Source organism: Rossellomorea aquimaris, from assembly GCF_020172085.1.
Lineage (GTDB): Bacteria > Bacillota > Bacilli > Bacillales > Bacillaceae_B > Rossellomorea > Rossellomorea aquimaris_E.
This window is the reverse complement of the sequence record NZ_JAIVAT010000008.1, coordinates 344,693-395,171: the sequence shown is the minus strand read 5'-3', so window position 1 is coordinate 395,171 and position 50,479 is coordinate 344,693. Positions and strand designations below refer to the sequence as shown.

44 protein-coding genes and 4 tRNA genes (1 of these 48 only partly in view) are annotated in these 50,479 nt (G+C 42.3%); 37 read left to right on the top strand and 11 right to left on the bottom strand.

From position 1 onward, the window contains the following. Nucleotides 1-322: 322 nt before the first annotated feature. The 8 genes from LCL96_RS19640 to dnaA all read right to left on the bottom strand — a co-directional run bounded on the left by LCL96_RS19640 (nucleotide 323) and on the right by dnaA (nucleotide 10,729). Complete coding sequence (locus LCL96_RS19640; protein ID WP_224944492.1) at nucleotides 323-1,408, bottom strand: HD-GYP domain-containing protein; 1,086 nt, start codon at nucleotides 1,406-1,408, stop codon at nucleotides 323-325. A 153-nt stretch (nucleotides 1,409-1,561) separates the two neighbouring features. Continuing rightward, a complete protein-coding gene (gene gyrA / locus LCL96_RS19635) occupies nucleotides 1,562-4,084 on the bottom strand; it encodes a DNA gyrase subunit A (RefSeq protein WP_224944489.1) in 2,523 nt (840 codons plus the stop codon). Between the two features lie 120 nt (nucleotides 4,085-4,204). Then, entirely contained in the window at nucleotides 4,205-6,127 is a 1,923-nt protein-coding gene (gene gyrB, locus LCL96_RS19630) for a DNA topoisomerase (ATP-hydrolyzing) subunit B (protein ID WP_224944532.1), read from the bottom strand. Between the two features lie 48 nt (nucleotides 6,128-6,175). Continuing rightward, complete coding sequence (remB, locus tag LCL96_RS19625; RefSeq protein ID WP_224944473.1) at nucleotides 6,176-6,430, bottom strand: extracellular matrix regulator RemB; 255 nt, start codon at nucleotides 6,428-6,430, stop codon at nucleotides 6,176-6,178. Between the two features lie 9 nt (nucleotides 6,431-6,439). Further along, nucleotides 6,440-7,558, bottom strand: a complete 1,119-nt coding sequence (recF, locus tag LCL96_RS19620; RefSeq protein ID WP_224944462.1) for a DNA replication/repair protein RecF — start codon at nucleotides 7,556-7,558, stop codon at nucleotides 6,440-6,442. Between the two features lie 17 nt (nucleotides 7,559-7,575). After that, the gene (gene yaaA, locus LCL96_RS19615; RefSeq protein ID WP_098351355.1) at nucleotides 7,576-7,794 is read right to left on the bottom strand and encodes a S4 domain-containing protein YaaA; all 219 of its coding nucleotides are present in this window, start codon (nucleotides 7,792-7,794) and stop codon (nucleotides 7,576-7,578) included. A gap of 248 nt (nucleotides 7,795-8,042) precedes the next feature. Continuing rightward, nucleotides 8,043-9,179, bottom strand: a complete 1,137-nt coding sequence (gene dnaN / locus LCL96_RS19610) for a DNA polymerase III subunit beta (protein WP_224944454.1) — start codon at nucleotides 9,177-9,179, stop codon at nucleotides 8,043-8,045. Between the two features lie 206 nt (nucleotides 9,180-9,385). Next, entirely contained in the window at nucleotides 9,386-10,729 is a 1,344-nt protein-coding gene (dnaA, locus tag LCL96_RS19605; RefSeq protein ID WP_224944451.1) for a chromosomal replication initiator protein DnaA, read from the bottom strand. A gap of 879 nt (nucleotides 10,730-11,608) precedes the next feature. Between dnaA and rpmH the strand changes: the two genes are divergently transcribed. The 11 genes from rpmH (at nucleotide 11,609) to LCL96_RS19550 (ending at nucleotide 21,984) form a co-directional block, all read left to right on the top strand. Further along, nucleotides 11,609-11,743: a 50S ribosomal protein L34 gene (gene rpmH / locus LCL96_RS19600; protein ID WP_034764748.1), complete on the top strand. Its 135-nt coding sequence runs from the start codon at nucleotides 11,609-11,611 to the stop codon at nucleotides 11,741-11,743. A 165-nt stretch (nucleotides 11,744-11,908) separates the two neighbouring features. Further along, nucleotides 11,909-12,283, top strand: coding sequence for a ribonuclease P protein component (rnpA, locus tag LCL96_RS19595; protein ID WP_224944448.1), 375 nt, complete (start codon nucleotides 11,909-11,911; stop codon nucleotides 12,281-12,283). Between the two features lie 142 nt (nucleotides 12,284-12,425). Next, nucleotides 12,426-13,214, top strand: coding sequence for a YidC family membrane integrase SpoIIIJ (gene spoIIIJ / locus LCL96_RS19590; protein ID WP_224944445.1), 789 nt, complete (start codon nucleotides 12,426-12,428; stop codon nucleotides 13,212-13,214). Continuing rightward, the gene (gene jag / locus LCL96_RS19585; RefSeq protein WP_224944443.1) at nucleotides 13,211-13,828 is read left to right on the top strand and encodes an RNA-binding cell elongation regulator Jag/EloR; all 618 of its coding nucleotides are present in this window, start codon (nucleotides 13,211-13,213) and stop codon (nucleotides 13,826-13,828) included. Before spoIIIJ ends, jag begins: the two co-directional genes overlap by 4 nt. 482 nt (nucleotides 13,829-14,310) lie before the next feature. Next, the gene (gene mnmE, locus LCL96_RS19580) at nucleotides 14,311-15,696 is read left to right on the top strand and encodes a tRNA uridine-5-carboxymethylaminomethyl(34) synthesis GTPase MnmE (protein ID WP_224944441.1); all 1,386 of its coding nucleotides are present in this window, start codon (nucleotides 14,311-14,313) and stop codon (nucleotides 15,694-15,696) included. Between the two features lie 50 nt (nucleotides 15,697-15,746). Continuing rightward, nucleotides 15,747-17,639 (top strand): tRNA uridine-5-carboxymethylaminomethyl(34) synthesis enzyme MnmG, encoded by a 1,893-nt coding sequence (gene mnmG / locus LCL96_RS19575; RefSeq protein ID WP_224944439.1) that lies wholly within the window; start codon nucleotides 15,747-15,749, stop codon nucleotides 17,637-17,639. A gap of 21 nt (nucleotides 17,640-17,660) precedes the next feature. Continuing rightward, nucleotides 17,661-18,377 (top strand): 16S rRNA (guanine(527)-N(7))-methyltransferase RsmG, encoded by a 717-nt coding sequence (gene rsmG / locus LCL96_RS19570; RefSeq protein ID WP_224944437.1) that lies wholly within the window; start codon nucleotides 17,661-17,663, stop codon nucleotides 18,375-18,377. Between the two features lie 116 nt (nucleotides 18,378-18,493). Further along, on the top strand, nucleotides 18,494-19,357 hold the full coding sequence (noc, locus tag LCL96_RS19565; RefSeq protein WP_224944435.1) for a nucleoid occlusion protein: 864 nt from the start codon (nucleotides 18,494-18,496) through the stop codon (nucleotides 19,355-19,357). A gap of 200 nt (nucleotides 19,358-19,557) precedes the next feature. Beyond that, entirely contained in the window at nucleotides 19,558-20,319 is a 762-nt protein-coding gene (locus LCL96_RS19560) for a ParA family protein (RefSeq protein WP_224944433.1), read from the top strand. Further along, nucleotides 20,312-21,154 carry a ParB/RepB/Spo0J family partition protein gene (locus LCL96_RS19555; RefSeq protein ID WP_224944431.1) on the top strand — a complete coding sequence of 281 codons (843 nt, stop codon included), beginning with the start codon at nucleotides 20,312-20,314 and terminating at the stop codon, nucleotides 21,152-21,154. Before LCL96_RS19560 ends, LCL96_RS19555 begins: the two co-directional genes overlap by 8 nt. 116 nt (nucleotides 21,155-21,270) lie before the next feature. Beyond that, on the top strand, nucleotides 21,271-21,984 hold the full coding sequence (locus LCL96_RS19550) for a DUF554 domain-containing protein (RefSeq protein WP_224944428.1): 714 nt from the start codon (nucleotides 21,271-21,273) through the stop codon (nucleotides 21,982-21,984). Between the two features lie 38 nt (nucleotides 21,985-22,022). Here LCL96_RS19550 and yyaC read toward each other — a convergent pair whose 3' ends face one another. Further along, nucleotides 22,023-22,643, bottom strand: coding sequence for a spore protease YyaC (yyaC, locus tag LCL96_RS19545; RefSeq protein WP_224944425.1), 621 nt, complete (start codon nucleotides 22,641-22,643; stop codon nucleotides 22,023-22,025). 253 nt (nucleotides 22,644-22,896) lie between these two features. On the opposite strand from yyaC, the gene LCL96_RS19540 reads away from it, so the two are divergent. The 11 genes from LCL96_RS19540 to dnaB all read left to right on the top strand — a co-directional run bounded on the left by LCL96_RS19540 (nucleotide 22,897) and on the right by dnaB (nucleotide 34,458). Further along, the gene (locus LCL96_RS19540; protein ID WP_224944422.1) at nucleotides 22,897-23,826 is read left to right on the top strand and encodes a mechanosensitive ion channel family protein; all 930 of its coding nucleotides are present in this window, start codon (nucleotides 22,897-22,899) and stop codon (nucleotides 23,824-23,826) included. Between the two features lie 13 nt (nucleotides 23,827-23,839). After that, nucleotides 23,840-24,040, top strand: a complete 201-nt coding sequence (locus tag LCL96_RS19535; protein WP_224944419.1) for a DUF951 domain-containing protein — start codon at nucleotides 23,840-23,842, stop codon at nucleotides 24,038-24,040. 250 nt (nucleotides 24,041-24,290) lie between these two features. Further along, nucleotides 24,291-25,391, top strand: a complete 1,101-nt coding sequence (gene ychF / locus LCL96_RS19530) for a redox-regulated ATPase YchF (RefSeq protein ID WP_224944416.1) — start codon at nucleotides 24,291-24,293, stop codon at nucleotides 25,389-25,391. A gap of 461 nt (nucleotides 25,392-25,852) precedes the next feature. After that, entirely contained in the window at nucleotides 25,853-26,140 is a 288-nt protein-coding gene (gene rpsF / locus LCL96_RS19525) for a 30S ribosomal protein S6 (protein ID WP_224944413.1), read from the top strand. A gap of 78 nt (nucleotides 26,141-26,218) precedes the next feature. Further along, nucleotides 26,219-26,731, top strand: coding sequence for a single-stranded DNA-binding protein (gene ssb / locus LCL96_RS19520; protein ID WP_044340263.1), 513 nt, complete (start codon nucleotides 26,219-26,221; stop codon nucleotides 26,729-26,731). A 41-nt stretch (nucleotides 26,732-26,772) separates the two neighbouring features. Beyond that, nucleotides 26,773-27,009 (top strand): 30S ribosomal protein S18, encoded by a 237-nt coding sequence (gene rpsR, locus LCL96_RS19515; protein WP_034764780.1) that lies wholly within the window; start codon nucleotides 26,773-26,775, stop codon nucleotides 27,007-27,009. Between the two features lie 152 nt (nucleotides 27,010-27,161). Next, nucleotides 27,162-29,216 (top strand): methyl-accepting chemotaxis protein, encoded by a 2,055-nt coding sequence (locus LCL96_RS19510; protein WP_224944410.1) that lies wholly within the window; start codon nucleotides 27,162-27,164, stop codon nucleotides 29,214-29,216. A 320-nt stretch (nucleotides 29,217-29,536) separates the two neighbouring features. Next, entirely contained in the window at nucleotides 29,537-30,460 is a 924-nt protein-coding gene (locus tag LCL96_RS19505; protein ID WP_224944409.1) for a YybS family protein, read from the top strand. A gap of 26 nt (nucleotides 30,461-30,486) precedes the next feature. After that, on the top strand, nucleotides 30,487-32,460 hold the full coding sequence (locus LCL96_RS19500) for a DHH family phosphoesterase (protein WP_224944408.1): 1,974 nt from the start codon (nucleotides 30,487-30,489) through the stop codon (nucleotides 32,458-32,460). Further along, the gene (gene rplI / locus LCL96_RS19495; protein ID WP_224944406.1) at nucleotides 32,457-32,903 is read left to right on the top strand and encodes a 50S ribosomal protein L9; all 447 of its coding nucleotides are present in this window, start codon (nucleotides 32,457-32,459) and stop codon (nucleotides 32,901-32,903) included. The genes LCL96_RS19500 and rplI overlap by 4 nt, the downstream gene beginning before the upstream one ends. 202 nt (nucleotides 32,904-33,105) lie before the next feature. Continuing rightward, nucleotides 33,106-34,458: a replicative DNA helicase gene (gene dnaB, locus LCL96_RS19490; protein WP_034764791.1), complete on the top strand. Its 1,353-nt coding sequence runs from the start codon at nucleotides 33,106-33,108 to the stop codon at nucleotides 34,456-34,458. Between the two features lie 40 nt (nucleotides 34,459-34,498). Here dnaB and LCL96_RS19485 read toward each other — a convergent pair whose 3' ends face one another. Continuing rightward, nucleotides 34,499-36,223 (bottom strand): ABC transporter ATP-binding protein, encoded by a 1,725-nt coding sequence (locus LCL96_RS19485; protein ID WP_224944405.1) that lies wholly within the window; start codon nucleotides 36,221-36,223, stop codon nucleotides 34,499-34,501. Nucleotides 36,224-36,958: 735 nt separating this feature from the next. Here LCL96_RS19485 and LCL96_RS19480 point away from each other — a divergent pair. Beyond that, nucleotides 36,959-38,251 (top strand): adenylosuccinate synthase, encoded by a 1,293-nt coding sequence (locus LCL96_RS19480; protein WP_224944404.1) that lies wholly within the window; start codon nucleotides 36,959-36,961, stop codon nucleotides 38,249-38,251. A gap of 40 nt (nucleotides 38,252-38,291) precedes the next feature. Here LCL96_RS19480 and LCL96_RS19475 read toward each other — a convergent pair whose 3' ends face one another. After that, nucleotides 38,292-39,314 (bottom strand): potassium channel family protein, encoded by a 1,023-nt coding sequence (locus tag LCL96_RS19475; RefSeq protein ID WP_224944403.1) that lies wholly within the window; start codon nucleotides 39,312-39,314, stop codon nucleotides 38,292-38,294. Nucleotides 39,315-39,433: 119 nt separating this feature from the next. Between LCL96_RS19475 and LCL96_RS19470 the strand changes: the two genes are divergently transcribed. From LCL96_RS19470 to LCL96_RS19405, 14 genes are all read left to right on the top strand, one after another. After that, entirely contained in the window at nucleotides 39,434-39,898 is a 465-nt protein-coding gene (locus LCL96_RS19470) for a hypothetical protein (protein ID WP_224944402.1), read from the top strand. Continuing rightward, entirely contained in the window at nucleotides 39,895-40,203 is a 309-nt protein-coding gene (locus tag LCL96_RS19465; protein ID WP_224944401.1) for a hypothetical protein, read from the top strand. Before LCL96_RS19470 ends, LCL96_RS19465 begins: the two co-directional genes overlap by 4 nt. A 1-nt stretch (nucleotide 40,204) precedes the next feature. Continuing rightward, nucleotides 40,205-41,446 (top strand): glutathionylspermidine synthase family protein, encoded by a 1,242-nt coding sequence (locus tag LCL96_RS19460; RefSeq protein WP_224944399.1) that lies wholly within the window; start codon nucleotides 40,205-40,207, stop codon nucleotides 41,444-41,446. Nucleotides 41,447-41,461: 15 nt separating this feature from the next. After that, entirely contained in the window at nucleotides 41,462-41,875 is a 414-nt protein-coding gene (locus tag LCL96_RS19455; RefSeq protein WP_224944398.1) for a DUF350 domain-containing protein, read from the top strand. 313 nt (nucleotides 41,876-42,188) lie between these two features. Next, on the top strand, nucleotides 42,189-43,172 hold the full coding sequence (locus LCL96_RS19450) for a nuclease-related domain-containing protein (protein WP_224944396.1): 984 nt from the start codon (nucleotides 42,189-42,191) through the stop codon (nucleotides 43,170-43,172). A 153-nt stretch (nucleotides 43,173-43,325) separates the two neighbouring features. Further along, a tRNA-Lys gene (locus LCL96_RS19445) sits at nucleotides 43,326-43,401 on the top strand. Between the two features lie 15 nt (nucleotides 43,402-43,416). Next, nucleotides 43,417-43,488 (top strand) — tRNA-Glu (locus LCL96_RS19440). Between the two features lie 125 nt (nucleotides 43,489-43,613). Beyond that, a tRNA-Asp gene (locus LCL96_RS19435) sits at nucleotides 43,614-43,690 on the top strand. 48 nt (nucleotides 43,691-43,738) lie between these two features. Next, a tRNA-Phe gene (locus LCL96_RS19430) sits at nucleotides 43,739-43,811 on the top strand. A 354-nt stretch (nucleotides 43,812-44,165) separates the two neighbouring features. After that, nucleotides 44,166-45,644, top strand: coding sequence for a M23 family metallopeptidase (locus LCL96_RS19425; RefSeq protein ID WP_224944394.1), 1,479 nt, complete (start codon nucleotides 44,166-44,168; stop codon nucleotides 45,642-45,644). A gap of 206 nt (nucleotides 45,645-45,850) precedes the next feature. Continuing rightward, nucleotides 45,851-46,558: a response regulator YycF gene (yycF, locus tag LCL96_RS19420; RefSeq protein ID WP_098351380.1), complete on the top strand. Its 708-nt coding sequence runs from the start codon at nucleotides 45,851-45,853 to the stop codon at nucleotides 46,556-46,558. 6 nt (nucleotides 46,559-46,564) lie between these two features. Next, nucleotides 46,565-48,391, top strand: coding sequence for a cell wall metabolism sensor histidine kinase WalK (gene walK, locus LCL96_RS19415; RefSeq protein WP_224944391.1), 1,827 nt, complete (start codon nucleotides 46,565-46,567; stop codon nucleotides 48,389-48,391). Further along, complete coding sequence (locus LCL96_RS19410; protein ID WP_224944388.1) at nucleotides 48,388-49,707, top strand: YycH family regulatory protein; 1,320 nt, start codon at nucleotides 48,388-48,390, stop codon at nucleotides 49,705-49,707. Before walK ends, LCL96_RS19410 begins: the two co-directional genes overlap by 4 nt. A gap of 3 nt (nucleotides 49,708-49,710) precedes the next feature. After that, on the top strand, nucleotides 49,711-50,479 hold the 5' portion of the coding sequence (locus LCL96_RS19405) for a two-component system regulatory protein YycI (protein ID WP_224944384.1). It continues 32 nt past the right edge of the window; only the first 769 of its 801 coding nucleotides appear in the window; its start codon is at nucleotides 49,711-49,713; its stop codon lies beyond the right edge, outside the window.

The window sequence follows — 50,479 nt, the reverse complement described above, 5'->3', positions numbered from 1 at the left end:
GTTCGTCCTGAGCCAGGATCAAACTCTCCGATAAAAGTTTGAATAGCTCTTTAAAAATAAATCTAGAATTAACGTTGACGTATTGTCTTGTTTTGTTCAGTTTTCAAGGTTCAATGTGTAAGTGCTTCGTTTGAAGCGACCTTTATAATATATCATTTCCAGCGTATATCGTCAAGGTATTTTTATTATTTTAGAAAAGTTATTTTCACTATAATTATGTAATGCCTTTCGGACAACAAATAATAGTATACACACTATTAAACAGGTTTGCAATAGGAAATATAAAAAAGTAGCCTGCAACTTTTTTATATTTCCATGTTCATCATGTCATTACTTCTGAAATGTAGATATTCTTTTGCTGAGATAAATCGATTAATTGACCAGACTTCAGCTTAACGATCGGACTAATAAATGCATTCGGTTTGGTATACATCACTTCCCCGGTCTCTCCAGTCGATAGTTTTACCGGGGTTCCTGTCCGTAAGTCTCCCAATAATTGAAGAAGGCCTTCCACTACCTTTATATCAAATTTGCCGAATAAGTCTTTACTGATCATATCAAGTACTTTGAAGACCGGCTGACGGGTTCGATACATTCGCTCGGATGTCATAGCATGAAACACATCGGAAATGCCTACAATCTGTGAATATAGATGAATTCGATCGCTCTTTTCAGATGCAGGATATCCTGTCCCGTCAAAGCGTTCATGATGCTGAAAGATGGCAAGCTTCGTTTCCGTTTTTAATAATGGGGTATCTTTGACCATCTTATACCCATTTGCTGTGTGAAGTTTTACCTCTTTAAACTCACTTTCTGTTAAAGGTTGTTCTTTTAATAATATGTGGGGGCTTACCTTTGACATCCCACAGTCTGATAGTGCACCTGCTAATGCCAGTTGATTTACCTGTCCTGAGTTCAATCCAAGCTTCTTTCCTATTAACGCGCTGATGATACTCACTGAAACGGCATGATGATAAAGATAGTCTTTTTTGGTTGAGTACTGAGGAAGTGAGTATACATATGCGTGATTCTCTTCCACCACTTGAATGACAGGCAGGATGAATTCTCTTACTCTCGCAACATTGACCGCCGTACCCGATTGCCAATTCATAAATTCTTTCTTGAATTCCTTTACGGTTGTCAGATATAAATCTACAAAGCCATAAGGTTCATATATGTCACTATCCTCCTGATCGGAGGATTTATCAGCGGATAAGAGGGACCTGAACGGATTCCCGTCTGCTTTTGTTTTCTCTATGTATAACTCGTCAATATGGAATGCTTGAAGGATATTCAAGTGTTCTTCTTCAATCACCGTACTTTTCGGAATGATAGGGCTTGCTGCCATTCCCATGATGTCTTCAGCTACTATGCAACCTAATTGTATATCTCCACGATGGACTTTCAACTGCTAACACCTCACATCTCCCTTATTATATTAGTTTATTTTACCAAATTAGGCACCTTATAGTTGTTTTTTTCAAAAAATAAATATTCCCCCAACAAAAAAAGCTATTTCCAGAATGGAGGTTCCATTTCTGAAAATAGCTTGCTCTATTATTTATTCTTCTGTATTTTCATTGCCTTCTTCAGCAGATTGATCCTGCTGGTCTACCTCTTCAGCAGATTCCACCGGTGCTTCGGTTTCTTCATCATCTTCTTTTTCTACTTTGGCAACGGTTGAAACGAATTCACTTTCTTGAAGACGGATCAGCTTGACTCCCTGAGTGTTTCGTCCCGTCGTCGAAATATCATTTACGTCCATACGGATAAGGACGCCATGGGCGGTGATGATCATTAAGTCTTCTTCACCTGTGACGGCCTTAACAGAGACAAGTTCTCCATTACGCTCGGTCACATTACATGTTTTCAATCCTTTACCACCACGTGTTTGTATACGATATTCACTGGCTGGTGTACGTTTTCCGTAACCATTTACCGTGACGACAAGCACATCACTCTTGTCTTCGAGGATTTCCATTCCCACAACAATGTCGTCATCGCTGAGGTTGATTCCTTTTACTCCGGTAGCTGTTCTTCCCATTGAACGAACATCTGTTTCCGGGAAACGGATCAGCATCCCATCTTTCGTCCCGATAATGATATCCTTTTCGCCATCGGTCAGTTTGACTGAAATCAGTTCATCGTTTTCACGCAAGTTGATGGCGATCAGCCCGTTCGTACGGATATTGGCGAAGTCCGATACCGGTGTACGTTTGGAAATACCTTGCTTCGTCGTAAAGAATAAGTACCAGTCGTCGACAAATTCTTCAACCCGGATCATGGCGTTGATCCACTCATCTTTTTCGACACCAAGCATGTTGATGATAGGCAGACCTTTTGCAGTACGGCTGAACTCGGGAATTTCATATCCTTTTGCACGATACGCTTTTCCTTTATTCGTAAAGAAGAGGATCGTGTCATGAGTGGAAGTCGTCAATAAGTGTTCAACGAAGTCCTCATCATTGGTACCCATTCCCTGGATGCCTCTTCCACCACGCTTTTGACTGCGGTAGGTAGATACCGGAAGACGCTTGATGTAGCCATTATGGGTAAGAGATACGACGATGTTTTCCCTTGGAATTAAATCTTCGTCCTCGATGTTCTCGATGCCACCCGCTACAATTTCTGATCTTCTTTCATCATTGAAGCGCTCTTTGATTTCGATCAGCTCTTCACGGATGATTTCAAGGACCTTTTCATCATCTGCAAGGATCGCTTTTAGTTCTGAGATCAACTTCACCAGTTCCTGGTACTCGTCTTCGATCTTTTCACGTTCCAAACCGGTCAAGCGTTGAAGACGCATATCCAGGATAGCTTGTGCTTGTTTATCGGAAAGGGAGAAGTTTTCCATCAAACCTTGTTTCGCAAGTTCTGTTGTTTGAGATCCACGAATAAGGGCGATGATTTCATCAATATGATCCAAGGCAATTCTCAGACCTTCTAAGATATGAGCCCTTGCTTCTGCTTTCCTCAATTCGAATTCCGTTCTACGACGAATGACCACTCGTTGATGCTGTAGGTAGTGATATAGACACTCTTTTAAATTCAATACCTTAGGCTGTCCGTCAACAAGTGCCAGCAAATTGATTCCGAAGCTTGTTTGCAGGGCTGTTTGTTTATACAGATTATTAAGTAATACGTTAGCATTGGCGTCTTTTCTTACTTCAATGACAATTCGCATACCGTTACGGTCGGATTCATCACGCAGATCTGTGATGCCATCGATTTTCTTATCCCGGACAAGATCGGCGATTTTTTCAATTAATCTCGCTTTATTCACCTGATAAGGGATTTGATGGACGATGATCGTCTCTTTCCCATTGCTCTTCGTTTCGATTTCCACGCGTGCGCGCATGGTGATGGATCCTTTACCTGTTTCATAGGCGCGACGGATCCCGCTTCTTCCTACAATCAATCCGGCTGTAGGGAAATCGGGGCCGTAGATGAATTCCATCAACTCTTGAATCGTAATATCAGGGTCTTTACTTAATGCCAGGATCCCATCGATCACTTCCCCAAGATTGTGAGGAGGAATATTCGTTGCCATCCCAACAGCGATCCCGGAGGAACCGTTGACCAACAGGTTCGGGAAACGGGCAGGCAATACTTCCGGCTCTCTCTCTGTACCATCATAGTTATCTTTATAATCAATCGTGTCCTTATTGATATCACGAATCAGTTCCATAGAGATCTTGGACATACGCGCTTCTGTATAACGCATCGCAGCCGCCGCATCTCCATCGACAGAACCGAAGTTTCCATGACCGTCCACAAGCATATAGCGATAGTTGAAATCCTGTGCCATACGGACCATCGTGTCATAAACAGCTGAGTCACCATGAGGGTGGTACTTACCGATTACTTCACCGACGATACGTGCCGATTTCTTATAGGCTTTGTCAGACGTCATCCCGAGGTCATTCATCGCATACAAAATACGGCGGTGTACTGGCTTAAGGCCGTCACGTGCATCCGGCAGGGCACGTGAAACGATGACACTCATCGCATAATCCAGGAAAGACGAGCGCATTTCATTACTTATATTAATCTCTTTAACATTCGATCTTGGTGTTTCTGCCATAGTAAAAGGGACCTCCTTTTAAAGAAAGATTCATACCTTTCTCATTCTTTACCTTGTCCGCTATGTAAAAGACAGGATAGCAAATCGTCTATCCTGTACTATTTTCAAATAAAGATTTCGTTAAATATCCAGATTCTTCACGTACGCAGCGTTTTCTTCGATGAAGTTACGTCTCGGCTCAACTTTGTCCCCCATGAGGATTTCAAATGTTTCATCGGCCTCGATCGCGTCCTGAAGACTTACCTGGAGAAGTGTCCTTGAATCGGGATCCATGGTTGTTTCCCAAAGCTGTTCAGGGTTCATCTCTCCCAGACCTTTGTAACGCTGGATTCCTGGTTTAGGAGTTGGGGAGATTTCTCCAAGGATTCGATCCAATTCCTTATCATTGTAAGCATACTCGATTTTCTTACCTTGTTGGATCTTATACAACGGTGGTTGAGCGATATAAATATAGCCTGCCTCAATGATATTTCTCATATAGCGATAGAAGAACGTCAATAACAGCGTACGGATATGTGCACCATCGACGTCGGCATCGGTCATGATTACAATCTTGTGGTATCTCGCCTTAGACAGATCGAAATCTTCACCGATCCCTGTTCCGAGTGCCGTAATGATTGCCCGGACCTCGTTATTGGAAAGGATCTTATCAAGTCGTGCCTTTTCTACGTTAATGATTTTACCGCGCAGAGGAAGGATGGCCTGGAAGTGGCGATCACGCCCTTGCTTGGCAGATCCACCGGCTGAGTCACCCTCAACCACGTAAATTTCACTGATGCTTGGATCTTTAGAAGAACAGTCCGCGAGTTTACCTGGTAAGCTTGAAATTTCAAGGGCACTTTTACGACGGGTAAGCTCCCTTGCCTTTTTCGCTGCCAGGCGGGCACGTGCAGCCATCAGTCCTTTTTCTACGACTTTTCGTGCGACAACCGGATTTTCAAGCAGGAACGTTTCCAAATGCTCCGAGAATAGAGAATCGGTGATGGCCCTTGCTTCTGAGTTTCCGAGTTTTGTTTTCGTCTGACCTTCGAACTGAGGGTCAGGGTGTTTGATTGAAATGATGGCTGTCAATCCTTCACGGACATCTTCTCCCGAAAGATTCGCATCGCTTTCTCTGAACACATTATTTTTACGGGCATAATCATTGATGACCCTTGTTAAAGCCGTTTTAAATCCGGACTCATGTGTACCACCTTCATGAGTGTGAATGTTATTGGCAAATGAATAAAGGTTACTGGCAAAACCGTCATTGTACTGAAGGGCGATTTCGACTGTGATATCATCTTTCTCACCTTCGATGTAAATCGGCTCTTCATGGATGACTTCCTTCGAACGGTTCAGATGTTCTACATAAGACTTAATTCCACCTTCGTAGTGGTAGTCCTTTCGTTTTCCTTCGCCGCGCTTATCTTCAATACTGATCTGGATTCCTCTGTTTAAGAAAGCCAATTCGCGGATACGATTTGCCAATGTATCATAGTCGTATTCCGTCGTTTCAGTGAAGATTTCAGGATCAGGAGTGAAATGAATGATCGTTCCTGTCTTATCCGTTTCTCCGATCACTTTAAGGTCGAAGCTCGGAACACCTTTTTCGAACTTTTGATAATAAATCTTTCCATCACGATGAACATGCACTTCAAGCTCCGTGGATAGAGCATTTACAACCGATGCCCCTACTCCGTGCAGACCTCCGGATACCTTGTATCCTCCGCCGCCGAACTTACCGCCTGCGTGAAGGACCGTCATGATGACCTCAACGGCTGGGCGCCCCATTTTTTCATGGATACCGACTGGAATACCACGTCCATTATCAGTAACGGTAATGCTGTTATCTTCTTCGATGATGACTTCGATTTCATTACAGTGACCTGCTAATGCTTCATCGATACTGTTATCAACGATTTCCCATACCAAGTGATGTAGACCTCTTCCGCTTGTTGATCCAATATACATACCTGGTCTTTTCCGAACGGCCTCTAATCCTTCCAGAACCTGAATCTGATTTTCATCATAGGATCCGCCTTGCGCTTGTTTTTGTTCCATAGTCATACTGATTCACCTACACTTTCTAACCTTCAGGGCTTTATATTTCTATAATAAATTCTCAAAGTTTGAGTATTTCTTTGATCGCTTCTTCAGCGTACTGGATGCCAGTGGTGAGAGATACAACTGATTTGTTGTAATAACAAGAGATTTATATGAACCCTTTGCGAGATTGCAAAGGTTTTTATCTTTCGTTTTTAGAAAATGTTGAATTTCCTCTGAAAATTGAACGGTGTCTCGATCAATAATGGCGATGATTTCATCTGTCCGTACCATGACATCTTCTCCAACATGTATGTACAAGGTAACACCTCATTTCAATCTTTTCATTGATCCGGCTTCCACTTCGAACGTCGTCGCCTCGTTTAAGGTTTGATGATCGATACCATCCACATTCGTCGTGGTCACGAAGGTTTGAACTTTTCCCTGGATGGTATTTAATAAGTGGGACTGACGATAATCATCTAATTCGGATAAGACATCATCCAGAAGTAAGATGGGATATTCTTTAATTTCAGAGTGAATCAGCTCGATTTCTGCAAGCTTTACAGAGAGGGCTGTTGTCCGTTGCTGCCCTTGGGAACCAAATGTTTGTACATCTCGCCCATTCACAATGAATTGAAGATCATCCCGATGCGGTCCGACCAGAGTCACACCGCGATCTATTTCCCGCTCCCGTATATCCTTGAATTTCTGCTCATATATATCTACCATTTTTGACCATTCTTGATTATCTGATACATCCAATGACGGTTTATATACGATTTCCAACGTTTCAAGGTTTCTCGAAATCCCTGAATGAATCGGTTTAGCCCAGCTTTCCAGCAGCTGGACGAATTCAAATCGTTTCTTCGTAATTTTCACTGCCATTTCGATGAACTGCTCCGTCAAGACATCAAGCATGGTCTGGTCTTTTTGTTTCCTTGTTTGCAACTGTTTTAAATAATGGTTTCGTTGCTGTAATATTTTTTGATAAAGGCTTATATCATGTAAATAAACAGGAGAAACCTGACCGATTTCCATATCGATAAACCGACGCCTCACTTGTGGGCTCCCTTTTACCAAATGGAGATCTTCAGGTGCAAACATAACAACATTCATATTCCCGACATATTGACTCAATTTAGATTGTTCAAGGTGATTGCTTTTTGCTTTTTTCCCTTTTTTCGATAGGACCAGCTCCAAAGGCAACGCACCATTATATTTTTGAATCCTACCTTTTATTTTAGCATATTCCTGATCCCAACGGATTAAATCTTTATCATTCGAGGTCCGGTGGGATTTAGCCATTGCCAGGACGTAAATGGATTCCATGATATTCGTCTTTCCCTGGGCATTCTCTCCAAGGATCACATTTACCTTATTTTCGAAAGTCACGTCGATCGACTCGTAATTCCGGTAGTTTCTTAATTCCAATTGTTCAATGTACATGGACATAACACCCTTTGTTATTCTCCGGCAACAACAAAGACCCCTACTTCAGGAATTTCAACTTTGTCACCAATCGTGAGTTTTCTTCCTCTTCTTTGGTCTTGCTCCCCGTTTATGTATACTTCATATTCACTTAAGAACCATTTCGCCATACCGCCGGACTGTATCACTTCAGCAAGCTTGAGGAATTGTCCCAATGTGATGATTTCTGTTTCGATGGTGATCTCTTTCGCCACTAAAATCACTACTTTCCGTATAAAGTCTCTAATATCTTATTTTACTCTAAATAGAGTCAAGTCACAACTAACGAAAAATGGAGAAAATAGTCGTAGTTGATTTCCGCTGCAGATGGTCGCTTTCCGAGGAGTTTCATCTGCCCACCTTCTCCCTCTGGAAGTAGAATATCTGCACCGAAAATGGTTGGTTGCCAAAATAAAAAAAGCCAACACCTTAACTTTTTTTAAGGTGTTGGCTTTTTGGATTCCTAGTACGTCCTTACCGGAAGGATCAACTGAAGAATGGAATCATCGTGAAGAGGCTTCAATACGAATGGTCTCATGGCTCCAGTGAAGTTCACATAGATTTCCGTTCCTTCAATGGCTTTCAATGCGTCCATCATATACTTCGCGCTAAAGGAAATCTTCAGTTCTTCTCCCTCGATTGATTGACTTTGAACCTGCTCGATGACCTTACCGATTTCCGGTGTATTTGAGGAGATCTCAATGATCCCGCCATCAAGTGTCGAAAGCTTCACGACGTTGTTTCGTCCTTCTCTTGCAAGAAGGGATGCACGATCGATCGCTTGTAAAAATTCTTTCGTGTTCAAGGTCAATTCTGTTTTCGTGTCAGATGGGATCAACCGACTGGTATCAGGATAGTTCCCTTCTAACAATCTGGAGAAGAATAACAGATGCTTCGCTTTGAATAGGACCTGGTTTTCTGTAATGACGATTTCTACTGGCTCATCCGTATCGTCCAGGATTTTATTCAACTCGTTTAAGCTCTTCCCTGGAATCACAATATTGTAAGAAGCATCGTGATTTGTCTCAATCGGGGCTTTTCTCATGGCCAGCCTGTGACTATCTGTTGCAATACAGCTCAACTCCCCGTTATCAATCTGACAGTTTACACCTGTCAAGATGGGGCGTGTTTCTGAGGTGGACACTGCGAATACCGTTTGTCTGATCATCGTCTTTAAAAGATCTGTTGAAACCTTAATGCCGTTTCCTTCTTCGATTTGAGGCAGATGTGGGTATTCTTCCGGATCCAAACCGTTTAAATTAAATTCAGCCTGTCCAGAACGGATAACAGTCTGGAAGTGATTTTGAACTTCGATTTCAACCGTATCTTTAGGTAATTTTTTTACGATTTCACTAAAGAACTTAGCTTGGAGAACAATTCCCCCTGCTTCCATGATCTCAACGATTTCTGAACCTTCTTCTTCATTCGGTATAAAAGACTCGATGGAAATATCAGAGTCACTTCCCGTTAATGTGACACCATCCTCTGTAGCGATGATCTTGATCCCTGTCAGAATAGGAATCGTTGTTCTGGATGTTACAGCTTTCATGACATCTTGGACACTTTGCACAAGATGGTCCCTTTGAATAACAAATTTCATGATTTATTCCTCCAATTTGCACATAATTTTATGGACTGAATCATATACTAATAATTTATTTAAAAAATAGTAAAAGAAGTAGTAGGGCCTGTTGATATGTGGATAAGTGTGTGAATCGAACGTAAACACAGCCTATCCACATGTGGACAGACTGTGTGCTAGTATGACTCGGTTATTCACATTATCCAATTTGATTGTGTGTAAAATCAGCCCTTTAAAGACTCACGAATTTCTTTCAACTGCTGCTGAAGAAGTGCATCATTTCCAAGTAATGTACTGATTTTCTCATGGGCATGAATGACGGTGGTGTGATCTCGTCCGCCAAATTCTTCCCCGATCTTAGGGAGTGAAGAATCCGTCATTTCCCTTGATAAGTACATAGCGATCTGTCTTGGGAACGCAATCGATTTTGTTCGTTTTTTTGCTTTAAAGTCCTCTAGCTTCACATTGAAGTGCTCACCAACGACACGCTGGATTTCCTGGATGGTAATAGTCCTTGGCTTCGAGCTCGGAATGATATCCTTCAACGCCTCAGCCGCTAAATCAGCATTGATGTCTTTATTTATGAGAGATGAGTAAGCGACGACACGAATCAACGCGCCCTCTAACTCACGAATATTGGAATCGATTTGATTAGCTATATAAAGCATGGCTTCGTTAGGGATATCCAGCCCTTCAGCCTTTGCTTTTTTTCGTAAAATGGCAATTCTCGTCTCGAGGTCCGGAGGTGTGATATCTGTAATCAATCCCCACTCAAACCGTGAACGAAGTCTATCTTCAAGTGTCGGAATCTCTTTTGGTGGCCGATCACTGGAAATGACAATTTGTTTGCTTTCTTCATGTAAGGTATTAAAAGTATGGAAAAATTCCTCTTGCGTTTGTTCTTTTCCAGCTAAAAATTGAATGTCATCAATTAATAAAACATCGACATTACGATATTTATTACGGAAATCAACCGCTTTATTGTCACGAATGGAGTTGATGAATTCATTTGTGAATTTTTCAGACGATAAGTAAACCACTTTCGCAGCGGGATTATGCTCCAATACATAATGACCGATGGCATGCATTAAGTGGGTTTTTCCGAGTCCGACTCCCCCATAAATAAATAAGGGGTTATACGCTTTAGCAGGTGCTTCAGCCACTGCTAAAGAAGCAGCATGGGCGAACCGGTTGCCCGAACCGATAACAAACGTGTCGAAAGTATATTTAGCGTTCAACATATTTTGATTGAGATCCTGCTGATCGTCATCTTTCATCGACTTTGGAGGAATTTGAATATCAAACTCTTCCGGCTCCTGGTTTTGGGGAATGATAAATTTAACGACTAGCTCTTCACCCGTAATATCATATAAAACCCCGGAAATTAACTGGGAGTAGCGACCTTCCAACCAATCTCTCGCAAATTCATTTGGAGCAGTAATCACAAGGGTGTCCCCTTGAATGGAATGGGCCTTAGTGGATTTTAACCAAGTATCAAAACTGGGTTTACTGATTTTTTTTTCGATATTTTCTAAGGCCTTGCTCCAAAGATCCCCGATATTCTCCAATCCTGGTCCCTCCTTTTCTTGTTTTTGTATAACTTCTGTACAACCATTTCATACTGTACATTACTTTAACACTCGTCATTTTATAAAAATACAATGCAGTGAATGTGGAAAATATATATAATAAGGAAAGAAAATGGGTTTTCGACAATATCCACCACTTGTGGACAATGTTTTACAAACCCTCTGTATAAGTTACCCACATGATATCCACATTTTGTGGATAAGTTATTTACGTAAACCTAGTTATCAAGAGTGAAAACACAATAATCATATCAAAATATCCTTAGCGGTGCAATGCTTTTTAAATTTTATCCACAACCCCCATCCCTTGTGGAATCGAATTGTCCACAACCCAATAACTTGTGAAAAAGTTGTCAGTATGTGCTGTGGATAATTTAAAACAGTGTCGAATCCTATCCACAGGCAGGCTGAATAAAAAAATCGGATAGGATTTGTAGAGGGGAAATGATGATTTCTAAATTAAGATGTTCTCGGAGGAACCTCTCGATCTGAGGGAATCTTTCAAACAAAAAAGTTAAATGGTTGAAAAGGTAGATTTTTACGTTGAAGGGGTTTAAAAAAGATAAAGGAAAGATTTATTGTCTATTCAATAAAGAACGTAATCGACATATTATTAGATGAGTTAAAAAAATAGCTGGACAGCTTGATGGCAAAAGGAGGCTCACCGCCAGCCCCGCGGAAAGCGAGCACCTGCAGCGGAAATCAACCACCTCTGGCTCTTAGCAAATGATAAAAGAGGGATTAAGCAACACTTAAAAAGAAAAATAATCTGAGTGTTGACTTTTTATGGGTACCGTCTTTATAATAGTGAGGAATGTCTTTAACTTTTTAAAGATATCCTTCAGGGAGGTGTCATAGATGAAAAGAACGTTTCAACCAAATAACCGCAAAAGAAAAAAGAATCACGGTTTCCGTGCACGCATGAGCTCTAAAAACGGACGCAATGTTTTAGCTCGCCGTCGCAGCAAAGGAAGAAAAGTATTATCTGCCTAGACCACTGAACTGACTCAGTGGTCTTTTTTTTCCTTTCTATTACGTGATAAAATGATCAGGGTCGTCCATATGTCGGATTAGAAGAGAAAATACTTATAATTTCAAACGAATGAGCCGATAATGTCGAGGTTAGACGAAGACAAAAATGAAAAATAGGTGTGGTCCATGCGGAAAGAGCAAAGAGTGAAGAAAAACAAAGAGTTCCAGGAAATATTTAAAAAGGGAACGTCCGTTGCGAATCGTCAATTCGTCTTGTATCTATTAAAGAAGGAAGAGCCCCAGCCATTTCGAATCGGAATTTCCGTCAGTAAGAAGATCGGGAATGCCGTTTGCCGGAATCAAATCAAGCGCTATGTGAGGCAGGCTTTCTTAGAATTACAAGAAGAGGTTCACGATCAGTACGATTATCTTATCATCGCCAGAAAACCGGCGGCCGAAATGAATTTCCATGAGGTGAAGGGGAGTCTCACCCATGTATTAAAAAGAGGAAAAGTATTGAAAAGGTCTTCTTATGGCAAATATGATAGGAAGAAGTCATAACATTTTGAGAGAATGACAGGTTTCGTCATCACAATCAAATGAAAAGATGTTACAATACGAGGGATTGTACTTTTTTTAGTACGGGATGATGGTGCTTGTTTATTAATTTACATGAAAGATATTAGTTGGGAGGAAATGTAGGGTGAAAAAGAGAATAATAGCCCTGGTGGGAATCATTGGGCTAATGGCTATTTTATCAGGATGTACGGATTACAATAAGCCGATTACATCTGAAAGTAGCGGAATCTGGAATGAATATATTGTCTATCCTTTATCACAATTGATTACGATGGTTGCAGAATTTATGGGCGGATCCTATGGATTGGCGATTGTAATTGTTACGTTGCTTATTCGTACGGCCATTCTGCCATTGATGATTAAACAAACGAAAAATTCAAAAGCCATGCAGGCATTGCAGCCTGAAATGAAGAAGCTTCGTGAAAAATATAGCTCAAAAGATGCACAAACTCAGCAAAAACTTCAACAAGAAACGATGGCTTTATTCCAAAGTCACGGGGTGAATCCGTTAGCAGGATGTTTCCCATTGATCGTTCAAATGCCGATCTTAATTGGTTTCTACCATGCGATCGTCAGAACACAGGAAATCAAAGCACATAACTTTTTATGGTTCGATCTGGGCAACCCCGATCCGTTCTATATCTTACCATTAGTAGCAGGTTTAACAACGTTTATCCAACAAAAACTCATGATGGCAGGTACAGCGAATCAAAATCCACAAATGGCGATGATGCTTTATATCATGCCGGTCATGATCATCATTTTTGCGATTAACTTCCCTGCAGCTCTATCCCTTTACTGGGTAGTCGGAAATCTATTTATGATCGCTCAGACTTACTTCGTTAAAGGACCTGAGATCAAAGAAGCGCAAGCAGCTAAAGCTGGTGGGAATTCGGGAGGAAAGAAAAAGTGAGAGAAGTAGAAGCGACTGGTCAAACGGTGGAAGAAGCCATTGAATCAGCCTTGTCTCAACTGAATATCACCAAAGAAGATGCAGAAATTGACGTCATTGATCAAGGTAAAAAAGGGTTATTCGGATTGTTCGGTGGAAGACCGGCAATCGTAAACGTGAAGAAAGCGGTTGATCCGGTAAGTGAAGCCAAAGAATTTCTTTTATCTGTTGCTCGTGAAATGGGCGTAGATGCGACCATTGAAGTAAAGCAGGATGGAAGAGATGTAGAGTTCAATATTTCCGGAGAAAAAATGGCGCTCTTAATCGGGAAAAGGGGACAAACGTTGAATGCCCTTCAACATTTGTCTCAGCTGGTTGCCAACCGGGTCTCAGGTCAGTTCATCACCATTCTGCTTGATGCGGAGAACTACCGGGAGAGACGGAAGCAAACGCTGACAACCCTTGCAGAACGTTTAGCAGAAAAGGCACTGCGCACAAATCGTTCCGTTTCACTAGAACCGATGCCTTCTTATGAGCGGAAAGTGATTCACACGGCTTTAGTGGATTCGAAAAGGGTCGATACACACTCAGAGGGCCGAGAACCTAATCGATATATTGTCATTGCACCTAAATAATAAGAGACGATTCCTTTTAAGGGGATCGTCTTTTTTTGTTGGTTTGGCGTGGTGGTTGGCGAAAGTTGTCATATTTTGCGGAATGGAAGATATATTGTAATTTTGGCAGATAAAACGAAAATCCGGCAGATAAATTGCACATTTGGCAGAAAAAATGAAAAATCGGCAGATAAATCAAATATTTGGCAGACACCATCAAACATACTATTTCCCTCTAAACGCTACTTTCCAACTAATTCATTCACTCCACCCTTACCACCACCCGCCTATTCTTATTTTCATTCCCGTTTATTGTTATTCACATGTGGATAAGTTAAAATAATAGAGATGAGAAATGATTTATGTGGATAACATTGGCGACGAACAAAGGGTTTCCTTTCTTTAGTATTGATACGGATTGTGATATTCTAATAATTTGGGGAAACTTTGCTTTCTACTATACATTTATATAAATAGATCAGCGATAAGAGAGGTGAACGAAAGTGGAGTTTGATACAATTGCAGCCATATCCACTCCAATGGGAGAGGGAGCGATCGCCATCGTCCGTTTGAGCGGTGATCAGGCATTTGATATCGGTGATAAAGTCTTTAAGGGAATGAAAGGGAGCTCCATGAAGGAATTTGCTTCCCATACAATTCATTATGGACATATTATTGATCCTGACACCGGGCAAGTGGTGGAAGAAGTGATGGTGTCTGTCATGAAAGGGCCAAAGACATTCACTCGTGAGGACATTATCGAAATCAACTGTCACGGAGGGCTCGTGTCGGTGAATAAAGTTTTGCAGCTTGTATTGAAGAACGGGGCAAGACTTGCAGAACCGGGTGAATTTACGAAGCGGGCATTCCTGAATGGCCGGATCGATCTCTCCCAGGCAGAGGCCGTTATGGATCTCATTCGGGCGAAAACGGATCGGGCCATGAATGTAGCTCTCAACCAAATGGAAGGACGCCTTTCCAATTTGATCCGAAAGCTACGTCAGGAAATTCTTGAAACACTCGCCCATGTGGAAGTGAATATCGATTATCCGGAGTATGATGATGTGGAAGAAATGACGCATCATGTACTTCTGGAGAAATCCAGACGAGTCCGGGATGAAATAGACAAATTGATCCGTACATCAGAACAAGGGAAGATTTTAAGAGAAGGACTATCGACGGTCATCATCGGCCGGCCGAATGTAGGAAAGTCCTCCCTTCTGAACAGTCTTGTTCATGAAAACAAAGCCATTGTAACGGATATTCCCGGCACAACACGTGATGTGATCGAGGAATATGTCAACGTAAGGGGTGTTCCATTGCGTCTGGTTGACACGGCGGGGATCCGCGAAACAGAAGATATCGTTGAACGGATTGGTGTGGAACGCTCGAGACAAGTACTGAAGGAAGCGGATTTAATCCTGCTTGTACTGAATTATGCAGATGAATTAACCTTTGAGGATGAGCAGTTATTTGAAGCGGTGAAGGGAATGGATGTCATTGTCATCGTGAACAAAACTGACCTGCCTCAAAAGATTGATATAGATAAAGTCAGGAAACTTTCTGAAAATCATCAGCTGGTGACGACCGCTTTACTGGAAGAACAGGGAATTGATGAACTGGAAGAAGCGATTTCTTCTTTGTTCTTTGCAGGTTCCATTGAAGGGGGGGATATGACGTATGTATCCAATAGTCGTCATATCGCCCTGCTGAATCAAGCATCACTCGCGATCAATGAAGCTATCGACGGTGTGGAAATGGGAACGCCGATTGATATTGCTCAGATTGATCTGACGAGAACATGGGAGCTATTAGGTGAAATCATCGGTGATAGTGTCCATGAAAGCTTGATTGATCAGCTGTTTTCTCAATTTTGTTTAGGGAAGTAAATACTATTATAATGTGGACTTTAGGTCCTACAAGGAGGAAATAACAAACCATGCAATATGACGCAGGGCAATATGATGTCATTGTCATTGGTGCTGGCCATGCCGGTGTAGAAGCGGGACTTGCTTCGGCACGCATGGGAGCTAAAACGTTAATGGTCACCATTAACTTGGATATGGTCGCATTTATGCCGTGTAACCCATCGGTTGGTGGACCGGCGAAAGGAATCGTTGTAAGGGAAATCGACGCTCTCGGTGGAGAGATGGGTCGTAATATAGATAAAACGCATATCCAAATGCGGATGTTGAATACAGGAAAAGGCCCAGCTGTCCGGGCGTTAAGGGCACAGGCCGATAAGTTCCTTTATCAGCATGAAATGAAACGGACGATCGAAAATGAACCGAACATGACCTTGCTTCAGGGAATGGTAGAGGAATTGATCGTTGAGGATGATGAGTGTAAAGGTGTCGTTACGATGACAGGAGCTGCCTACCGTGCCAAAACAGTCGTCATCACGACGGGTACATTCCTTCGTGGAGAAATCATTCTTGGAGATCTGAAATATTCAAGCGGTCCGAATAACCAACAGCCTTCTATCAGACTGTCTGATCACTTACATGAGCTCGGATTCGATACGGTGCGTTTTAAAACAGGGACACCGCCACGTGTCAATAGTTCGACGATCGATTATTCGAAAACGGAAATCCAGCCTGGTGATGATGTTCCACGTGCATTCAGCTATGAAACGACAAAATACATCACGGATCAACTCCCTTGCTGGCTGACGTATACGAACGAACACACTCATCAATTAATCGATGATAACCTTCATCGTTCACCTATGTATTCAGGTATGATCAAGGGTACGGGACCGCGTTACTGTCCTTCAATAGAAGATAAAGTCGTGCGTTTCCACGACAAGCCGCGTCACCAGATCTTCCTGGAGCCTGAAGGGAAAAATACTCAGGAAGTATATGTTCAAGGGTTGTCGACAAGTCTTCCAGAAGATGTACAGCAAAAAATACTTCAGACCATCCCGGGACTTGAAAAGGTTCAAATGATGCGCGCCGGATATGCGATCGAGTATGATTCAATCGTTCCGACACAATTATGGCCGACTCTTGAAACGAAAAAAATCAAGAACCTCTATACAGCAGGACAAATCAACGGGACATCTGGATATGAAGAAGCCGCTGGTCAAGGTTTGATGGCCGGAATCAATGCCGCTTGCCGTGCCTTGGATAAAGAAGAGGTCATCTTAAGCCGTTCCGATGCCTATATCGGAGTACTGATCGATGACCTGGTCACAAAAGGGACGAACGAACCGTATCGTCTTCTGACTTCACGTGCTGAATACCGCTTGTTACTTCGTCATGATAATGCCGATCTTCGCTTAACGGATATCGGTCATCGAATTGGATTGATTTCTGATGAGAGGTATGATCGATTCTCTGCGAAGAAAGAAGCGATTTCTACCGAGAAGAAGCGTCTTGAAGCCACCCGCATCAAGCCGACTGAGGAAACGCAGGAAATCATCCGCAGTGCAGGTGGAAGTGAGTTGAAAGACGGGATTCTGGCTGCTGATCTCCTGAAGCGTCCTGAGATGAATTACAGTCATATCAAGGCACTCGTTCCAAGTGAATTCGAGCTTGATCCCGACGTAGAGGAACAAGTGGAAATCCAGGTGAAATACGAGGGCTATATTGAAAAATCCCTTCAACAAGTCGATAAAATGAAGAAGATGGAAAACAAACGAATTCCTGAGAACATTGATTACAGTGCAATCAGCGGTTTAGCTTCTGAAGCAAGACAGAAATTGATCGAGGTGCAGCCTCTTTCTCTTGCGCAGGCATCCCGCATTTCAGGTGTGAACCCTGCAGACGTATCCATCTTGATGGTCTACATTGAACAGGGAAAAATCGCCAAGGTATCCGGTGATCAATAGAAGTAAAGGAAGGATCATTTCATGAACGTAAATGAATTTCAATCAATGCTCGAGGAGAAGGGAATTTCCCTTTCTTCTGAGCAGTTACATCAGTTTGAACGCTATTATGAATTGCTGGTTGAGTGGAATGAAAAGATGAATCTGACGGCGATCACCGAAAAGGAAGATGTGTATTTAAAGCATTTTTACGACTCGGTCAGTGCAGCCTTTTACGTCGATTTCAATGAAGTTCAATCCCTTTGTGATGTAGGGGCGGGTGCCGGTTTTCCAAGTATACCGATTAAAATATGCTTCCCGCACTTACATATTTCGATTGTTGATTCATTAAATAAGCGCATCACATTTTTAAATCACTTATCCGATGAGTTGGGACTTGAAAACACGAATTTTTATCATGACCGTGCCGAAACATTTGGGAAAAATAAGGCTCATCGAGAAAAGTATGATATGGTTACAGCAAGGGCCGTAGCAAGAATGTCCGTCTTAAGTGAATTATGCCTTCCACTGGTGAAAAAGGGGGGGTCCTTTGTCGCCATGAAAGCTTCCAATGTGAACGAAGAACTGTCGAACGCGAAGAAAGCCATTGGAACGCTTGGAGGACAAACGGATAAAATGTATTCCTTCGTTCTTCCCGAAGAGGAAAGCGAGCGGAATATCGTGAAAATCAACAAAGTGAAAGAAACGCCTAACAAATATCCCAGAAAACCTGGGACACCCAATAAATTACCGTTAGAATAAATGGTCAACTTCCTGCCTTTAAAGTACCTGGTATAAAAGGCTCTTATCAGAGGCAGGAAATTGACATATTTTAGAGAATATTAATTAAGGGAGTTTCTTAAAGGTGGTGTAGGAAGATGAAGCATCCTTTCTCTCGTTTTTTTGGCCTAGGTGAAAAGGAGCAAGATGTTGAATCTGAAGAGTCAAATGTAGTGGAAGAAGATCGAGATGAAGTGAGGAAAATACCCGTCTCACAAATCACCCCGAACCGATTCCAACCAAGGACTGTGTTTAATGATGAAAAAATAGAAGAGTTATCAAGAACCATTCACACACATGGTATTATCCAGCCGATCGTGGTGAGGCAATATGGTGATGACCAGTTTGAAATCATTGCGGGAGAACGACGTTACAGAGCCGTACAAAAGCTTGGCTGGGAAACAGTACCGGCAATTGTAAAGAATCTGAATGATACAGAAACAGCTTCTGTTGCATTAATAGAGAACTTACAAAGAGAAGAGCTCTCTCCTATAGAAGAGGCAATCGCGTATGGGAAACTGTTGGAATTACATGATCTTACCCAAGAAGCCCTTGCTCAACGCTTAGGAAAAGGACAATCAACCGTGGCGAACAAGCTTCGTCTCCTAAAGCTTCCAGAAGAAATTCAATCAGCCTTATTAGATAAACAAATCACTGAACGTCACGCCAGGGCTTTGATTCCTCTGAAGAATCCGGAAAAGCAAATCCAGCTCCTTCAAGAAATCATTGAAAAGAACTTGAATGTCAAGCAGACGGAAGACCGGGTTGTGAAGATGCAGGAAGGTACGAATCAAAAGCCGAAGCCTAAACGCAAGGCATTCAGCAAGGATATGAGAATTGCAGTGAATACAATCCGGCAATCCCTTTCCATGGTGTCCGATAGCGGAATCAATCTCGACTCTGAAGAAGAAGAGCACGAGGAATTCTATCAATTTACCATTCGTATCCCGAAAAAAAAATAGACTGATAGACTAAAAGTGAGAAACAGATCGGATCGGTTTCTCACTTTTTTGGTGTGAAATGACGAGATCTTTCCTATTTATGGATATGGCCGTGTTTTTTGAAAAATTGACAGACAATTATCAAGGGGTTTTGGTAGAATAGAAGAATACTGTGAAAAAAATAAAGTCAATTATAGGAAGTCAAAAGGTAGGTGACAACCTTGGGCAGAATTGTAGCCGTTACAAATCAAAAGGGAGGAGTGGGTAAGACCACGACATCCGTTAATTTGGGGGCTTGTTTAGCTTATATAGGGAAAAAGGTTTTACTTGTAGATATCGATCCTCAAGGAAACGCCACCAGTGGTGTAGGTGTTGAAAAAGGGGATGTCCAGCATTGTATTTATGATGTGTTAGTGGACGATGTAGATGTTAATGACACGATTAAGCAATCGAAAGTAGAGAATTTATCGATTGTCCCTGCAACCATTTCACTTGCTGGAGCGGAAATTGAATTGGTTCCGACCATATCACGGGAAGTGCGTCTGAAGAAAGCGCTTGAGAAGGTAAAAGAAGAATTCGATTATATTATTATCGACTGCCCCCCATCATTAGGACTTCTTACCATCAATGCGCTTACCGCATCTGATGCCGTTGTCATACCGGTACAGTGCGAATATTACGCGCTCGAGGGGTTGAGTCAGTTGTTAAGCACGGTTCGTTTAGTGCAGAAGCACCTGAATCATGATCTCATGATCGATGGAGTATTGCTAACCATGCTGGATGCCAGAACGAATCTTGGAATCCAGGTCATTGAAGAGGTTAAAAAGTATTTTCAAGATAAAGTGTATCGCACGATTATCCCACGTAACGTTCGTTTAAGTGAAGCACCCAGTCATGGTGAACCGATCATCATTTATGATGCGAAATCCAGGGGGGCAGAAGTTTATTTAGAACTGGCAAAGGAAGTGGTGGCGAATGGCTAAAGGTTTAGGAAAGGGTATCAATGCTCTCTTCACTAATATGCAGACAACTCAAAATGAAGAATCCGTCCAGGAAGTGAGCCTGAAGGAAATAAGGCCGAATCCCTATCAGCCCCGGAAAATCTTTGAGCCTCAGGCAATCGAAGAGTTAAAAGAATCAATCCTGGAACACGGGATCCTTCAACCAATCATTGTCCGTAAATCCATCAAGGGATATGAAATCGTGGTTGGTGAACGTCGGTATCGTGCAGCGACTGCTGCTAAATTAGACACTGTTCCAGTCGTGATCCGTGAGTTGAACGAACAACAAATGATGGAACTTGCCGTCTTGGAGAACCTCCAACGAGAGGATCTGACTCCGATCGAAGAGGGAGCGGCTTATCAAATGCTCATGGATAAATTGAAGCTTACTCAGGAAGAGTTGGCCAAGCGATTAGGAAAGAGCAGGCCTCATATTGCGAACCATATCCGGTTACTTTCCCTGCCTTCCCCCGTTCAGGAACTTATTTCTGAAGGTAAGCTCTCGATGGGACACGGACGTGCCCTTCTTGGATTGAAAAATAAAAAGAATCTATCAACCATTGTGAATCGAATATTGAAAGAATCGCTGAACGTTAGACAATTAGAGAAAATCATTCAGGAATTGAATGAGAAGAATGTTCCACGTGAAACAAAGAAGACCGAACGAAAAGACGTCTTTATACAAGAACAGGAATCTCTCCTTCGTGAACGCTTCGGTACGACAGTAACGATTAAACAATCGAAGAAAAAAGGAAAAATAGAATTGGAATTCTTCTCGAAGGAAGACTTGGATCGAATATTGGAATTACTGCAATAAGAGTAATGTGAATGGACTGACTTAGATGGTAGATACGATGCCGTCAAAGCCAGTCCTCTTCCATATCGTACATAGAACACACTATTCTTCGGGAAATAATCATAAGGGGAAACGTCATGGTACTTTTAGGAACGCTAGTAAATGGAGTGTGTATTATCATCGGAACCCTATTAGGGAAGATCCTGCACCGCATACCCGAAGATATGAAGGGAACCGTCATGAAAGCGATTGGACTTGCCGTGATCGTTCTTGGCTTACAGATGGGGCTGAAAAGTGAAAACTTTCTCATTGTCATCATCAGTCTTGCACTTGGAGCTGCCTGGGGAGAATGGATGAAGCTTGAGGACAGGCTTAATGCTTTAGGGAACTGGTTGGAGAAGAAGCTTGGCAGCAAGAAAGAAACATCCATTTCTCAAGGTTTTGTAACGGCCACATTGATTTTTGTCATCGGGGCAATGGCCGTGATCGGTGCGTTGGACAGTGGTATCAGGGGAGATCATGATGTTCTTTTGACGAAGTCGATCATTGATGGATTCACTTCTCTGATTTTAACGACGACACTGGGGATCGGTGTCATGTTCTCGGCTATCCCCGTCGTTCTTTATCAGGGATTTATTGCCCTATTTGCTACGCAAATTCATCAGTGGGTGCCACAGGAACTAATGGATGCCTACATTGTCGAAATGACATCAACGGGTGGCATCATGATTTTTGCGATTGGACTCAATCTCCTCGGAGTAGCAAAAATAAGAGTCGCCAATTTACTTCCTGGCATCATCGTAGTGGGAATGGTGGTCGGAATTATACACGCTTATCAGTTGTATATGTAATCATAAAAGGAGATGACGAAATGCGTCATCTCCTTTCTTTATTTCTGTAGTTCTCCCCGCCATTTTTCAATGCTTACGGCATTTCTCCGTTCCACTGAATCACCTGCGAGCACAATTGCTTCAGCGATCGTCTTGGCCATTTTCATAACAAGATTCAAACGCGTATTTTGTAGAACAAAGAATTCCATGAATCCGCTGACGTTCACAATCCCGGTCAGATGAATCTCGCCGACCTCGGGTAATTCTTTATTGACTCCGGCACCCGGTTTCAAAGGACCCTCGCTCAACTGAATGGCCCCTACACTCTTTAAACGTCCGAGACAGGCATCTACTCCAATGATAAAGGGATTGGTATGTTCAGCTGCAATTTCCTTGAGCTTCTCTTCTAGGTTCACGGCGTGTATCGGATCATCCAATGTCCCGTATACATGGAACGGCTTAATACCCCGTTCTTCTACCAATGTACCGACCAATGGACCTAATGAATCCCCTGTCGAGCGGTCAGTGCCGATACAGACAAACACGATGGGCCTTGTACGATAATAAGTGGGAAGCATCGACGACAATTGAACGGAAAGATCCTGTGCCGCGCGCTCTTCCTGATGAAGGACTCTATAAGGTTCAGATCCTCGTTCAAATAATCCTTTTTTCAGATTCATCGCTTCCACTCCTTTGGATGTGTTATAGAGGATGGATGACGTTGTGTCGCCGGCCCCTTAAATCACAGTCGGATTTTATAGTACTATCAGTATACGGACGATTTCTTTTTTTCATACATAAGATGGTCCGATTTTTCAGAAAATAAAAATTTCCCTACAAACTATCTATTATGAGGTTATATCTACACAAGGAGAGGGAAAGTTGATAAAATAAGGAATACTTCTTATTGAATGATAAGTGGAGGTTCGGTAAATGAGTGCGAAAGATACGAAAGCTAAGATAGATGATACAATTGATAAAACTGCTGAGAAACTGATAGATAATGAAATGTGGATGGCCTTGGGAACAGGTGCTTTGAAGATTATTGCTATTATGGTAATTACCTATCTTGCGTTAAGAGTGGGACGGTCAGCAATCCGGAATGTATTCAAGGTGCGTTCCCGCTCCCCTTTGAAATTTACTGAGAGACGGGAAGCAACCTTATCAAAGCTCTTAGAAAATGTATTGACCTATGTGATTTACTTCATCAGTCTGATGACGATTTTGTCGACTCTGGACATTGATGTGAAAGGGCTTATCGCCGGTGCAGGGATTGTCGGTCTAGCCGTCGGTTTTGGAGCGCAGAACCTGGTCCGTGATATCATCACCGGCTTCTTTATTATTTTCGAAGATCAATTTTCAGTCGGCGACTATGTTCGCATTGGTTCTGCAGAGGGAAATGTAGAAGAAATCGGTCTTCGTACGACAAAGATCAAAAGTTGGACAGGGGAACTTCATATCTTCCCTAATGGGAACATTACGGAAGTAACCAATTTCTCCGTCCATAACAGTATTGCTGTCGTAGATGTCAGTATTGCCTATGAGGAGAATATTGAAGAAGCAGAAAAAGTAATGGAGGAGCTTCTCCTTTCCCTGCCGCAAAAATATGAAGATCTAGTGAATCCACCTGAGCTGTTGGGGGTTCAGACCCTTGGAGCATCCGATGTCGTCATCCGGATCGTCGCTGAAACGGTTCCGATGAGACATTGGTATATGGCGAGGATGATCAGGAAAGAAGTGAAACTTTGCCTGGATGCTCATGGTATTGAGATTCCATTCCCTCGTATGGTGATGTATTCACGCAAGGATGAAGAAGAGATTCATCCCCAGGAAGAGAAACAAAGAAGACTTGAAAGCGAATGAGGAGGAATAGGTAGTGGAGCCAAAGACATTCTCTTTAAATGATATTGTCGAAATGAAAAAGCCTCATCCATGTGGTACAAACCGCTGGAAAGTGATCCGTATGGGGATGGATATTCGCATCAAATGTGTAGGGTGCGGGCACAGTGTCATGATCCCCAGAAAAGATTTTGCGAAAAAAATGAAAAAAGTCATTTCTAGCGGTGAAGAAGAATAAGTATTTCTTTTTTACCCATAATTCTTTTGGCCTAACCCATCTTCCGGTGGAAATAGCGTCTTCTGAGAGCATTCAGTCGTTTTCAAATGATTGAGTGCTTTTTTTGTGCCGTATTTCCTGTCTTGCCCCTGAAGCTTCACTTGTCTTTTGTCTCTATTATCTCTATAATTGTGAAAGGTTCGACCGTTTATATGTTTTTTGATCTTACAGGATTTTTAATAGATAAGAATAATGATGAGGAGTGACCAAAATGGCATTAACAGCTGGTATTGTTGGACTACCTAACGTAGGAAAGTCCACTCTATTTAACGCAATTACAAAAGCAGGTGCGGAATCTGCCAACTACCCTTTCTGTACCATTGATCCAAACGTAGGAATCGTAGAGGTTCCCGATCACCGTTTAGATAAACTAACAGAGCTAGTAGATCCGAAGAAGACCGTACCGACGGCTTTTGAATTCACCGATATTGCCGGTATTGTAAAAGGTGCAAGTAAAGGAGAAGGACTAGGGAATAAATTCCTATCCCATATCCGTCAAGTGGATGCAATCTGTCAGGTTGTCCGTTGTTTCGCGGATGACAACATCACACACGTGTCCGGTAAAGTTGATCCGATTGCTGATATCGAAGTCATCAATCTGGAATTGATCCTGGCTGATCTTGAGACTGTTGATAAGCGCATCGCCAGAGTCCAGAAAATGGCGAAGCAAAAAGACAAGGAAGCTGTATTTGAATATGATATCCTTGTGAAAATCAAAGAAGCGTTGGAAGCCGAGCAGCCTGCCCGTACAGTGGAGTTCTCCGATGAACAGATGAAGCTTGTGAAACAGCTTCACCTTCTGACTTCCAAGCCTGTATTATATGTGGCGAACGTAAGTGAAGACGAAATCGCGGATCCTTCTGACAACGAATATGTTCAGAAAGTACGCGAATTTGCAAAAGAAGACAACGCTGAAGTGATCGTCGTCTGTGCCAAAATTGAATCTGAGATCGCCGAGCTTGATGATGAAGAAAAAGCGATGTTCCTGCAGGAATTAGGAATTGAAGAATCTGGTCTGGATCAGCTGATCCGCGCTACTTACTCACTGTTAGGACTTGCTACTTACTTCACAGCAGGTGTCCAAGAGGTTCGCGCCTGGACGTTCCGTGAAGGAATGAAAGCTCCTCAATGCGCAGGAGTCATCCACACCGACTTCGAACGCGGATTCATCCGTGCAGAAACGGTATCTTACGAAGACCTGGTAGCAGCCGGAACAATGGGTGCAGCCCGTGAAGCAGGTAAAGTTCGTCTCGAAGGTAAAGAATATCTCGTCAAAGACGGAGATATCATTCACTTCCGTTTTAATGTGTAAGTTTATCTAAAACTTCCTTTTGTAATGTCACTATTTTAGTGTAGATAAAATAGTGTTGACTGCTGAAAGTGGATGGTTGGGCTGTAGATGAGTAATAACGAGAATAGATGAGAGTTTAAACGGTACTCCTCTCACACTTATCAGTTGATTGGAACGGAAGGTGCTCGACTCCTGCGGGAAATGCGGGAAAGTTGAGACCCCGCAGGGCAAAGCCCGAGGAGGCTCAACTCACGCCCCGCGGAAAGCGAGCACCTGGAGTGGAAATCAACCAGCACTCGCTTTGTTATAAGCAGCAAAGTTTACTCTAAAAAAGACTAGAATCAGATTCTAGTCTTTTTTTTACGTCTTATTGCAATAATAGATATCCTATGCTATAATTTTATTTCGTGAGTAATGAACGCATTGCTCCTTGTTCTTTCGTAAAGAAAGGACCGCATAGACCACGAGGAGGTGACATTCAGATGAGAAAGTACGAAGTTATGTACATTGTCCGCCCAAACATTGACGATGAGTCAAAGAAGGCAGTAGTTGAGCGTTTCGATAACGTTCTATCAACTAACGGTGCGGAAATCATCGAGTCAAAAGATTGGGGTAAACGTCGTTTAGCGTATGAAATCAACGATTTTCGCGATGGTTTCTATCAACTAGTTAAGATGAACGCTACTTCTGATGCAGTTAACGAATTCGATCGTTTAGCTAAAATCAGCGATGATATTATCCGTCATATCGTTGTTAAAGAAGAAGAATAATCCGAACGTTTTTTAAGATATACACTTCTACAGCTGTTTCACGTGAAACAGTAAACTAGAAGGAAGGGGTTGATTCTGATGATGAACCGAGTTGTATTAGTAGGGCGTTTAACCAAAGACCCTGAATTAAAATATACTCCAAGTGGAGTGGCTGTTGCTTCGTTCACACTGGCTGTCAATCGTAGTTTTACGAATCAATCAGGAGAACGGGAAGCAGATTTTATTAACTGCGTTGTATGGCGTCGCCCTGCAGAGAATGTAGCAAACTTTCTTAAAAAAGGCAGCTTAGCTGGCGTTGACGGTCGTATTCAAACTCGTAATTTCGAAGGACAGGATGGACGTCGTGTGTTTATGACGGAAGTCGTAGCAGAAAGCGTTCAGTTCTTAGAACCGCGTAGTGCGAACCAAGGCGATCGTGGAGGAAGTCCGGGCTATTCGGGTGGAGGTCAACGCGACCAAGGAAATCCGTATAGTCAGAATCAGAATCAACAGCGCAACAACAATAACAACAACTATACACGTGTAGATGAAGATCCATTCGCGAATGACGGTCAGCCGATCGACATTTCCGATGATGATCTTCCATTCTAAACGAACGATAACAAAACCTAACAAGATAGGAGGCGAAACAAATGGCAGGAGGACGTAGAGGTGGACGTAGACGTCGTAAGGTGTGCTACTTCACAGCAAACGGAATTACACATATCGATTTCAAAGATGTTGATCTTCTTAAGAAATTCGTATCTGAGCGTGGAAAGATCCTTCCACGTCGTGTAACTGGAACTAACGCTAAGTACCAACGTAAGTTGACTCGTGCGATCAAACGCGCTCGTACAATGGCATTACTTCCATATGTTACTGGTGAATAAGATCATCGGTCCAAGCAGCAGAGACTTGTCTCTGCTGCTTTTTATTATGTCTTAAATCCTGCGAATTTCCTCCAACCTATAAAGAATTGAAGAAAAATGTCGATGATTAAGTGTGTACATAGATGTTTTTTGTAGGAAAAGGGGGAAATCAGGTGAAGAAAATCAAAAACAAAAAAGAGCGTAAAAAAAGATTTATCTTATCATCGATTAGAATGAAGCTTATCGTCATCATTTCCATTTTATTTATGGTTTCATTGGCTGCCATCATTTCCATCACCAGCTGGCAGACGAGAATGAAAACGGAAGATGAAGTCATCAGTCAGACTCAAGGGATTGTAGGAGAGCTTAACAATTCCGTACAGTTGTTCCTCGGGCAGTACGAAAAGAGTATCGATCAGTATTCGATTTCCAACTCTTTGAAGGATTACGCCAAAGCACAGATGCAAACCGAAAAGGGTGCAGATGATACGGAGCTGTATGCAAATATTCAGTCCGACTTTGACAATTATCTAAGTTTATATGAAGAAGCTACCTCCATCTACTTTGCTTCACCGAATAAGAAGTTAAAAATCGTCCCTTCTGTCTCGTTACCGAGCGACTTTGATCCAACCAGCAGGGATTGGTATAAAAATGCTGCAGAAGCAAGGGCGGGCGTTGTATGGAGTGAACCCTATGTAGACACGGCAACGGAGGAATACATCATTACGGCTTCAAGGGCCATAGTCTCTGAGAACAAAGTGGTGGGTGTACTTGGTGTTGATATCAACTTGTCGAAACTGACCGATAGAGTATCCAAGATGGAGATCGGATATAATGGTTACCCGTTCTTAATCGGTCTTGACGGTACAGCCATCGTCCATCCAACCAAGCGCGGCGAGAATCTATCTACATTCCCTTTCATCAGTAAAATGCTGAAATCAGAAAAAGATTCCGACACGATCCGTTATGAATTGGAAGGCGATAAAAAAGTATTAGTATACACTACGGTGCCAAAGACGAATTGGAAAGTGGGATCCGCTTATAATATGGAGGATCTTATCCAATCTTCGAAAGACATTGAACGTCTACTTCTGATTACAGCGCTTATTGCACTGGTCATCATGCTGATATTGGTAGTCATCATAGCGAATATGATGACAAAACCGATTAAGGAACTGCAAAAGACGGTCACGAACGTTTCGTCCGGTGATTTATCCATTCAATCTACCATAAAGACGAAAGATGAAACGGGATTATTGGCGCTGGATTTAAATAAGATGATCATGAATATGAAAGATACGATCAAGGTCGTTCAGGGTTCCATTTATAATGTTAGGGAATCTGCCGAAGGGTTGAGTGCAGTGTCGGAGGAGACGAATGCCTCAAGTGAAGAGATGGCAAGGGCAGTGAATGAAATTGCCAGCGGTGCTTCCCAGTCAGCTGCCGACTCTGATCGAGCGCATCTTCAAACCGAGCACCTTGGAAGAAGAATTGATGGGGTTTATGAAAAGTCCAAAGCCATGTCTGAGCTGGCAGGTCAAGCAGATGATATGAACCAGTCCGGAATGAATCAGGTAAAAGAATTAAAAAATGCCTATCATTCTTCCAGTGAGTACATTTCTTCCATGGAAAATGTCATCCTTAGCCTGGAAGCAAAAGTAAAAACGATTGAGTCAGTGATGGGCACGATAACGGAAATCTCTTCCCAGACCAATCTCCTTGCTCTGAATGCCAGCATAGAAGCTGCACGGGCCGGAGAACACGGCAAAGGGTTCGCTGTAGTGGCTGAAGAAGTGCGCAAGCTTGCAGATCAATCTGTTAAAGCAACCGAAGAGGTAAAACGTACAATTGTTGAAATCCAGCAAGGGTCTCACCAAGCGGTGGATGAAATGGTCAAGACGAAAGAAACATTCGAGGTCCAAAACGATGTGATTCAAAAAACGAACACTGTGTTCGATCAAACCTCACAATTAATGAAAACCATGCAGCGTGAGATTGAGAATATGTACAACGAAGTGGGCCAAATCAACCTTGAAAAGGATGAAGTGGTCAACGTGATCCAAATGATGGCGGCTACAGCTGAACAAACAGCGGCTTCCTGCGAGGAAATGAGTGCTTCGACAGAAGAACAGGTAAGGGCTGTCCAATCCGTTACAGAAGCGGCTGAGCGTCTGACGGACTTAAGCCAGGAGCTTCAAGCATCGATTGAACGGTTTAAAATTTCATAATCTGCGTTAGAGGGTGGCCCTGACACATAGCCATTCTTTATCTACTACGTATACACCTTTTTAGAGTGAGTGCATACTAGAGTAGATGAAGAAATGTTGCATGTTGAGAGGGTTTCCCTCTTTTTTTGTCATGATGTGGTGGTTTCATACTTTGGGATAAGTTTAATGGGAAGTGACAGAAGTTTGTCGAAAGTTTCATTCAAACTTGAATCATCTAGTCTTGTTACGTATTCCAAGCCCCCATAAGATGAAATCTATCTCTAAAATTGATATGATAGTGCTATTGTATGTTGTTTATTTTATCGTAAGGAGCGTTTTGAGTGAGGAATCCCCGTGTGTTGACTGAAGGTGCGCTTATGCTCGCCATCTTTACTGTGTTAATGTTATTGAGTTTATATGTTCCGTTCATTGGGACCCTAGCATTTTTTGTGCTGCCCCTTCCCCTTATTTTATTCAGTTCCAAATACTCGTTATGGAACTCCATCTACGTATTGATTGGATCACTTGGACTCTCATTTCTGTTCGGTGGCTTGGTCGCACTGCCGGTTGCCTTTATGGTCGCTACGACCGGAGTGGTCATTGGTTGGTGTGTGAAGGCTAAAGTGGGTAAAATGAGACTCTTTTTTGCTGCGAGTCTTACACTGGTATTGAATATTGTGATTGGATTCGTCGTTTCAATTCAATTTTTTGGCGTTAATATGATTGAAGATAGCCTAAAGGAATCAAAGGCTGCATATTCTTCTATCTTTGAGACGCTTGGTCAGGAACCGGATAAGAAGCTGATCGATAGTCTGGAACGTTCGATTGATCTTGTTCAAACGTTAATTCCCACGTTGTTCGTTGGCATCTCCGTCGTTCTGGCATTGCTATTTATTGTGATCAACTTTCCGATAATGAAGCGTCTGGGAAGAGAGGTTCCGGTATTCAAACCATTCAGGGATTGGAAGCTTCCCAAGAGCATTCTTTGGTATTATTTACTTACCCTGGTGCTTTCCATGATCCTGCAACCGGAGAAAGGAACGTATGCTTATACTGCACTGATCAATGTCTTGTATGTTCTTCAGACATTAATGGCGGTTCAAGGGCTGTCATTCCTCTATTTCTTTGCCCATGTCAAAGGGTGGTCCAAAGGGATTTTGGTATTATTGACAATCATTTCGATTCCTCTTCTTTATCTCGTGCGAATTTTAGGTATAATTGACTTAGGGTTTGATCTAAGACAACGCCTACAACGCAAGTCATAGAAATTTAAGTTCCAGGAGCTGAAATCATGCCATCTTATTTTAATAAGCGAATGATCCGCTACCCGTTGTACGGACTAGCTATATTAACAGCTCTATTGTTAATATCGGTGGCCTTTTACCAATGGATCATTTCGTTAATAGGGTTGATTGTCTTTGGAATCGTGTATTTTCTCGCATTTTATTTCGAGAGAAGGTCTCATGACGAAACAGAGGAATATATCTCCACTCTATCTTATCGCGTAAAGCGGGTAGGGGAAGAAGCTCTTATGGAGATGCCGATTGGGATCATGTTGATCAATGATGAATATTACATAGAATGGACAAATCCTTTTCTGGCCTCATGTTTCAATGAAGATACAGTCGTTGGAAGATCGTTATACGATGTGGCGGAATCACTTGTCCCATTAATCAAGCAGGAAGTCGATTCTGAAATTGTGACGATTAATGAGAGAAAGTATCACGTCGTATTGAAGCTCAAAGAAAAATTGCTCTATTTCTTCGATGTCACAGAACAGAAGGAAATTGAAAAGCAATATCATGATGAACGCACAAATATTGGAATCATCTTTCTGGATAATTATGATGAATTGACCCAGGGGATGGATGACCAGACGAGAAGCAGCCTGAACAGCCTCGTGACATCCATTCTGAATAAGTGGGCAAAAGAATACGGTGTGTTTCTGAAGAGGGTATCTTCGGAGCGCTTTATCGCCGTCATAAACGAGAAGATCCTTCAGGTGCTGGAGAAAGAAAAATTCGGCATCCTGGATGATGTAAGGGATACAACTTCAAAGCAGAATGTTCCCCTCACTTTAAGTATCGGTGTCGGGACAGGGGTTTCCTCCCTGCCTGAACTCGGGACACTCGCCCAATCAAGTCTGGACCTTGCCTTGGGTCGGGGTGGGGATCAGGTAGCCATCAAACAGACCAATGGAAAGGTTAAATTCTATGGCGGAAAAACCAATCCGATGGAAAAACGCACCCGCGTCCGGGCCAGAGTCATTTCCCATGCCTTGAAGGAAATCATGGTCGAGAGTGACAAAGTCATCATCATGGGTCATAAGCATCCCGATATGGACGCCATCGGAGCGGCCATCGGGATACGGAAAGTGGCTCAGATGAACCAACGGGAAGGGTACGTCGTCCTGAACTTTAATGAAATCGACAACGGTGTGAAACGTTTGATGAAGGAAATCAAAGCAAACTCGGACCTCCATCCACGCTTTATCACGCCTGAGGAAGCACTTGAGATGGCAACGGATGATACGCTGCTCGTCGTGGTCGATACCCATAAGCCTTCCTTGGTCATTGAAGAAAAACTGTTAAATAAAGTCGATAAAGTCGTTGTCATCGACCATCATCGCCGCGGAGAAGATTTCATTAAAAATCCACTCCTTGTTTATATGGAACCTTATGCTTCATCCACGGCAGAGCTTGTGACAGAGTTGCTGGAGTATCAGCCGAAGCATGAGAAAATCACGATGTTGGAAGCCACCTCCCTCCTGGCAGGGATCATTGTCGATACGAAGAGCTTTACGCTCAGGACGGGATCGAGAACATTTGATGCTGCATCGTATTTGCGGGCACAGGGAGCTGACACGGTGCTCGTCCAGAAGTTTTTGAAAGAAGATGTCGATACGTACATCAAGCGTTCCCGTTTAATAGAGTCGGTCAAGTTCCACCGTGAAGGAGTCGCGATTGCGAAAGCGGAGGAAGATGTCATATATGATCCAGTCCTCATTGCCCAAGCAGCAGACACCTTATTGACCATGGATGAAGTCATTGCTTCCTTCGTCATTTCGAAGCGGGATCCTGAAACAGTCGGGATCAGTGCCCGATCTCTCGGGGATGTCAATGTACAGATCATCATGGAAAACCTGAACGGTGGAGGTCATTTAACGAATGCCGCCACTCAAATTAAGCATGTATCCGTCCTGGAAGCGGAAGAACAGCTGAAAGAAGCATTAAATGATTATTTTGAAGGGAGAAAAGAGATATGAAAGTTATTTTCTTGAAAGACGTAAAAGGTAAAGGAAAAAAAGGCGAAGTGAAGAACGTAGCGGACGGCTATGCGCATAACTTCTTATTGAAAAAGGGGCTTGCAGTCGAAGCAACGAACGCTAATATGGGGCAACTTGAGGGTCAAAAGAAGAAAGAAAAACAGATCGCTCAGGAAGAATTGGAAGAAGCAAAGAAATTGAAGACGACGCTGGAAGATATCACTGTCGAAATGAAAGCAAAGTCTGGTGAAGGCGGCCGTTTGTTCGGATCTATCACGAGCAAGCAAATCGCCGATGAGTTGAAAAAGGCTCATGACATCAAAATCGATAAACGAAAAATCGAAATGAACGACGCTATCCGTGCCCTTGGTTACACGAACGTTCCTGTGAAACTGCATACGGATGTGTCAGCTACATTAAAGGTACACGTAACGGAAGAATAATCTTCCTTCTGGAATATACGAAATTTGGTAACTTCATTTTTCGAAAAACATGTTAAAATGAATATAGTTTGATATGAAATGTGATCTGGATATTATCCTGATCACATTTTTTCGGTAGAATACCATTCTTTTTTTATATAGATAATGAAAGTCAGGATCTGTGGGCAACGCTCACTAGATCGTAAGGGAGGCTTGAGCATAGATGAATGAAATGTTTCAGGACCGGGTTCCTCCTCAGAATATTGAGGCTGAACAAGCGGTATTAGGGGCTATTTTCTTAGAACCCAGTGCATTGACGACTACATCGGAAATATTGATTCCCGAGGATTTCTATCGTCATTCTCACCAGCGGATATACAATGTCATGCTGAATCTGGGGGACGGCGGGAAAGCCGTCGATTTGATTACGGTGACAGAGGAACTTGCCGCAGCAAAGGAACTTGAGGATGTCGGAGGGGTCGCTTACTTGAGTGAGCTTGCTGCTTCCGTTCCTACTGCTGCCAATATTGAATACTACGCAAAGATTGTGGAAGAGAAATCCCTGCTTCGCAGGTTGATTCGAACAGCTACAGATATTGCTTCTGATGGCTATGCCCGGGAAGATGAAGTGGATAGCCTGTTGAGCGAAGCGGAAAAAAACATCATGGAAGTGGCTCAGCGTAAAAATGCAGGGGCATTCCATAATATTAAAGATGTACTTGTGCGAACGTATGATAATATCGAAACCCTTACGAATCGTAAAGGTGATGTTACAGGTATTTCAACTGGATTCGCCGATCTTGACCATATGACGGCAGGTTTCCAGCGAAATGACTTGATCATTGTGGGAGCACGTCCTTCCATGGGTAAGACAGCCTTTGCTTTGAACATTGCTCAAAACGTTGCCGTAAAGGCGAAAGAAAATGTGGCCATTTTCTCTCTGGAGATGGGGGCAGAACAGCTCGTCATGCGTATGCTCTGTGCAGAAGGCAACATCAATGCGCAGAATCTCCGTACAGGTGATTTAACAGATGAAGACTGGAGAAAGCTGACCATGGCCATGGGAAGCCTCTCCAATGCCGGTATTTATATTGACGATACGCCGGGTATTAAAGTAGGAGAAATTCGTTCCAAATGCCGTCGCCTTGCCCAAGAACACGGCCTTGGTATGATCCTCATCGACTACTTGCAGTTGATCCAGGGAAGTGGCCGCTCCGGAGAGAACCGTCAGCAGGAGGTTTCTGAAATCTCCCGTTCCCTGAAAGGACTGGCCCGTGAACTGCAGGTACCCGTCATTGCCTTATCCCAGCTCTCCCGTGGAGTGGAGCAGCGTCAGGATAAGCGTCCAATGATGTCCGATATCCGTGAATCCGGAAGTATCGAGCAGGATGCGGATATCGTAGCCTTCTTATACCGTGAAGATTACTATGACAAAGAAGCGGAGAATAAGAATATTATCGAAATCATCATTGCCAAACAGCGTAACGGTCCTGTCGGAAACGTATCCTTGGCGTTCGTGAAAGAATATAATAAATTCGTTAATCTCGAGCGGCGCTTTGACGACGCTCCTGCGTAACAGAAAAAATCCAAGCTACTCGGCTTGGATTTTTTTGTCGTTATAGAATGGTTGCGTGCTGATGGGCGTGGAGTCGGGTAAAGATACCGTCTTCTTTTGACAGAAGTTCTTCATGAGTACCGTCTTCCGCAATCCCGTTTTCAGTGACGACCAATATCCGGTCCGCTTTTCGGATCGTTGCCAGTCGGTGTGCGATGACAAGGGTCGTTCGTTCTTTTGCTAATTCATTCAGTGCTTCCTGGATGATAGCTTCGGTTTCTGTATCCAGTGCAGAGGTAGCTTCATCAAGGATCAATATTCTCGGGTTCTTAAGGAACATGCGTGCAATGGACAAGCGCTGCTTTTGTCCGCCTGACAGCTTCAATCCCCTCTCCCCGATCTGTGTGTCATATCCATTCGGCAGGGATGCTATCAGATCCGTCAAATGGGCACGCCTCGACGCTTCCTCAATCTCCTCTTGTGTCGCATCAAGCTTCCCATAGGCAATATTTTCACGGAGCGTCCCCGTGAATAAGAAGACATCTTGCTGAACGATCCCGATTTGGGAACGAAGGGATTCCTTCGTCATCTCACGGATATCGATCCCATCTATGGTGATGGCTCCTCTTTCAATATCATAGAAGCGTGGAATCAAAGAGCAAATCGTTGTCTTTCCGGCCCCGGAAGGTCCAACAAAGGCAACGGTCTGTCCTGATTGAATCGTAAAGGATAAATCCTGTAGAATCGGCCGTTCAGATTCGTATCCAAAGGTGACGTCTTTAAATGCAATATCGCCTCTCAAAGTGGAAACTTCAACTGCGTGGGGGCGGTTTTCAATATCCGGCTCCATGTCCATAAGCTCAGTGAACCGTTTAAAGCCTGCCATCCCCTTCGGATAAAGCTCCAATAAAGCAGAAATCTTGTCAATTGGTTTAAACAGGACGTTGATATAAAGAATGAAGGCGACGAGTTCACCATACGAAAGAACCCCGGAGAAGCTTAACCACGCCCCATATACTAAAATAATCAGAGTCATCAAGCGGGTCGTTATATAAATACCGGATAAATTCACGCTCATCACGTTATAAGCCTTCAACTTGGACTTACGAAAGAATTGATTATTTTCGTTGAAGCGTTCCATTTCAAAGGATTCATTCGTAAAGGATTGTACCACCCTTGCCCCAGACACGCTGTCTTCAACGCGGCTGTTGACGTCTGCTATGTTTCCATACATCTTTGTCCAGGCAGCGTTCATTTTAATATTTGAATACGAAATCAACCAGACCAGGAACGGAACGATGATGATGGCTACTAACGCAAGCTCCATGTTGATCGAGAGCATGATCCAAAATGCCCCGATAAAGGTCATGACCGCAATGAACAAGTCTTCAGGACCGTGGTGGGCAAGCTCCCCGATATCCATCAGGTCGTTTGTCACCCGGCTCATGATATGACCCGTTTTCGTATTGTCAAAGAAGCGGAAAGACTGTCGTTGTACATGCTGAAACAGCTCCCGCCTCATATCGGTCTCGATATTGATCCCGAGCTTATGCCCCCAGTAGTTCACCACGAACTGCATGCTCGAACTGAGCAGATACAGAACCAAAAGGCCAGCCGAAACTGCCAGGATGGTGCTCCAATTTCCCTCGGGCAACAGGGAATCAATAAACCATGAAACAGCTATGGGAAATCCCAGTTCCAAAAGACCTACCAACACCGCACACGCAAAATCAATAGAAAAAAGCCGTCGGTGTGGCCGGTAATAACTGAAAAATCGTCTAATCATATCATCGTCACCTCAGTATTAAAATTGTATGTAAAATTCAAAATGCTTATTTTAGATTAGCAAAATATTGTATATTGCGCTATATAATCTGACTGAACATGCCCTAATCTTATTTTAAAAAGGATAGTGGTCGGTTGATTTCCGCTGCAGGTGCTCGCTTTCCGCGGGGCGTGAGTTGAGTCTCCTCGGGCTTCGCCCTGCGGGGTCTCAACTTTCACGCATTTCCCGCAGGAGTCGAGCACCTTCCGCTCCAATCAACTTTCTAAGCATCAGTTTCTAAATAAAGACTTTTATCAATACAAAATACATTAAAATAGCAGCATTTTCTAAAGTTGGGCAGTTATTTTACTGAAATCACTATAAATTGATTACTAAACACCTTCAGACTATGATCATGCTTAGTGAGATCTGTTCAAATTTTTCATTTATAAGATTGTCAGGGGATTTGCGAGACTCCTGCGGAAAACGGGCGAGTCAAGACCCCGGAGCGAAGCGAGGAGGCTTGGCCGAACGTCCGCGGAAAGGGAGTGAATCCCCTGACAATCAAGAATACGCTAATTGAACAGAGCCAGAGGAATACTAAGGGTTTTTGGGTAGGAAGTCCAATATTATACGAACATAAATATAATTACCTATAAAAACGTTCGTGTTTTAATTGACTTTCACTTTCGGTGTTGATAAAATGAGTTTGTTTGATAAAAGAGGGAATACTAATTCCCGTCGGAGGTGCTTAATATGTCTTCAGTAGTAGTAGTAGGTACACAATGGGGAGACGAAGGAAAAGGAAAGATCACTGACTTCCTTTCTGAACATGCAGAGGTTATCGCGCGTTACCAAGGTGGGAACAACGCGGGTCACACCATTAAGTTTGACGGTGAAACATATAAATTACATTTAATTCCATCAGGTATTTTTTATAACGAAAAAACATCCGTAATCGGTAATGGGATGGTTGTTGATCCTAAAGCTCTTGTGAAAGAGTTGAAGTATCTTCACGACCGCGATGTGAAAACAGACAACCTTAGAATCAGTAACCGTGCACATGTGATTCTTCCATACCACTTAAAACTGGATGAAATCGATGAAGAACGTAAAGGTGCCAACAAAATCGGTACAACGAAAAAAGGAATCGGTCCTGCTTATATGGATAAAGCAGCACGTGTCGGAATCCGTATTGCAGATCTTCTGGATCGTCAATCTTTCGAAGAAAAGCTTGCTCGTAACCTGGAAGAGAAAAACCGCCTTTTTGAAAAATTCTATGAAACAGAAGGCTTCAACATTGAAGACATCCTTGATGAATACTATGAGTACGGCCAACAAATCAAGCACTATGTTGTCGATACATCCGTTGTCTTAAACGATGCGATCGATAATGGTCGCCGCGTTCTATTCGAAGGAGCTCAAGGGGTTATGCTTGATATCGATCAAGGTACATACCCGTTTGTTACATCTTCAAATCCTGTAGCCGGTGGAGTGACGATCGGTTCTGGTGTAGGCCCTACAAAGATCAACCACGTAGTCGGAGTATCAAAAGCATACACTACACGTGTAGGGGACGGACCTTTCCCAACGGAACTGACGAACGAAATCGGAGATCAGATCCGTGAAGTGGGCCGTGAGTATGGTACAACGACTGGACGCCCTCGCCGTGTCGGCTGGTTCGACAGTGTCGTTGTTCGCCACGCACGCCGTGTCAGCGGGTTAACGGATCTTTCATTGAACTCCATTGATGTCTTAACTGGTATCGAAAAATTGAAAATCTGTGTTGCTTACAAGTACAAAGGAGAAGTCATGGAAGAATTCCCTGCTAACCTGAACATCCTTGCTGATTGTGAGCCTGTGTATGAAGAGCTTCCAGGCTGGACGGAAGACATCACAGGATGCAAGACGCTTACGGATCTTCCTGAAAACGCACGTCACTACCTAGAGCGTGTTTCCCAATTAACAGGAATTCCTCTTTCCATCTTTTCAGTAGGCCCAGATCGCTCTCAAACGAATGTCGTTCGCAGCGTATGGAGCCCGAATTAATAAATGAAAAACTCTCAGCCTAGAAAGGCTGAGAGTTTTTTTATTGGTTCAATTGTTCATACACACGGTCATGGCATACAACATAGAGAGTATCGTCCGGCTGGAGCTCCCTGTTCATGGCATCGCTGAAATCCATATTATCATTCACCGCAAGAAGAATGGCCCCTTTTTCCAGAAGTTCTTCAGAGGCTTGTTTGATCGTCTTCCAATGATCTCTTACGCTGAATTCGTGGATATTGTTGCCGTACCGTTTACTCAAGAGCTGCCTGAATAAAGTCGTCGTACCAGGATGTAGGGTGGCTTTCGCCATAAGCAGAGAAACGGAATCATTCGATAAAATGAAATCTTCGACGGCGATATGCTGGAACTTCGGAATATGTCGGTCTTCCGACACTTCCACAATCGTATGTACCTCCCGTTGATGCGTTTTTGATAAGCCTTCGACGGCAGACGCAATCAACAAGGTTTTACCATCCACCAGGGAAGGATCCTCGATTTTGGAATCAGAAAAGATGGCGACCCGTTTAGCCTCGAAGATATTGGCCTTCAGTAACACCTTCTCATCAGAGGGATCACCCTGGATGAAATGGACCTGCTCATGCTCAATCGGAGTGATGGGAAGCATATCGATGAGGACAATTTCAGCATCGGGAACATGGGCAAGAATTTCTTCGATGGCCCTTTCCGTTTTCTTTGACCAATTGATATAAATATAATGATCTTCATATGTATACACTAACTTTCCCTCCCTTTTGAATTTCTGAAATGTGGTAATGGAATCGACGGTTTTACTGATCAAAACCCCGATGATCCCGATCCCGAAGATGAAGAGGAAGATTCCAAGCATCCTTCCTCCAACCGACACCGGAAAGTAATCCCCATACCCGACCGTCGTCAAGGTCGTCATCGTCCACCAGAATCCGTCAAACAGAGATGGAAATGTTTCAGGTTCCAAAAAATGACTGCCAAAGGTTCCAAACAGGACGATAATCAGTGATAATAGAAGAATGAAACCGAAGTCCATCTTCGTGATTTGCTTCCAAATCCTTTGGAAAATAATCATACATACCCTCCTTCTTTAAAAATCATAGTTCAATCATACCAATGAACTTCTGGGAATTGAAACCTTTTCCTCATTGGTTCGTATAGTTTAGAGAAATCATTGTAGGAGGCTGCCAATAGATGAAAGAACCATTATTAGAGTATCGATTAAGAAAAGGAACCGACTCCTATGAACCGATCTATCACTACCCCGATATTGAGCTCGAACAAATCCTCGCAAGAAGGGAATGTGAGTTCTTCGTAAAAGAAGGGGTCACCTACAGACAGTTATCCTCTTCCATAGAAGGGAACATATTCGTCATTTACGTGGAAACATATGAGGAGGAACCACTTAAGGATCCTCTATTTCCCCCTGAGCGATTGGTATTGGAAATTCGCGAACTGAACCATCGAAAAAATAATCCTATCTTGAAAATAGAACATCATGACTATCACCTTGATATTCTAAGCGTCATCGGTTCTGTTTATTATTATATAGACGGGGTTGAATGGGAACGCGACTCTGCTGAAATCGATGAGGATCGCTATGTGTATATACTTTATGTAAAGGCAACGGGATATAAGCTGGAGGAGGAAAGAAAATGAATAAAACGAAAAAAATGATGGCGGGAGTAGCCGCCTCGGTCATGGCGATATCGGTGAGTGGCTGCGGTAATCAGGACCTTCCACCGGAACCGACGGATGTAGACTGTGACGACTGGGATTGGGATGACGACAGCGGCACGTATTATTGCGATGACGACAGGTCCTCTCACTTCGGCTACTATTATTTTGCCGGAAAAATGTTTAAAAACAAATCGGCCCTAAAAAATTTCTCAAGTTATAAATCCTACTCCAAGAGTTATAAATCAGGAATCGGAAGCGGCTCTAAAGGTGGATTTGGAGGGTAATATGACAACCTCGCACAGTGAAAAAAGAAGAAACTTTTATAAAGATGTGCCCGAGTTCTGGCACGATTTATATAACATGGAATACGCCTTATTGGATATCCATCTGTTATCAAAAGATACGCCTTTGAAGATTCATGAAGCATCCAAACTTGTGTACGCCATTTTTGACAAAACAGCGGACCTGCTGCGGGAGCTGGATGATGATACCCTATTAGAACTTGGATATCCTGAGGAATCCTTGTCATATATCAGGTATAAGCCCGTCCCTCAAGAATGTATCATCGGGAGATTTGATTTTGTCGTATCTGACGGGGATATAAAACTATTAGAATTTAATAGCGATACGCCAACATTCATCAAGGAACTCTATCATGTAAATGAAAAGGTATGTCAGTATTTCAATTGTCCGAATCCGAATGCAGGGATGGAAGCACAATTAGCCAAAGAATTGAAACGGGGTCTCTTATCATCCTGGAAATCCCTTCAAAGGGATGGAGAAGCAAAAATCGTCTTCACATCCCATTCTGATCACGAGGAAGATTACCTGACAACGAAATATATTCAGGCGCTTGCCGGAGTCCCTTCGGAATATGTCAGCTTGGATCAGCTACAAATCCGGGACGATGGGGCGTATACTCCCGGAGGGGAGCGGATCGATGTATTATACCGGCAAACCTATCCCATCGAGCATCTGGTCGATGATGAGGATCCCCTGACAAAAGAAAAGGTCGGTCAGGAACTGATGCAAATGGTATTGGAGAGAAAGCTCGCTGTCTTGAATCCTCCCTCCGCCTTTTTACTTCAATCAAAAGGGGTTCAGGCCCTCATCTGGGGTCTGCATGAAGAAGGAAGCGCATTTTTCACCGGAGAAGAACACGAGTGGATCGAACGTTACTTCCTCCCTACTTACCTTGATTCAGAACATTTCGAGGAAAACGGGATGACCTTCGTTCAGAAACCTGCATTCGGTCGTGAAGGAGATACCGTCAAAATCATGGAAGCCACAGGAAAGGTGCTGTTAGAAGATAAGAATGATACCTATAAGCTGACCCTGCCTGTCTACCAAAAGTTTTGCCCCCTTCCTGTCTCGGTCATCACAACCGATGAAGGGGAAAAAGAAGCAAGCTTCATGGTGGGAAGCTTCATCATAAACGGCCATCCAGGCGCCATCGGAATACGGGCCGGAAACGCCATCACCGATAACGAATCATACTTTCTGCCTGTCGGAATACAGGAGATATAAAAAGGAGAGAAACACATGCAAATCATAACAAGTGAAGCCTTACTCAGCTTTCTGGCACATGTCGGAACAGGCCTTGGACTGATGATCCTAGGAATTACCGTCTTCGCCTTCACCACTAAGTTCTCAGAAGCGAAGTTAATCAAAGAAGGCAACATCGCGGTCGCCTTGAAACTATGGGGAAAAGCCATCGGACTCGCCATCGTCATCTACACCGTCTGGGCAAACAGCCTTAATCTACTGGATGCTTTCCTATGGGGCCTCATCGGAATCGTGACCCAGGTCATTGCCTACTGGATCATCGAATATGTCCTGACGCCACGTACAAGCTTGGCCAAGAAAGTGGAAGAAGGAAACATCGCCATCGGATTCAGCCTGTTCTCCGCGTCGATTGTCGTGGGATTGGTTGTGGCAGCTAGTTTGACTTATTGATAATGATTGGGAAGGGATCCGCTGCTTTGGTGGCGGGTCTTTTTTATATGGAGTGTGCTGCGATGGGAAGGTCCAAAAATATCAGATTAATGACGGATGAGTATAGGTCGATAATATAATGGTGGAACTCGATAATATATTACGAAAGTCGATAATATATTACCAGAACTCGATAATATAATTGGAAAGTCGATAATATATGTTCAAGACTCGATAATAATAATTTTCTAACGAGATTTTACACAGGGAAGCAGGACTTATTGATTATTAGTAGAAGTATATTTAGGTATAAAATGATGATTGGAGTGTTGAAATGAACGTTAATAAACGTAAAATCCCACTGACACTGTTAAAATTGGACGCAGTGATGGGGCGATTGCAAAAAGACTACCCTAAAATCCCTCTAATGAAAGAAAACCTCGCAAAAATTAAAGCAGGATACAATGGAGAAAAAGCGATTGACTACCAGTTAGGTTATCTTCCCCCTAAGAATTATTATATTTTCCACGATATAAGACTTGAAGTGAATGGCCGTTATTTTCAAATTGATACCCTTGTTTTAACGAATTACTTTATTTTAATTTTAGAAGTGAAAAATATAGCAGGTGCAATAAATTTTGATACTGTATTCAACCAATTTGTACAGACCAAAAACGGAGTAGAGTATGCTTATCCTGATCCAATCCTGCAACTTAACAGACAAGAGATTCAATTAAAAGAATGGTTGAACAAAAATAACCTCCCTAAAATACCTGTAAACGGATTGGTCGTTATAAGCCACCCTCAAACCATTATCAGTGCCGGAAACGCTGCATTAAACAAAAGGGTTATCCACGCCGCCTCACTCCCCAGTAAGATCACTCAACTCCAAAACTACTTCCAAAAAAGTCTGATGACAGATAAAGAACTTAGAAAAATTATAAAGATGATTAAAAAGCACGATACTCCTCTAAATTTTTCTATTCTGCAAGCATATAAAATAAATGAAGAAGATATTTTACCTGGAGTCAAATGTGAAAGATGTGATCATCTTCCCTTGGTGAGGGAGTATGGAAATTGGCACTGCTCGAATTGCAATGCAAAGTCGAAAAATGGTCATATTGAAGCTTTGAAAGATTACTATTTAATATTTGGAAATACGATAACAAGTAGAAAACTTAGAGATTTCCTTCTCATTACTTCTCCTCCCCTAGCGACAAGACTAATCAGAAGTTCCTTTCCCCATGCAAAGCCTAATGGTGATAATAAGGGAAGGATATATACCCTCCATTTTGACGAAATTAATTTCCCCCATTAACCCGTTATTGTCCAAATTATTCCCCAAGAAATAATTTTCGACAAAAAAACAAAAAAACTGTTGCCCTCGACAATCATACTGTGATAATATTAATTTCGTTGTCACGAAAGAGGCTTTGATCAAGCCTTCGCTTCGTGTTTATATATACTTAGAGAGCCATTAGCTCAGTTGGTAGAGCATCTGACTTTTAATCAGAGGGTCGAAGGTTCGAGTCCTTCATGGCTCACCATTTTTTCTTTTACATGGCCCATTGGTCAAGCGGTTAAGACACCGCCCTTTCACGGCGGTAACACGGGTTCGAATCCCGTATGGGTCATTTTTATTTCCTTATTGGTAGATTGCTGGTTTACCAGATGTCACTTTACGGAAATAGGATACATATGAAACCTATTTTGCTAACGCAAATAATGAAAGTTATTTTTGCTAACGCAAAAAAACTTTGGTCCGGTAGTTCAGTTGGTTAGAATGCCTGCCTGTCACGCAGGAGGTCGCGGGTTCGAGTCCCGTCCGGACCGCCATTTTCCATTTATTTAATGAGGTGGATGGTGGACATACATACAAAATACGGCTCAGTAGCTCAGTTGGTAGAGCAATGGACTGAAAATCCATGTGTCGGCGGTTCGATTCCGTCCTGAGCCATCTTACAAAAAGTACTGCGACGACTTTGACTCTCGTAGTACTTTTTTATTATGTGTTGTAACACTCGTGTAACATAAATCGCCAAATATCCTCTAATTTCTACCATCACTATTTCAATCGAGAATCCATCTTTAGACCCACTTAATTCCCATTATGACAGGGATCTTCGCCTAAAGTGCCAGTGAATATTTTCTGATAAATTATACAGTTGTATTACAATCACGATTCTGCGTCCCGGTTTTCGTCGAATTATGGTAAATTAGTAAAGTACGAATTTTATAGATTTTGACTAAATTAGGCTTAATGAACTACCGTTAACTGGGATTTTTGCTTTAGTTTATAGGAGGCAGGTCAATGAGTTTTGGAAAGAAGTTATCACCCATTTTAGAAAAACTTAATATTCGACATAGATCAAACCAATTTGTAAAAAGAGTTGGAATTACAACCCTCGCTCTTTCTACATTAACGTTTTCTTCAGCTTCGGCATCTGCCGGGTCCGAAAAAGATTTGCAAACCATCTATCATGTTTACATGGGTGATGAGTATGTAGGAGCTGTTACGAGTCAGGAAGAAGTGAAGGACGTTTTAGGAGAAAAGCTTGAAAAGGCACAGAAAGAGTACAGTGATTATCAGGTAGATTTTAATGAAGAAGTAACGTACATACCTGAGAATGTATTTGAAGCGGTGAAAACAAATAATCAACAGGTGATTGAAAATTTAAATCGTTCCGTATCCATCGAAGCGAATGCGTATGCTTTGGTTGTCAATAATAAAACGGTTGCTTATTTGAAGGATGAAAAGGCGGCTGAAGAAGCACTTAAATCGTTAAAGCTTACCTATGTTTCTGACAAAGAGCTAAACGAATACGAAGAGAGAAAGAAGGATGCTACATCCACTTCTTTACCCGTATTGAAGGAAAATGAAACCCGTTTGTTGGATATTTCATTTAAAGAAAATGTAGAAATGAAGAAGTCACAAGTGAAACCGGAGGAGTTAAAGTCTCCGAAGGAAGCTATAGAACTTCTTAAAAAAGGAACAGCGGAAGAGAAAAAGTATAAAGTCCAGGAAGGCGATGCGTTGAGTTCGATCGCTGCAGATCATTCGTTGACGACGGGGAAATTACTGGAGTTAAATGAAGATTTGAAAGAAGACGGCGCTCTAAAAATAGGTTCGGAATTGAATGTTACTGTATATGAGCCGCTAGTTCATGTTCTTGTTAAGAAGGAAGCGAATAAAATCGAAAAGATCGCCTATGAAAAAGAAGTCGAAGAAGACTCTTCAATGAATAAAGGCGATACGAAAGTGAAGCAGGAAGGTCAAGACGGAGAGAAATCCGTTACGTTTGTAACAACAGAGGTAAATGGTTCTCAAACCGATAAAAATGTAAAAGAAGAAAAAAAATTAAAAGATCCAGTGAAATATATCGTCATTAAGGGAACCAAAGCCACTCCATCAAGAGGGTCCGGAAGCTTTGCGTGGCCAACGAATGGCGGTTACATTTCCTCTAAGCAAGGGCCAAGATGGGGGAAAATGCATAAAGGAATCGATATTGCACGTCCAAATGATAAGACGATTAAATCCGTAGATAATGGAAGAGTCGTTTCAGCTGGATGGGACGATGGCGGTTACGGAAACAAAGTAGTGATTGATCATGGAAATGGATATAAGACCATTTATGCTCATCTGGATTCGATCTCTGTTTCTGCCGGTCAAACGGTAGAAAGAGGACAAAAACTCGGTATCATGGGGGAAACAGGTGAAGCAACCGGCGTTCACCTGCATATCGAAGTATATAAAAACGGATCGTTGATTAATCCACTGGATGTTCTGTAATTTAATAGAGGCACTGAAACATGGGACTGACACAAGCATTTAATTTGTCAGTCCCCTTTGTTATATTTAGATTATAGTCGAAATAAAGGGTATGATAGAGTTAAAGATGAATTAATATGGAGAAAGTGATAAATTTAAAGGAAGAATCCTATACTAATCACAACTTTATATGATACATTACTTTTTTCTAAAGGAGATCAATTGACATGGAAAAGAAAATATTAGTTGTTGACGATGAGAAACCAATTGCAGATATATTACAGTTTAATTTGAAAAAAGAAGGCTATGAGGTTCATTGCGCGTATGACGGAGATGAAGCGGTCAAAATGGCGGAAGAAATCAAGCCGGATCTAGTACTACTCGACATTATGCTTCCAAACCGTGATGGGATGGAAGTGTGTCGTGAAATCAGGAAGAAATATGAAATGCCGATCATCATGTTGACGGCGAAAGACTCGGAAATCGATAAAGTCTTGGGTCTTGAGCTCGGGGCGGATGATTATGTGACAAAGCCTTTCAGTACACGGGAACTGATTGCAAGGGTGAAGGCCAACCTTAGACGACATCAGCACGGCGCACAGCAAAATGTTGAGGACGAAAATAATGAAATCACCGTCGGATCCTTAACGATCCATCCGGATGCCTACGTTGTGTCTAAACGTGGAGAAACGATTGAACTGACGCACCGTGAATTCGAGCTTCTGCACTATTTAGCGAAACATATTGGACAAGTCATGACCCGTGAACATTTGCTTCAAACCGTTTGGGGTTATGATTACTATGGTGATGTCCGTACTGTCGATGTAACGGTCAGACGACTCCGTGAGAAAATTGAAGATAATCCAAGTCACCCTACCTGGATCGTAACACGTAGAGGAGTAGGTTATTACTTACGAAATCCTGAACAGGAGTAATATGTAATGAAGAAAGTTGGCTTAACCCGTTCGATCCATTTGAAATTTGTTCTGATCTATGTTCTGCTCATTCTCCTTGCCATGCAAATCATCGGGGTTTATTTTGTGAGGGAGCTTGAGCAGAAGTTGGTTGAAAACTTCCAATCTTCCATTACCAATCGAGTGGAGTTATTAGAGTACACAATCAAGGAAGAAATGGTAAAAGAGCGTGGAGAAGATGACCCTACGCAGGAAGAAGACATTAGAAGAATATTAGAAGACAGCAGTAAGAACTCAGATATTGCAGAAATCCGGGTCATTGATAATCGAAAGCGGATCATCGGGACTTCGGATCCAAATAATCAGAAGCTTGTCAACAGAGTGACGTCTGATAAAGATGTAAAAAGGGTACTTGCATTGGGGGTATCTTCTAAAAACACGTATGTTGATAATCAAACACATGACCGCATTTGGGTCCATGCAAAACCAATTGAATCAAATAATGAAGTCATTGGTGCCATTTATATCGTTGGGGAAATCGAGAGGGTCTATGACCAAATGAACGATATTAATAAAATCTTCACCAACGGGACGATCATTGCACTGGTCATTACCGCTATCCTTGGTGTTTTACTCGCTCAAACCGTCACCAGGCCGATATCAGATATGCGAAAACAGGCATTAGCCATGGCGAAAGGGAATTTCTCCCGAAAAGTTAAAGTGTATGGGTATGATGAAATTGGTCAGTTGGCCATTACGTTTAACAATCTGACTAAGCGACTTCAGGAAGCGCAGGCAACGACAGAAGGCGAGCGCCGGAAGCTTTCATCCGTCCTATCCTATATGACCGATGGTGTCATCGCCACCGATCGAAAAGGAAGGGTCATTCTCATCAATGATCCTGCAGCAAGCATGCTGAATGTTTCACGTGAAACAGTCGTTTCTCAACCTATTATTTCACTGTTGGGATTGGATGAGGAGTATACGTTCGAAGACTTATCCAACGAGCAGGAATCCATTATTTTAGATTACAGCACAAAGGATAAGCCGTATATCCTGAGGGCTAATTTCTCTATCATTCAAAAAGAGACCGGGTTTGTGAACGGTCTGATCGCCGTTTTGCATGATATTACGGAGCAAGAGAAAATCGATTTGGAGCGAAGGGAGTTCGTGGCCAATGTCTCCCATGAGCTTAGAACGCCTCTGACGACCATGAGAAGTTATTTGGAGGCCCTTGCAGAAGGTGCGTGGCAGGATGAAGACATTGCCCCTCAATTCTTAGACGTCACTCAAAATGAAACCGAGAGAATGATCAGATTGGTCAATGATCTTCTGCAGCTATCCAAAATGGATAGCAAAGACTATCGATTTAATAAAGATTGGATCGACTTTATTCTCTTTTTCCATAAAATCATAGATCGTTTTGAGATGACGAAAAATATGAATGTGACCTTCCAACGCTTTTTGCCGGACAAGGCGTTGTTTGTAGAAGTAGATCAGGATAAAATCACTCAGGTGCTAGATAATATCATTTCCAACGCATTGAAATATTCCCCAGAAGGTGGAACCATTACGTTTAAAGTGAAAGAAAAAGATGGTTACATTGAGATCAGCGTATCGGATCAAGGGTTGGGGATACCGAAGGAAAATCTTGAAAAAATCTTTGAACGTTTCTACCGTGTCGACAAAGCGAGAACGAGACAGATGGGTGGTACCGGTCTCGGTCTTGCCATTGCGAAAGAAATGATTTCAGCACACGGTGGGGATGTATGGGCGACAAGTAAGGAAGGAAAAGGCACCACGATCGTCTTTACACTCCCATATGATATCGGACAAGAGGATGATTGGTCATGAAATACGAAAAAATAAAATCGATAATATTAACCTTACTTGTTTGTATCAGTATTTTTCTAACCTTTAACCTTTGGACGTATCAACCCGGATATGACACGATTAATAGCAGTGAAACCTTTGATGTTTCAGTGGGGGAAAAAATTGATGAGCCTGATCTATCAAAGGTATTGATCAAGCCGTATCAACTTTTTTATCATTCAGGTACTAAAACGGTCGGGACGCTGGATGGAGAAGAAATGGACACTGTCATAAAGGGATTGAGTTCCTGGACGCTGTTTGATTTAAAAGATTATTCAAATCAATATTCCAAAGATGAAATTAAGTCCATGATTCACGGAGAAAAGAAAGTTGAAATAGTGTTTCCTGACAATGTGCCCTTTTCTATCTATAATCGTGTCATCCATTTTGAAGAAAAAAACATTCCCACTACCTCATTCGACCGCATCGTAATCGATTTAAACACGGTCAACTCTGATGCAGGGACGATTTATTTTGCATCCCTTGATTCTGGGAAGAAGTACTTTTATGAATGCCGTGTAAATGTGGAAAGTATTCAAGAATTCGAGAAAACATTCTTGAAACAGGTAGCATCTTATGATGAATATATTGAGCAGCCTCTGAACTCTAAGAAAAATATCTTTCTTCCCAGATCACCAAAAGAGTATAAAAGCTATCGATTCTATGCTGATAGACTATCATTGGATGATTTTAAGAAAGCATTGTTCAGTGATCCAAATAACGTTGAAGTAGACAAGAATACCTTTATCAATGTACCAAGTTTCATGAAGACGGATGAAGAATACAGCACGCTATCGTATATCAATTTATCTGTCGATAGTGATTCCTCCATACCTTCTGCTTCTTTACTCCAAAAAAGCATGGAATTTGTCAATGATCACGGTGGTTGGACGGATGATTATCATTTCTTTTCCAGCAGTTCTGTAGAAAACAAGATCGTTTACAGGCTGTTTATGGAAAACCATCCGGTCTTTAACGAAAATCAAATGGCAGAGGTTATTCAAGAGTGGGGAAATAATTCCATCAGTAAATATGAAAGGCCGTATTTTACACTGGATATGGTATCGAAAAATGCAATCAGAGATGTTCGTCTGCCTTCAGGTGCTTCTGTGCTTTATGCATTGAAGAAGGAAGGCTCTAAAAAACTCGAAGATGTCGAGGACATTGTCGTTGGATATAAGATGATCAGGGATACCAATGAATCCAATAAGAAGTTCTTAATATTTGAACCTTCCTGGTATTACAAGCTGAGTGGAAACTGGATTAGGGTCCCACTGGAAGAATTGGAGGGGTTCTAACCAATGGATTGGAGTAAAACAAAGAGCATTTTTATAATCGTCTTTCTGGTTTTGGATATTTTTCTCCTGACCATATTCATGAATAAAATCCGGTCGAGCAACCCCGATACATTAGAACAGACAACCTTTGAAGAAACGTTAAAAGCTGCTAATATACAGTATCCTCCAAAGCTGTCAAAAGAGCCGGTCAAAGATGCGCTCATCAGTGCAAATACAAAAAAATTCACTCAAAAAGATCTGGAGAAATTAAAGGATCAAGAAGTGAATGCTGTGAATGACAATACAATAAATTCAACTTTAAATGAGCCTGTTCCCATCAGTGAGAACTTTTCCCCGGATGAATTAAAGGAGTTTCTTAAAGATCATATTGTCAGTGGAGAACAGTACAGCTTCTGGAAGTATAGTAAAGAAGATCAGACCCTGGTCTATTTTCAAACGTATAAAGACCGGAAGATTTTTAATAACACAAGTGGAAAGCTAATCTTCTATTTAAATACAAATAGGGAAATTGTATCTTATAAACAAACATTGTTGGATAACTTGAAAGAAACGACAGGAAAGAAACAATTGGTTGCCCCCTTTGACGCTCTTAGGTTCTTAGTGGACAACAATGAAATTGACAATGGAAGTGAAATCGTCGGTGTTCCAAGCCTTGGTTATTCAACGTTTTTATCGGATGATTATCAATTTTTGGCTCCTACCTGGCACTTCGTCGTCGAAAAAGATGGTAAGAAAGAAGATTTGTTCATCAATGCCGTTGAGGCACAGATCG

Excerpts from the sequence above, each read along its gene's own strand:
- LCL96_RS19450 (WP_224944396.1), top strand. The coding sequence starts at position 42,189 with ATGAACGTTAATAAACGTAAAATCCCACTGACACTGTTAAAATTGGAC.
- LCL96_RS19455 (WP_224944398.1), top strand. The coding sequence starts at position 41,462 with ATGCAAATCATAACAAGTGAAGCCTTACTCAGCTTTCTGGCACATGTC.
- rnpA (WP_224944448.1), top strand. The coding sequence starts at position 11,909 with ATGCGGAAAGAGCAAAGAGTGAAGAAAAACAAAGAGTTCCAGGAAATA.
- noc (WP_224944435.1), top strand. The coding sequence starts at position 18,494 with ATGAAGCATCCTTTCTCTCGTTTTTTTGGCCTAGGTGAAAAGGAGCAA.
- LCL96_RS19475 (WP_224944403.1), bottom strand. The coding sequence starts at position 39,314 with ATGATTATTTTCCAAAGGATTTGGAAGCAAATCACGAAGATGGACTTC.
- rsmG (WP_224944437.1), top strand. The coding sequence starts at position 17,661 with ATGAACGTAAATGAATTTCAATCAATGCTCGAGGAGAAGGGAATTTCC.
- recF (WP_224944462.1), bottom strand. The coding sequence starts at position 7,558 with ATGTACATTGAACAATTGGAATTAAGAAACTACCGGAATTACGAGTCG.
- LCL96_RS19470 (WP_224944402.1), top strand. The coding sequence starts at position 39,434 with ATGAAAGAACCATTATTAGAGTATCGATTAAGAAAAGGAACCGACTCC.
- mnmG (WP_224944439.1), top strand. The coding sequence starts at position 15,747 with ATGCAATATGACGCAGGGCAATATGATGTCATTGTCATTGGTGCTGGC.
- yycF (WP_098351380.1), top strand. The coding sequence starts at position 45,851 with ATGGAAAAGAAAATATTAGTTGTTGACGATGAGAAACCAATTGCAGAT.
- LCL96_RS19480 (WP_224944404.1), top strand. The coding sequence starts at position 36,959 with ATGTCTTCAGTAGTAGTAGTAGGTACACAATGGGGAGACGAAGGAAAA.
- LCL96_RS19485 (WP_224944405.1), bottom strand. The coding sequence starts at position 36,223 with ATGATTAGACGATTTTTCAGTTATTACCGGCCACACCGACGGCTTTTT.
- walK (WP_224944391.1), top strand. The coding sequence starts at position 46,565 with ATGAAGAAAGTTGGCTTAACCCGTTCGATCCATTTGAAATTTGTTCTG.
- LCL96_RS19410 (WP_224944388.1), top strand. The coding sequence starts at position 48,388 with ATGAAATACGAAAAAATAAAATCGATAATATTAACCTTACTTGTTTGT.
- dnaB (WP_034764791.1), top strand. The coding sequence starts at position 33,106 with ATGAATGAAATGTTTCAGGACCGGGTTCCTCCTCAGAATATTGAGGCT.
- LCL96_RS19550 (WP_224944428.1), top strand. The coding sequence starts at position 21,271 with ATGGTACTTTTAGGAACGCTAGTAAATGGAGTGTGTATTATCATCGGA.
- gyrB (WP_224944532.1), bottom strand. The coding sequence starts at position 6,127 with ATGGAACAAAAACAAGCGCAAGGCGGATCCTATGATGAAAATCAGATT.
- LCL96_RS19425 (WP_224944394.1), top strand. The coding sequence starts at position 44,166 with ATGAGTTTTGGAAAGAAGTTATCACCCATTTTAGAAAAACTTAATATT.
- LCL96_RS19500 (WP_224944408.1), top strand. The coding sequence starts at position 30,487 with ATGCCATCTTATTTTAATAAGCGAATGATCCGCTACCCGTTGTACGGA.
- ychF (WP_224944416.1), top strand. The coding sequence starts at position 24,291 with ATGGCATTAACAGCTGGTATTGTTGGACTACCTAACGTAGGAAAGTCC.
- dnaN (WP_224944454.1), bottom strand. The coding sequence starts at position 9,179 with ATGAAATTTGTTATTCAAAGGGACCATCTTGTGCAAAGTGTCCAAGAT.
- LCL96_RS19540 (WP_224944422.1), top strand. The coding sequence starts at position 22,897 with ATGAGTGCGAAAGATACGAAAGCTAAGATAGATGATACAATTGATAAA.
- rpsF (WP_224944413.1), top strand. The coding sequence starts at position 25,853 with ATGAGAAAGTACGAAGTTATGTACATTGTCCGCCCAAACATTGACGAT.
- rplI (WP_224944406.1), top strand. The coding sequence starts at position 32,457 with ATGAAAGTTATTTTCTTGAAAGACGTAAAAGGTAAAGGAAAAAAAGGC.
- yyaC (WP_224944425.1), bottom strand. The coding sequence starts at position 22,643 with ATGAATCTGAAAAAAGGATTATTTGAACGAGGATCTGAACCTTATAGA.
- rpmH (WP_034764748.1), top strand. The coding sequence starts at position 11,609 with ATGAAAAGAACGTTTCAACCAAATAACCGCAAAAGAAAAAAGAATCAC.
- gyrA (WP_224944489.1), bottom strand. The coding sequence starts at position 4,084 with ATGGCAGAAACACCAAGATCGAATGTTAAAGAGATTAATATAAGTAAT.
- LCL96_RS19555 (WP_224944431.1), top strand. The coding sequence starts at position 20,312 with ATGGCTAAAGGTTTAGGAAAGGGTATCAATGCTCTCTTCACTAATATG.
- LCL96_RS19465 (WP_224944401.1), top strand. The coding sequence starts at position 39,895 with ATGAATAAAACGAAAAAAATGATGGCGGGAGTAGCCGCCTCGGTCATG.
- ssb (WP_044340263.1), top strand. The coding sequence starts at position 26,219 with ATGATGAACCGAGTTGTATTAGTAGGGCGTTTAACCAAAGACCCTGAA.
- rpsR (WP_034764780.1), top strand. The coding sequence starts at position 26,773 with ATGGCAGGAGGACGTAGAGGTGGACGTAGACGTCGTAAGGTGTGCTAC.
- LCL96_RS19460 (WP_224944399.1), top strand. The coding sequence starts at position 40,205 with ATGACAACCTCGCACAGTGAAAAAAGAAGAAACTTTTATAAAGATGTG.